This is a genomic window from Devosia sp., assembly GCF_040509215.1.
GTDB lineage: Bacteria > Pseudomonadota > Alphaproteobacteria > Rhizobiales > Devosiaceae > Devosia.
The window spans coordinates 1-41,630 of record NZ_JBEVLL010000197.1 but is presented as its reverse complement, the minus strand read 5'-3'; the positions used below and the strand labels follow the sequence as shown (position 1 = coordinate 41,630).

General features: G+C 61.7%; 42 protein-coding genes. 10 read left to right on the top strand and 32 right to left on the bottom strand.

Annotated elements, in window-relative coordinates; all coding sequences use genetic code 11:
* Positions 1-137: 137 nt before the first annotated feature.
* Together ABW043_RS11060 and ABW043_RS11055 are read right to left on the bottom strand one after the other, a co-directional pair.
* A complete protein-coding gene (locus ABW043_RS11060; protein WP_353921261.1) occupies positions 138-587 on the bottom strand; it encodes a cytochrome c in 450 nt (149 codons plus the stop codon).
* A 140-nt stretch (positions 588-727) separates the two neighbouring features.
* Positions 728-1,735 (bottom strand): fumarylacetoacetate hydrolase family protein, encoded by a 1,008-nt coding sequence (locus tag ABW043_RS11055; protein WP_353921260.1) that lies wholly within the window; start codon positions 1,733-1,735, stop codon positions 728-730.
* 138 nt (positions 1,736-1,873) lie between these two features.
* Between ABW043_RS11055 and ABW043_RS11050 the strand changes: the two genes are divergently transcribed.
* The gene (locus ABW043_RS11050) at positions 1,874-3,028 is read left to right on the top strand and encodes a DUF2865 domain-containing protein (protein ID WP_353921259.1); all 1,155 of its coding nucleotides are present in this window, start codon (positions 1,874-1,876) and stop codon (positions 3,026-3,028) included.
* Here ABW043_RS11050 and gltX read toward each other — a convergent pair.
* The 3 genes from gltX to ABW043_RS11035 form a co-directional block, all read right to left on the bottom strand.
* Entirely contained in the window at positions 2,973-4,298 is a 1,326-nt protein-coding gene (gene gltX / locus ABW043_RS11045) for a glutamate--tRNA ligase (protein ID WP_353921258.1), read from the bottom strand. The two genes, ABW043_RS11050 and gltX, sit on opposite strands and share 56 nt — an antisense overlap.
* The gene (locus ABW043_RS11040) at positions 4,295-5,962 is read right to left on the bottom strand and encodes an NAD+ synthase (protein ID WP_353921257.1); all 1,668 of its coding nucleotides are present in this window, start codon (positions 5,960-5,962) and stop codon (positions 4,295-4,297) included. The genes gltX and ABW043_RS11040 overlap by 4 nt, the downstream gene beginning before the upstream one ends.
* Positions 5,963-6,068: 106 nt before the next feature.
* Complete coding sequence (locus ABW043_RS11035; protein WP_353921256.1) at positions 6,069-6,983, bottom strand: hypothetical protein; 915 nt, start codon at positions 6,981-6,983, stop codon at positions 6,069-6,071.
* A 224-nt stretch (positions 6,984-7,207) separates the two neighbouring features.
* Between ABW043_RS11035 and ABW043_RS11030 the strand changes: the two genes are divergently transcribed.
* A complete protein-coding gene (locus tag ABW043_RS11030; protein ID WP_353921255.1) occupies positions 7,208-7,633 on the top strand; it encodes a response regulator in 426 nt (141 codons plus the stop codon).
* A 9-nt stretch (positions 7,634-7,642) separates the two neighbouring features.
* On the opposite strand, the gene ABW043_RS11025 is transcribed toward ABW043_RS11030, so the two are convergent.
* The 5 genes from ABW043_RS11025 to rpiA form a co-directional block, all read right to left on the bottom strand.
* The gene (locus tag ABW043_RS11025) at positions 7,643-9,568 is read right to left on the bottom strand and encodes a sensor histidine kinase (protein WP_353921254.1); all 1,926 of its coding nucleotides are present in this window, start codon (positions 9,566-9,568) and stop codon (positions 7,643-7,645) included.
* Positions 9,569-9,681: 113 nt separating this feature from the next.
* Entirely contained in the window at positions 9,682-11,058 is a 1,377-nt protein-coding gene (locus ABW043_RS11020) for a class II 3-deoxy-7-phosphoheptulonate synthase (RefSeq protein WP_353921253.1), read from the bottom strand.
* An 81-nt stretch (positions 11,059-11,139) separates the two neighbouring features.
* Entirely contained in the window at positions 11,140-12,516 is a 1,377-nt protein-coding gene (gene gor / locus ABW043_RS11015) for a glutathione-disulfide reductase (RefSeq protein WP_353921252.1), read from the bottom strand.
* Between the two features lie 109 nt (positions 12,517-12,625).
* Positions 12,626-13,141 (bottom strand): DUF2059 domain-containing protein, encoded by a 516-nt coding sequence (locus ABW043_RS11010; RefSeq protein ID WP_353921251.1) that lies wholly within the window; start codon positions 13,139-13,141, stop codon positions 12,626-12,628.
* Positions 13,142-13,173: 32 nt separating this feature from the next.
* On the bottom strand, positions 13,174-13,872 hold the full coding sequence (gene rpiA, locus ABW043_RS11005) for a ribose-5-phosphate isomerase RpiA (protein WP_353921250.1): 699 nt from the start codon (positions 13,870-13,872) through the stop codon (positions 13,174-13,176).
* Positions 13,873-14,122: 250 nt separating this feature from the next.
* Here rpiA and ABW043_RS11000 point away from each other — a divergent pair, with 250 nt between their 5' ends.
* The 3 genes from ABW043_RS11000 to ABW043_RS10990 all read left to right on the top strand — a co-directional run bounded on the left by ABW043_RS11000 (position 14,123) and on the right by ABW043_RS10990 (position 17,222).
* Entirely contained in the window at positions 14,123-14,716 is a 594-nt protein-coding gene (locus ABW043_RS11000; RefSeq protein ID WP_449396434.1) for a L,D-transpeptidase, read from the top strand.
* A 590-nt stretch (positions 14,717-15,306) separates the two neighbouring features.
* Positions 15,307-16,323 (top strand): GTP 3',8-cyclase MoaA, encoded by a 1,017-nt coding sequence (gene moaA / locus ABW043_RS10995; RefSeq protein WP_353921249.1) that lies wholly within the window; start codon positions 15,307-15,309, stop codon positions 16,321-16,323.
* The gene (locus tag ABW043_RS10990; protein ID WP_353921248.1) at positions 16,323-17,222 is read left to right on the top strand and encodes a phosphotransferase family protein; all 900 of its coding nucleotides are present in this window, start codon (positions 16,323-16,325) and stop codon (positions 17,220-17,222) included. The genes moaA and ABW043_RS10990 overlap by 1 nt, the downstream gene beginning before the upstream one ends.
* Here ABW043_RS10990 and ABW043_RS10985 read toward each other — a convergent pair.
* Both ABW043_RS10985 and ABW043_RS10980 read right to left on the bottom strand, forming a co-directional pair.
* Positions 17,219-17,629: a VOC family protein gene (locus ABW043_RS10985; protein WP_353921247.1), complete on the bottom strand. Its 411-nt coding sequence runs from the start codon at positions 17,627-17,629 to the stop codon at positions 17,219-17,221. The two genes, ABW043_RS10990 and ABW043_RS10985, sit on opposite strands and share 4 nt — an antisense overlap.
* A gap of 4 nt (positions 17,630-17,633) precedes the next feature.
* Entirely contained in the window at positions 17,634-18,113 is a 480-nt protein-coding gene (locus ABW043_RS10980) for an Lrp/AsnC family transcriptional regulator (RefSeq protein ID WP_035086672.1), read from the bottom strand.
* A gap of 285 nt (positions 18,114-18,398) precedes the next feature.
* Here ABW043_RS10980 and ABW043_RS10975 point away from each other — a divergent pair, with 285 nt between their 5' ends.
* Both ABW043_RS10975 and ABW043_RS10970 read left to right on the top strand, forming a co-directional pair.
* Entirely contained in the window at positions 18,399-19,925 is a 1,527-nt protein-coding gene (locus ABW043_RS10975) for a sensor histidine kinase (RefSeq protein ID WP_353921246.1), read from the top strand.
* 69 nt (positions 19,926-19,994) lie between these two features.
* The gene (locus ABW043_RS10970) at positions 19,995-20,633 is read left to right on the top strand and encodes a DUF6683 family protein (RefSeq protein WP_353921245.1); all 639 of its coding nucleotides are present in this window, start codon (positions 19,995-19,997) and stop codon (positions 20,631-20,633) included.
* On the opposite strand, the gene cobT is transcribed toward ABW043_RS10970, so the two are convergent.
* A complete protein-coding gene (cobT, locus tag ABW043_RS10965; protein ID WP_353921244.1) occupies positions 20,614-21,636 on the bottom strand; it encodes a nicotinate-nucleotide--dimethylbenzimidazole phosphoribosyltransferase in 1,023 nt (340 codons plus the stop codon). The two genes, ABW043_RS10970 and cobT, sit on opposite strands and share 20 nt — an antisense overlap.
* A 184-nt stretch (positions 21,637-21,820) precedes the next feature.
* On the opposite strand from cobT, the gene ABW043_RS10960 reads away from it, so the two are divergent.
* From ABW043_RS10960 to ABW043_RS10950, 3 genes are all read left to right on the top strand, one after another.
* Positions 21,821-22,507 carry a retropepsin-like aspartic protease family protein gene (locus tag ABW043_RS10960; RefSeq protein WP_353921243.1) on the top strand — a complete coding sequence of 229 codons (687 nt, stop codon included), beginning with the start codon at positions 21,821-21,823 and terminating at the stop codon, positions 22,505-22,507.
* Between the two features lie 81 nt (positions 22,508-22,588).
* Positions 22,589-22,870, top strand: a complete 282-nt coding sequence (locus tag ABW043_RS10955; protein ID WP_353921242.1) for a type II toxin-antitoxin system RelE/ParE family toxin — start codon at positions 22,589-22,591, stop codon at positions 22,868-22,870.
* A gap of 30 nt (positions 22,871-22,900) precedes the next feature.
* Complete coding sequence (locus ABW043_RS10950) at positions 22,901-23,197, top strand: HigA family addiction module antitoxin (protein WP_353921241.1); 297 nt, start codon at positions 22,901-22,903, stop codon at positions 23,195-23,197.
* A gap of 3 nt (positions 23,198-23,200) precedes the next feature.
* On the opposite strand, the gene dusA is transcribed toward ABW043_RS10950, so the two are convergent.
* The 19 genes from dusA to ABW043_RS10855 form a co-directional block, all read right to left on the bottom strand.
* Entirely contained in the window at positions 23,201-24,235 is a 1,035-nt protein-coding gene (gene dusA / locus ABW043_RS10945; protein ID WP_353921240.1) for a tRNA dihydrouridine(20/20a) synthase DusA, read from the bottom strand.
* 230 nt (positions 24,236-24,465) lie between these two features.
* On the bottom strand, positions 24,466-24,858 hold the full coding sequence (locus ABW043_RS10940; protein WP_353921239.1) for a flagellar biosynthesis repressor FlbT: 393 nt from the start codon (positions 24,856-24,858) through the stop codon (positions 24,466-24,468).
* 5 nt (positions 24,859-24,863) lie between these two features.
* Complete coding sequence (locus ABW043_RS10935) at positions 24,864-25,775, bottom strand: flagellin (protein WP_353921238.1); 912 nt, start codon at positions 25,773-25,775, stop codon at positions 24,864-24,866.
* Between the two features lie 11 nt (positions 25,776-25,786).
* A complete protein-coding gene (flgK, locus tag ABW043_RS10930) occupies positions 25,787-27,508 on the bottom strand; it encodes a flagellar hook-associated protein FlgK (protein WP_353921237.1) in 1,722 nt (573 codons plus the stop codon).
* A gap of 14 nt (positions 27,509-27,522) precedes the next feature.
* On the bottom strand, positions 27,523-27,957 hold the full coding sequence (locus ABW043_RS10925) for a flagellar protein FlgN (protein WP_353921236.1): 435 nt from the start codon (positions 27,955-27,957) through the stop codon (positions 27,523-27,525).
* Positions 27,954-28,187 carry a hypothetical protein gene (locus ABW043_RS10920; RefSeq protein WP_353921235.1) on the bottom strand — a complete coding sequence of 78 codons (234 nt, stop codon included), beginning with the start codon at positions 28,185-28,187 and terminating at the stop codon, positions 27,954-27,956. Before ABW043_RS10920 ends, ABW043_RS10925 begins: the two co-directional genes overlap by 4 nt.
* 29 nt (positions 28,188-28,216) lie before the next feature.
* Positions 28,217-29,482: a flagellar hook protein FlgE gene (gene flgE, locus ABW043_RS10915; RefSeq protein ID WP_353921234.1), complete on the bottom strand. Its 1,266-nt coding sequence runs from the start codon at positions 29,480-29,482 to the stop codon at positions 28,217-28,219.
* 11 nt (positions 29,483-29,493) lie between these two features.
* Positions 29,494-29,766, bottom strand: a complete 273-nt coding sequence (locus ABW043_RS10910) for a flagellar hook capping FlgD N-terminal domain-containing protein (protein WP_353921233.1) — start codon at positions 29,764-29,766, stop codon at positions 29,494-29,496.
* Positions 29,767-29,959: 193 nt separating this feature from the next.
* Entirely contained in the window at positions 29,960-30,439 is a 480-nt protein-coding gene (locus tag ABW043_RS10905) for a periplasmic heavy metal sensor (RefSeq protein ID WP_353921232.1), read from the bottom strand.
* Positions 30,440-30,466: 27 nt separating this feature from the next.
* Positions 30,467-30,913 (bottom strand): hypothetical protein, encoded by a 447-nt coding sequence (locus ABW043_RS10900; protein WP_353921231.1) that lies wholly within the window; start codon positions 30,911-30,913, stop codon positions 30,467-30,469.
* A 42-nt stretch (positions 30,914-30,955) separates the two neighbouring features.
* Positions 30,956-31,342, bottom strand: coding sequence for a flagellar export chaperone FliS (locus ABW043_RS10895; RefSeq protein WP_353921230.1), 387 nt, complete (start codon positions 31,340-31,342; stop codon positions 30,956-30,958).
* Positions 31,339-33,042, bottom strand: a complete 1,704-nt coding sequence (gene fliD / locus ABW043_RS10890) for a flagellar filament capping protein FliD (protein ID WP_353921263.1) — start codon at positions 33,040-33,042, stop codon at positions 31,339-31,341. Before fliD ends, ABW043_RS10895 begins: the two co-directional genes overlap by 4 nt.
* Positions 33,043-33,125: 83 nt before the next feature.
* Entirely contained in the window at positions 33,126-34,319 is a 1,194-nt protein-coding gene (locus ABW043_RS10885; RefSeq protein ID WP_353921229.1) for a flagellin N-terminal helical domain-containing protein, read from the bottom strand.
* Positions 34,320-34,454: 135 nt separating this feature from the next.
* On the bottom strand, positions 34,455-35,132 hold the full coding sequence (locus ABW043_RS10880; RefSeq protein WP_502908640.1) for an RNA polymerase sigma factor: 678 nt from the start codon (positions 35,130-35,132) through the stop codon (positions 34,455-34,457).
* 442 nt (positions 35,133-35,574) lie between these two features.
* Positions 35,575-37,170: an ABC transporter substrate-binding protein gene (locus ABW043_RS10875; protein ID WP_353921228.1), complete on the bottom strand. Its 1,596-nt coding sequence runs from the start codon at positions 37,168-37,170 to the stop codon at positions 35,575-35,577.
* Positions 37,171-37,200: 30 nt separating this feature from the next.
* On the bottom strand, positions 37,201-38,235 hold the full coding sequence (locus tag ABW043_RS10870) for an amidohydrolase family protein (protein ID WP_353921227.1): 1,035 nt from the start codon (positions 38,233-38,235) through the stop codon (positions 37,201-37,203).
* A gap of 117 nt (positions 38,236-38,352) precedes the next feature.
* A complete protein-coding gene (locus ABW043_RS10865) occupies positions 38,353-39,543 on the bottom strand; it encodes an MFS transporter (RefSeq protein ID WP_353921226.1) in 1,191 nt (396 codons plus the stop codon).
* Between the two features lie 72 nt (positions 39,544-39,615).
* Positions 39,616-40,509: an ABC transporter permease gene (locus ABW043_RS10860; protein WP_353921225.1), complete on the bottom strand. Its 894-nt coding sequence runs from the start codon at positions 40,507-40,509 to the stop codon at positions 39,616-39,618.
* A gap of 12 nt (positions 40,510-40,521) precedes the next feature.
* Positions 40,522-41,484 carry an ABC transporter permease gene (locus ABW043_RS10855; RefSeq protein ID WP_353921224.1) on the bottom strand — a complete coding sequence of 321 codons (963 nt, stop codon included), beginning with the start codon at positions 41,482-41,484 and terminating at the stop codon, positions 40,522-40,524.
* Between the last annotated feature and the right edge of the window lie 146 nt (positions 41,485-41,630).

Below are 41,630 nucleotides of genomic sequence, written 5' to 3'. Positions count from 1 at the left end.
AAGGTCGCCCATTTCGCTTTGGAGGCGAATATCATCCAGGGAAGGATGATCTGGCTAACCACCACTCGACCATAGATCGTGTGAGGTAATTTGCTAAAATCGCTCCACCGGAGCGATTTTGCCCTGCGGGCCGCGGATCAGCTCCGGAACTGCTGATGGCACTGGCCGCAGGTGCCGCCGAGGGCCTGAATGGCAGCGGCATAGGCGGCAGCATCGCCCGCTTCGGCAGCGGCAATACCGCTTTCGGCGGCAGCGACACCAGCGTCGGCAATGGCGGTAAAGGCGTCAAAATTTTCCCAGATGGCGGGGAGGGCTTCGGACTCGCCCACGATCGAGCCTTCGGGGAAGAGGGCCGGGATATGGCTATAGTTGTCGCGCAGCTTGGTCATGGCAGCGACGGCTTCGGCGCCGGTCAGATTGCCGGCACTGCGCAGGATGCCGCCATCCTCCTTCATGAGGTTTTGACGCAGGGCCACGGCCTCTTCAGGCGTCGCGGGCGGGGTAAAAGCGTCTTGCGCCAGGGCCGCGACAGTGCCGAAAGCGAGGAGACCTGCGACGGCAAGCACGGGAAACTTTGGAAAAATCATAAACTGCACCCTCAACATGCGGTTGTAACCGAACGCTCCAAGCGTCGGGGACGGCTGCCGGTCTCCTCCCCCGGCAAAGCGACAGTGCCACGCGGCGGTGACACCCCCAACGTCAACACAGGAATGTTACCGGTGGAGAATCAGGTGGTGAGCGCCACCACCGTCTGGTCGATATCGCCGAAAACCGAGCGGTTGCCGGTGCCGATGGCGGCGATGCGGACGCGGTCGCCGGGCTTGAGGAAGGGCGTGCGGGCGCGGCCGAACTTGGCCTTTTCGGCGGTGCGCGCCTCGGCAATACAGCCAAAGCCGATGCCGTCTTCCTTGATGGGCAGGGTCGCATCGTGATGATTGGCGATGGTGCCCGAGCCGATGATGGTGCCGGCGCCAAGCTGGCGGGTGCGAGCGGCCTCGACGATGAGATCGACGAGATCGAAGTGCACATCAACGCCGGCATTTGGCTGGCCATAGAGGGTGCCATTGACCTCGACGCGGACAGGCAGGTGCAGGCGATTGTCGCGCCAGCGGTCGCCGAGCGTGTCGGGGGTGACGACGACGGGGGCAAAACTGGTGGACGGCTTTGAGTGGAAAAAGCCAAAGCCGTTCTGCAGGTCGTCGGCAACGAGGCGGCGGAGCGAGACGTCGTTGCAGATGGTGATGAGGCGAATGGCCGAGGCGGCCTGTTCGCGGCTGGGGCGCATCGGCACGGCGCCGATGATGACGGCGACTTCGACCTCGAAATCGAGGGCAAGATCATCCTCGGGGATGACGATGGGATCGGAGGCGCCGGAGAGCGAATCGGAGCCGCCCTGATAGAGCAGCGGACGGACCGATTGCAGTTCTTCGTCCTTGCTGCCTTTGAGGGAGCGGACGCGTTCGAGGTGGCCCATATAGCCGGCGCCATCAATCCACTGGAAAGCGCGGGGAAGCGGGGCGAGGACGGCGGAGGGCTCGAAAGTCTGGCCTGATATTTCGCCCTTGTCGAGCTGGGTGGAAAGGGCCGAAAGCGCGGGAGACAGGCGCTCCCAATCGTCCAGCGCGGCCTGAAGGCTCGGGGCTATGCGACCGGCGGAGACGCAACGCGAAAGATCGTGGGAGACGACAACCAGTTGCCCGTCGGGGCGGTTCGCGCGGAGGGTGGCGAGTTTCATGGACGGGCGATCTCTCTTTTGTGTTGCTTAGTGGCGATATCGTCGGCGTTTCAGATTGCTATAGTGTTGCCATTGTCGCCAGCGATGTCTTAAGGCGACATGCGGCCGCCCCTTATGGCCGACGAACAGGACCCATTCGTGACCTTATCTGCTTCCGGTTTTCGCGCGTCGATTTTGCTGCTTCTGGCGGCACTGATTTTTTCGCTCGATGTGCAGACCGTCTATGCCCAATCGACCCAGTGCATGCAGCTCGACAATGCCTTGCGCCAGTTCGACCGTAATGGCGATTTCCGGCAGATGCAGAACAATTCGGGCGCGGCGCGGCAGTTGCAGCGCGACGTGCAGTCAGCGGAAAGCCAGTATATTCGCGAGGGCTGCAATGACGCGGCTCGGGCCGGACAGCAATTGACGCGGCAGTGCCAGCAGATCGCGCGGGCGGTGCTGAGCCTGCGCGACGAGTTTTCCAAGGTTTCGCAATCTGTGGATACGGCCAATGCCGTGGCGCAACAGCGCGAAGCCATTTTGCAGGAAATGGCCCGCTTTGGTTGCAATGCCGGCTCGTCGGCTACGTTCAACCAGGAACGCCAGTCGATTTTCGACCGCGTCTTCGGCCAGACGTCGGAGGGCGATTTCACCAATGGCGATTTCGTCGATGGCGGCGACTATTGGGGCTATCAGGGCTATGCAACGGTGCGCACGGTCTGCGTGCGCCTGTCGGACGGCTACTTCTGGCCGATCAGCTACTCGACGCTGCACGAATATATCGGCAATGACTTGCAGCAGTGTCAGGCCATGTGTCCCAACACGCAGGTCGACCTCTACTACTATGACAATCCCGGCCAGGAGCCGGAGCAGATGCAGAACGTCTATGGCGCGCCCTATACGGCGCTGCCGACGGCCTTTGCCTATCGCAACCAGTTCGACAAGAACGCAACCTGCAAGGTCGCGCCGCAAAACGATGGCACTGTGAGCCTGACGGCATCAGGTGGAGGCGATGCTCGGGCGATGATCGATATTGCGGGCCTGTCGTTCCCCCTGCCCTTGCGCGATCCGCGCGGCGTGGTGCCGGTGACGCCGGTTCAGGCGCCGGTCGAGGCTGTGGCAGCGGTTGCCATGATCGATGTGCCCCTGCCCCGCCCGCGTCCGGCGGGTCCTGGAGAAGTCGCTGTCCGCCCCAGTGCCAGCCAGACGCCGGCAGAGGCGGACCTGCGGATCGTTCACTTCGGGGACAAGACCGTCAGGGTAGTCGGTCCAGACACGCCTTACGCCCAAGCAGGACAAGCAGGGACTTAAGCTCCGGGCCATCGTGGCGGCCCGTCAGGGCCATGCGCAGTGGCAGGAACAGGGCCTTGCCCTTGCGGCCGGTGGCGCCCTTGAGGGCGTTGGTCCAGGTCGACCAGGTCGTTTCGTCCCAGGGTTCGGGCGGCAGCATGGCTTTGGCGAGACCGAGGAATTCGCGATCTTCGTCGGCAACGACCGGCTCGATGGGGCCGGTGAGAAGCTTTGACCACTCGGCGATGTCGGGGAAACGCACGAGGTTTTCACGCAGCAGGAGCCAAATGGCTTCGCCTTCGAGACCCATGGAGGAGAGGCGCGGCAGCGCTTCTTCGTAGGGCATGGTGTGGAGGAGGCGCGCATTGAGGCTGTCGAGTTCGGCGGGATCGAAGCGGGCGGCGCCGTGCGAAATCATCGACAGTTCGAGCTTTTCGGCGATGGCATCGAGGTTTTCGTACGGCTCAATGGGAAGGCTGGTGCCGGTGAGGGTTGCCATGATGGCGACGGCGAGCGGCTCGTAGCCTTCGGCGCGGAAATCGGAAATCGACTGGGAGCCGAGGCGCTTGGAGAAGCCCTGCCCCGCTGCGTCGGTCAGGAGATTGTGGTGGGCGAAGGTCGGGACCGTGCCACCGAGGGCCTCAATGATCTCGATCTGCGTGCCGGTATTGGAGACGTGGTCTTCGCCGCGAATGACATGGGTGATGCCGAGGTCGATGTCATCGACGACCGAGGGCAGCGTATAGAGATAGGAGCCGTCGGCGCGGATAAGGACGGGGTCGGACATGGAGGCGGTGTTGACCGTCTGCTGGCCCTTGATGAGGTCCTGAAACTGCACCGGCCGGCCATCGAGCTTGAAGCGCCAATGGGGTTTGCGGCCCTCGGCTTCGTATTTGGCCTTGTCTTCTTCGGTAAGGTTCAGGGCGGCGCGATCGTAGATTGGCGGCTTGCCGAGGAGGCGGGCGCGAGCGCGCTTGCGGTCGAGTTCGTCTTCGGTTTCGTAAGCGGGGTAGAGGCGGCCAGAGGCGATGAGGGCGTCGCGGGCCTTGTCATAAAGCGCGGTGCGTTCGGACTGGCGGACGAGAAGATCCGGCGTGACGCCGAGCCAAGCCAGATCGACTTCGATGCCGTCGGCGTATTCGCGGGTGGAACGGGCGAGATCGGTGTCGTCCATGCGCAGGACATAGCGGCCGCCGGTGCGGCGGGCGAAGAACCAGTTGAGCAGTGCCGGGCGGGCATTGCCGAGATGGATGCGACCCGTGGGAGACGGGGCCCAGCGAACGACGGTCATCCGACGGTTACGTCCTTATAGCCATTGGTGATGGGGTATTTTCGGCCGAGGCCAAAGGCGCGCGGGGTCAGCTTTGGACCCGGCGCGGACTGGCGGCGCTTGTATTCGGCAATATTGATGAGGCGCTCGATGCGCTTGACGAGGGCGGGATCGTGACCACGGGCGACGACTTCGCCGAGGCTCATCTCGTCTTCGACGATGGAGCGCAGGATATCGTCCAGCACCGGATAGGGCGGGAGGCTGTCCTGATCGGTCTGGTTGGGGCGCAGTTCGGCAGAGGGAGCCTTGTCGATGATCGACTGGGGGATGACCTCGCCCTTGGGGCCGAGGCTGTCGCCGGGCATGTGCTTGTTGCGCCAATCGGCCAGCGCATAGACTTCCATCTTGAACATGTCTTTGAGCGGATTGTAGCCGCCGTTCATGTCGCCATAGATGGTGGCGTAGCCGACGCCCATTTCGGACTTGTTGCCGGTGGTGAGGAGCATGGAGCCGAGCTTGTTGGAGACGGCCATGAGGACGACGCCGCGCATGCGCGACTGGATGTTTTCTTCGGCGAGATCGGCGGGGCGATTGTCGAAGATGGGTGCCAGCTCGACGAGGGCATCATCGACGGGATTGCCGATAGAGACGATGTCGTAGCGCACGCCGAGGCGCTCCGCGCAATCCTTGGCGTCCTTGAGGCTTTCGTCTGACGTGTAGCGATAGGGCAGCATGATGCAGTGGACTTTTTCGGGTCCGAAGGCATCGACGGCCATGGCGGCGACGACGGCGCTATCGATGCCACCCGACAGGCCGAGCACGACGTGGCTAAAGCCGTTCTTGAAGACATAATCGCGCAGACCAAGGACGGCGGCGCGCCAAGGGGCTTCTTCGACCGAGGTCAGCTCTTCGATGCGGCCATTGTCCGACGTCCAGGTGTCGCCGTCGCGGCGCCAGTCAGAGATCAGGAAATCGGTTTCGAAGGACTTGCCCTGCAGGACCAGTTTGTCGCCGGGGGCGATGGCGAAGGAGGCGCCGTCGAAGACCAGTTCGTCCTGGCCGCCGACCTGATTGAGATAGATGAGCGGGACGTCGTGCTCGACGGCGTGCTTGCGCACCAGTTCCTTGCGGATGTGCTGCTTATTGGTCCAATAGGGCGAACCATTGGGGCAGAGCAGGATTTCGGCGCCTTCGCGCATGAGGTGTTCGCAGACCCAGGGGTGCCAGATGTCTTCGCAGATCGGGATACCGACCGAAACGCCCTTGATGGTCACCGGGAGGGGCAGCGGGCCGGCGGCGAAGTAGCGCTTTTCGTAGAAGACGTCGTCATTGGGCAGCTCGCGCTTGAAGCGCAGGGCGAAGATATGGCCCTTTTCGGCGACGAGGACCGAATTGTGGAGACCGGTCTGGTCCTTCCAGATGGTGGGGAGGACGAGGACCACGTCGGTGCCGGCGGTTTCGGCAGCCAGCGTCTGGGCGGCGGCCATGGCGTCGGACACGAACTGGGGTTTGAAGAGCAGGTCATCCGGGAAATAGCCGGTCAGGAACAACTCGGAAAACATCAGGATGTCGGCCTTGGCGGCGACCGCATCGGCAAGGGCCTTCTTGGCCAGAGCCAGATTGCCGAGAAGGTCGCCAACCTTGGGATTGAGCTGGGCAAGCGCAATTCTGAGCTGGTCGGTCACGGAAGCTGCCTAATCGAAATTGACGGACCGCCCGGCCCGCGGCCGAACGCGGGCAAGACTTAGCCTCTGGACCGGGGGAGAGCAAGCGCCAGCGAGGCGCCCTGCCCTAGAAGCGACCGGTGACTTCGAGGAGACCGCCGTAACGCAGCAGGGAGAAAGCGTTGAGCGGGGTGTCGGAGTAGAGGTAGCTGTTCGGGGTCGCAGCATTCCACTGCTTTTCGCGGGCGCTGGCGGGGCCCGTGAGATACCAGGCACGGCCGCCCACGCGGATGGTCAGGTTTTCGGTCGGATGGAAGCCGACCATGACCTGGCCGGAGGCGCCGTACATTGCCCCCGTCGTCTCGGTGCTGCGACGATTGACGGTGACGCCCTGCACCACCGTATTGGCGAACGGTATTTCTGCCGTAGCGCCGGAGGTGAAGGCATAGGGAATGGCGACGGCTTCGGCTTCGATATCGGCAAAATCGCCGAGATTGGCGCGGCCGGTGAGGCCGAGGCGGAGCATGTGCACGTTCAAGCCATTGATGTGCTGCACGTCGAGACGGTTACGATCCGGGGAATCGAGCAGGTATTGGTAGCCGACAAGGCCACCGACCTTGACGTTTTCGTTGCCGAAAGGCGTGTAACCGAAATCGCCGCCGGCATAGCCGATGTGACCACCACTGAAGCTGGACGGAGCGAAGGTGCCCGCGGTGTGTTCGCCGCTGACAAGAGCGGCGTAACCGGCCTGTGCCTTGACGAAGGACGAGGTGAAATCGTCATCGACGCGTAGATGGATTTCCGGGATGTGGCTGTAATCGGTGGTGTTGTAGGTGTTGCCGCCGATCTCGGAAGACTGCTGGCCGATGGCGTACCAGTAGCGCAGGCCGGCTTCGAAGCGCAGGGGGTTTTCTTCGCTTTGCTGCCATTGATCGGGATAGGAGGGGCGCAGACCGGGAAACGCGCCGTAGTCTGCCGCAAGCACTTGCTGGGTCGCGGCGCTCGAGAGAAGCACAAGGGCGCTCAAGGCAAACTGCTTCATCACACACTCCCAATCGGCTTTACCGCTCAACATCATGGAATGTTTGTGAATGATTAGGGTTAATGTTCCACTAAGTTACCTATTGGTGCGATTGGTGCTTTTGGTAACTTCCTTGGCGGAAAATGTCTGGGTGCAAACCTCCATTGTCCGGTTCGCATGCAACCGAGGCGGCAAGTCGGGAGTTGGTCGGTTCGAATGAAGTTTTATCAGAAGCCAGTTTTGTGATGTCGTGCCGTATTCTTATCGTTGAAGACGAAATTTTCGTCGCTTCCGAAATCGAACAGATTGTAGCCGAGATGGGCCACGATCCAGTCGGCATTGCCGCCGACAAGAAGAGTGCCCTGCGTTTTGCCGGTGAAGCCGAAGTGGCCCTGGTTGACCTCAACCTGCGTGATGGTCCCACCGGCATCGAAATCGGCAAGATCCTGGCGCAGACCCATGGCGCCAGCGTCATTTTCATTACCGCCAATCCCGCCCAGCTTGGCACCGGTGTGCCCGGCACTATCGGCGTTGTTTCAAAGCCCGTGGCGGAGCGCGACCTGCGTGACGTTGTCGACTATGCCGTGGCACGCCGTGCGGCCGCGGAAGCCAATCCTCCGCGCCGTCTCAAGCTTTTCGACTGGTCCGACGACAGTCCGATCGCGACCTGAGCGCCTGCTTCAAGCGTCTTCAGTCCTTTCGGTCGGACGCAGGCGGCTCGACCGCGTGAGCGCCGCGAGCGGCAGGGATAGTTCCACCCGCAGGCCGTCCTTCTCCCAAAAGCGCTCGATCTCTCCACGCAATTGACCACTCACGGACAGCTCTATGAGCTTGGAGCCAAAGCCGGATAGCCGGCTGGGTTCGATAACCTCTGGGCCACCGTGTTCTTTCCAGGTCAGGTGAAACTGCTCGTTCTCGGAGCGGCCGGAGAGGCTCGTCCACCCCTCGGGCCGGCTGAGGGCGCCGTATTTGGCGGCATTGGTCGCCAGTTCGTGGAAGAGCAGCGCGAGCGGGGTCGCTGCCGCATCGTCGATGATCGTATCCTCGCCCGAATAGCGAACCCGGTTTTCGCCGTTTTCGCCTTCATAGGGGCGCATCAAGCGCGTGACGAGGGCGGACAAAGTCCCCTGCCCTGCCTGGCTGGTGGACAAGTAGTTCTGCGGCCGGACGAAGTCATGCGCTTCGCCAAGCGCGAAAATGCGCTGCCGCAACTGTTCGGCGAACGGCTTCACCTCTGGCTGGCCACGAGCCGAGAGCGAGACGATGCCGGTGAGGACGGCGAAGATATTCTTGATGCGATGGCTCAGCTCCTGCGCCACCAGTTCGCGCTCCTCGGCGGCGAGGCGCGAGTCGTGGATATCGGTGCAAGTACCGATCCAGCGCAGGATGTGGCCGGAAGCATCGCGGATGGGCAGAGCGCGCCCAAGGGTCCAGCGGTATTCGCCGCTATGGTGACGCAGGCGATATTCGATCTGATAGGGCTCACCGGTTTCGAGCGAGTGACGCCAGAGCGCCCAGGCGCGCTCCTGATCGTCCGGGTGGAACATGCCGTTCCAGCTTTCGCCATCGGTCGAGCCCGCGGGCACGCCGGTAAACTCGTACCAGCGCGCATTGTAGTAATCGTGGAAGCCGTCGGGCCGCGTCGCCCAGACCATTTGCGGCATGGTGTCGGCAAGGGTGCGGAATTCAAGTTCGCTCTTGGCCAGGGCTTCGCCGGCGCGGCGCTGATCGGTGATGTCGATGGCAACGCCCGGGAAGCGGTAGACCTTGCCGGTGGCATCCATGCGCGGGCGGCCCGAAACCATGAGCCAGCGGCGAACGCCGTCCTCGCCGACAACACGATATTCGCTCCGGAACTCGCTGCCATCGGCGATAGCCTGCTGCAATTCCGCGCTGACGCGCGGCAGGTCTTCATGCTCGATGGCGAGGAGATATTGCTCGAGCGGCGCGCCGAGCCCGGCGATCTGGGAATCGATGTTGTAGAGACGGGCAAACTGGTCGTCGGCGGTGACGATGTTGTTGATGACGTCCCAGTCCCAGGTACCGACAAGGGCGGAGCTCGAAAGGGCCAGGGTCAGACGCTCTTCGCTTCGGGCCAGCGCGCTTTCCGTCAAGATCCGGTCGGTGGTTTCGTGGACGATGCAGAGCGCGCCCATGGAGAGGCCATCGTCGCCCATGATGGGGCTGTAGTGGAGATCCATCCAGCCCGATTCGAGTTGGCCGTGACGATTGAGCACCAGCTCCTGATCGCGCAGCAGCCAGGATTCCCCGTTGAGGCCGCGCTCGATGTTGAGGCTGTTGAACTCGGCAATCTCGGGCCAGGCTTCCTCAGCCGGCATGCCGAAAATCGCAGGATGCCGCTGGCCGGCAAAGCGGGCGTAGGCGTCGTTGTAGATGAGGATGCCTTCCTCGCGCACCATCATGACCATGGGCGTCGAGGCCACCATGACCAGACGCACGGCGCCTTTCAGGCTGTCCGGCCAGTCAGGGATGGGGCCCAGCGGGTTCTGGGTCCAATCATAATCGTTGAGCAACTTGACTGTCGGGTCTCGTTCAAGCTCCGCTCGAGTTTCGGGCGCGGCGTTGGGAAACAGAGATCTCGGCATTGACTACTCACCTTGGCGACGCACCATCCTGTGCCCGGATGCGGGCAAAGAAAAGGCCGCGCAGCCCATTATGAACGCGCGGCCTCTATTTGGGTTCAACCTTGGGGCGAAGACTATTCGCCTGCAGCGCGGCGCTGCACCGGCGGCTTCTGGGAATGAACTTCTTCGGCAACGAGGAAGGCCAGTTCCAGCGCCTGGCTGGCATTGAGGCGGGGATCGCAATAGGTGTTGTAGCGATCGGCGAGCGTCGTTTCGGTGACCGCAGACAGACCACCGACGCATTCGGTGACGTCGTCGCCGGTCATCTCGATATGGACGCCGCCGGCATAGGTGCCCATTTCGCGGTGCACGTCGAAGAAGTTGCGCACTTCGGTGAGAACGCGGTCGAAGGGACGGGTCTTGTAGCCCGTCGACGCCTTGATGGTGTTGCCATGCATCGGATCGCAGCACCAGACGACAGTGCGGCCGGCCTTCTGGACGGTCTCGATGAGGCGCGGCAGGTGCTCATGCACCTTCTCGGCGCCGAAGCGCGAGATCAGGGTGATGCGGCCGGCTTCGTCGGTCGGGTTGAGCCGGTCGAGGAGGCGCAGCAGATCGTCGTTAGCCAGGCTCGGGCCGCACTTGATGCCGATCGGGTTGTGGATGCCGGCAAAGTACTCGACGTGGGCGGAATCGGGCTGGCGCGTGCGGTCGCCGATCCAGAGCATGTGGCCGGAGGTCGCGTAGAAATTGTTGGTGATGGAGTCGCGACGGGTCAGGGCTTCTTCGTAACCGAGAAGCAAGGCTTCGTGGCTGGTGTAGAAACTGGTCTGCTTCAGGGCCGGGGTATTTTCCGGATTAAGGCCGAGCGCGCCCATGAAGGTGATGGCGTCATCGATCTTCTTGGCGACTTCCTCGAAGCGGACGTTCCAGTTGGACCCCTTCATGAAGCCCATGGTCCATTCGTGGATGCGCGTCAGTTCGGCATAGCCGCCCATGGAGAAGGCGCGCAGCAGGTTGAGCGTCGCGGCCGACTGGCGATAGGCCTGCAGCATGCGATCGGGATCGGGCACGCGGGCGGTTTCGTTGAACTCGATGGCATTGATGATGTCGCCGCGATAGCTCGGCAGCTCGACGCCGTCGATGATCTCGGTATCGGCCGAGCGCGGCTTGGCGAACTGACCGGCGACGCGGCCGACCTTGACGACGGGCTTGGAAGCGCCGTGGGTCAGGACAACAGCCATCTGCAGGAAGACGCGGAAGAAGTCGCGGATGTGATCCGCGCCATGCTCGGCAAAGCTTTCGGCGCAATCGCCGCCCTGGAGGAGGAAGGCCTCGCCACGGGCAACGGCGGCGAGGCGAGCCTTGAGTTCGCGCGCTTCGCCGGCAAAGACCAGAGGCGGAAACGTCGAGAGCTGGCGTTCGGCCTCGGCGAGAGCTGCCGGATCGGGATAGGCAGGAACCTGCTTGATCGGCTTTTCGCGCCAGCTATTGGGGGTCCACGTGGTCATGGTCATCTCGCTCACCCGGGGGCATCTTTGGGTGCGGGCGGTCTACCAAGCCACGCGGGCCCTGCCAAGGCCTAAGCAGGGCTAAGACGTCTTCTTGCCGTCGCGATAAGTGTAGCTGGGGGCCTTGAAGGTCACGAGTTCCTCGGCGGCCGAGGGGTGGAGCGCGATGGTGCGGTCGAAATCGGCCTTGGTGGCGCCCATGCCGACGGCGATGCCGACGAGCTGGATCATCTCGGCGGCGCTGGGGCCCAAGATGTGGACGCCGAGGACCTTGCCTTCGTCCTTCTCGGTGATGAGTTTGAGGACCATGCGATCGGTGCGGGTCGAGAGCGTGTTCTGCATTGGACGGAAGCGGGCGACGTAGACGTCGATATCGCCATGGGTGGCTGCTTCTTCTTCGTTTAGGCCAACTACGCCGATTTCAGGCTCGCTGAACACGGCTGTCGGGATGATCGAGTGGTCCACCGCTTGCGGCTTGTTGTTGTAGACCGTCTCGGCAAAGTACCAGCCTTCGCGGATGGCAACTGGAGTGAGCTGGGCGCGACCAGTGACGTCGCCCACGGCGTAGACCGAGGGAGCAGAGCTTTGCGAATAGGCGTCGACGGCGATGCTGCCATCGTCGTTGAGCTTTACATCGGCGGTTTCGAGACCGAGGCCCCTGGTATTGGCGCGGCGGCCGGTGGCGAACATCACGGCGTCATAAGGAGCGGTAACGCCATCGCTGAAGGTAGCGTGGACGGCGTCGCCCATCTTGGCGAGCGAAGACACGGTGGTCTGGTAGATCAGCCTGATGCCGCGGGTGGTCAGGCCCGCTTCGAGGCCAATGCGCATATCTTCGTCAAAGCCGCGGAGGACGCGCTCGCCGCGATAGATCAGGGTCGTATCGACACCGAGACCGGCAAAGATGGTGGCGAACTCGACCGCGATATAGCCGCCGCCCTCGATCAGGATGGTCTTGGGCAAGGTCGGCAGATCAAAGGCCTCGTTGGAGGTGATGCCGAATTCGGCGCCGGGAATATCGGGAATGTTGGGGTGAGCGCCGGTGGCGATCAGCAGGCGCTCGGCCGTCAGTTCGCGATCCGAACCCAAGAGCTTGATGCTGTGGGGGCCGGTGACGACGGCGCGTTCCCGAATGATCTCGACGCCAGGCTTTTCGAGATTGGCGATATAGGCCAGCTCAAGCCGGGTGATTTCCTTTTCCTTGGCGGCGACCAGCGTCGGCCAATCGAAACTGGCATCGACCTGCCAGCCAAAGCTGGGAGCCAAGTCGAACTGGTCGGCAAAGCGCGAGGCATAGACGTAGAGCTTTTTGGGCACGCAGCCGCGGATGACGCAGGTGCCGCCGACGCGGAACTCCTCGATGATGGCCACCTTGGCGCCATAGGTCGCCGACATGCGCGCGGCGCGCACGCCACCCGAACCGGCACCGATCACCAGGAGATCGTAGTCGTAAGCCATGGGAGTCCCCAGTTCATTCATCGTCATTTGACGATATATCTAGTCGTCTATCGTGCACAAAAAAAGACCCCGCACGATGGCGGGGTCAATAGCTGTCAGAACCTGAAGATCAGATCTGCACGTTCTGGGCGCGCAGCTCGGCGCGAACCTTGGCGAAGAACTCGCGCTGCAGGTTATTGGTGAAGACCTGCATGACGCGCTGGAGATCGGTGTTGATCTCGGCATTGGCCTGGGCAAGCTTCTGGCCGGTGGGGGATTCATAGAAGGTCACGATGGTCTGCAGCTCTTCCATGGTGAAGCGCAGAGCATAGACGCGGGCAAACTGGTCGAGAAGCTCGCCCTTGCGACCGCGATATTCCTCGATGACCTTGGTGATCGCAGCGTTGGTTTGCTCGATGATTTCAGGATTCTGGGTGACGATCTGCTGCATCGTCTGCACGCCGGTTTCGACGATCGTTACTTCATAGATCGCGCTGCGGTCGGTCAGGTCGACATATTTGCGCGCCAGCGCCAACTGCTCGGGCGCCACTTCCTGTGCAAAGGCCGGGGCTGCGAGGCCAATCATGCTGGCAGTCACCACGGCCGCGAAGATCGCCTTGGCGCCGCGCATAAAATCCCTGTTCATCCGGTTCCCCATCTGTCTGTTGCGGGCTGACGTCATTTGCCCTTGAGAAGTGTTTTTACGCCATCGGGCGCTGCCACATAAGCCTTGCTGCACATATTGAGAAACAGTCCGTGCTGGACCACTCCCGGAATGTCGAGCAGATCTCTTGAAAGCGCTTCTGGCTGCGAAATGCGGCCAAAAAAAGCATCGAGGATGAGGTGTCCGCCATCGGTGACGAAGACTTCACCCTTGTCTTCACCGCGCAACTTCAAGCCGCCCTCGGCGCCATGCGCCTTGATGACGGCATCGACGGAATAGCGCGTGGCGCCGAGGCCGAAGCGGTTGACCTCAATGGGCAGAGGAAAGCGCCCGAGCGTTTCGACGACCTTGGTGCTATCGGCAATGACGATCATCGTGTCGGAGGCCGCCGCGACGATCTTCTCGCGCAGCAAGGCCCCGCCCCCGCCCTTGATCAGGTTGAGATTGGCATCCAGCTCGTCGGCCCCGTCGACCGTAAGGTCAAGGCGGCCAAGACGATCGAGGTCTGACAGCGGAATGCCGAGGCTTTCAGCCTGGCGGGCGGTGACTTCGGAAGTCGGCACGCAGATGACGTCGAGACCCTGAGCAACTTTGCTCCCCAAGAGTTCGACAAAGTGACGCGCGGTCGAGCCGGTACCCAGCCCCAGACGCATGCCTGGGCGAACATCTTCGATGGCTCTTGCTGCTGCTTCGCGCTTGAGATCTTCAGACATGGGCACCTCACAACTGTTCAAGCGTGATGCAGGCTCAGCGACCATGCTGTCAAGCCTCGGAAATCGGGCTGTTCACGCATTGGTGAATGGCGACTGTAGCGGCTTCGCAACACAATAAGGCAAGGGTGCCATGGATGTGGCGAAAAGGTGACTATTAACCCTTCTCGACTAAATTGCGGAAATGTAAATAGCGGCATTACTTGCGGTGACCGAATCATTGAGCCGCATTCATTCAGAGGCCTGGAAGAGCATGAAGTTTATGAAAGCGGCTATGGCCGTGGTGCTGTCGATCCTGTTGGCGGTAGGCATGGCCGTGCCAAGCCAGGCCGCACGCGTCTACAATCCCGATACCAATACCTGGGAAGAACCTTCCGTAGTGGCTACGCGTAGCCGCGGCGGCAGCCCGGTCAAGAAGCAGATCGTCGACTACGACACCAACTATGCGGTTGGCACGATCGTGGTCGAAACCGGCGAGCGTCGTCTCTATCTGGTGCTCGAAGATGGCAAGGCCCTGCGCTACGGCATCGGCGTCGGTCGCGACGGTTTCACCTGGTCCGGTACCCACCGCATCACCCGCAAGGCCGAGTGGCCCGGCTGGACCCCTCCCCCGCAGATGCGCAAGCGCGTTCCCGACCTGCCGGCGTTCATGCCCGGCGGCCCGGATAATCCGCTCGGCGCCCGCGCGCTCTATATCGGCTCGACGCTCTACCGCGTGCACGGCACCTCGGAACCCTGGTCCATCGGCCAGGCCGTCTCCTCGGGCTGCATCCGTCTGACCAATGACGACGTGACCGATCTTTACGAGCGCGTGAAGGTTGGCGCCCGGATCGTCGTCAATCACTGAGATTGTCTAGGTATCGAATTTGAAAGAGGTCGCTTCGGCGGCCTCTTTTGTGTTTTAGGGTGCGTCGTAGTAGCCCAACATGGGCACTATCGACAAAGGCCTCTTGTTGCAGAGATCATAACGGATAATGAGCGGACGCAACGAAGAAAAAACGGTCAACGTGCTGATGCACACATGGTCCTTCAAGTCCAACTGATAGACTGACACCTTCCCGTCTTGCTCCACAAGTTTTGCGGATCCGTTTTGGACGAGTATCTTTTTGATCGGTGAAGGAAACTCCAGAGGCAACAGATACGTCTCCGCGGCCGCCGGTTGAATCGCGACGAGTAGGACGGCAATTCCGAGTGCCGTGGTAGCTTTCATCATCTTGTTCAAGTCCCCCAAAGACACTGCAATCTACGGAGATGGCTACTAAACGTCTAGCGCTCCTCCTTTTTCTTGTAGAATTTGCAGCACTTACGCGGCTTGAAGTACGATCGGCGTTCCCTGCTCCTAGCCGATAGCGGGGAAGGCTGATCGGCAACGCGCACCGCCACAATTGTCCGAGATGACAATTCCAATCGCAGGCTGAAACGCCTACAATCCCAACCATGAACGCGCCTTTCCTTCCGTCCCGACCGCTGATCGACCGCTATGGCCGGACGATAAGCTATCTGCGCATTTCGGTGACGGACCGCTGCGATTTTCGCTGCGTCTATTGCATGGCGGAAGACATGGTCTTCCTGCCAAAGAAGGACGTGCTGAGTTTTGAGGAAGTCGAGACGATTGCCTCGACTTTCGTGGCGCGGGGGACCACCAAGATCCGGCTGACCGGCGGCGAGCCACTGGTACGGCGCGACATCATGGATCTGATGCGGAGCCTCGGGGCCAAGATCGGCTCGGGGCTCGAAGAGCTGACCATAACCACCAATGGCAGCCAACTAGCAAAGCACGCCGAGGGCCTGTTCGCGGCTGGCGTACGCCGGATCAATGTTTCGCTCGATACGCTCGATGCGGATCGGTTTGCCGCGATTACCCGTCGCGGTCGCCTGCCCGATGTGATGTCCGGAATCGAGGCGGGACTCGCTGCGGGCCTCGCCATCAAGATCAATATGGTGGCGATGCGAGGCGTCAATGACGACGAAATCGAGCCGATGATGGCTTGGGCCCACGGCAAGGGCATGGGGCTGACACTGATTGAAGGCATGCCGCTGGGTGAAGTCGGCATTGATCGCGTCGACAGCTATCTGCCATTGCGCGAACTCCATGAGCGCCTCTCGCGGCGCTATACGCTGACACGGCTCGACAAGCGTACGGGCGGCCCGGCGCGCTATGTGCATGTTGCCGAAACCGGCGGCGTGCTGGGCTTCATCACGCCGATGAGCCACAACTTCTGCGAAAGCTGCAATCGCGTGCGGCTGACAGCGACCGGGCAGCTTTTCCTGTGCCTTGGCCAAGAAGACCAAGTGAACCTGCGCGATGCGCTGCGCGACGGGGGGCCGGAGGCGCTGGATGCGGCACTCGATCAGGCCATGCTGATCAAGCCCAAGGGCCATGATTTCGTACTGGATCGCGGCAGCACCGGCGCGCCGGCCGTGGCGCGGCATATGAGCGTTACCGGGGGCTGATGGCCGGAAACAAGCCGCCGATTGCGGCAGAGGATGCGGTTGCGTTCTTGCGCAGCACCGTTGGCGAAATTGAGCATCTTCATTACCTGAGCGAAGGCGAGGAGTCGCGGGCCTTTGGATTTCGCTCGAACGGAGACGATCTCGTTCTGCGCATCAATGCCTCGCGTCTTGGTTTCGACATGGACCGGATGGCCGGGCAACGCTTTGGCGCGGCGGACCTGCCCATCCCCGCAATCAGACTGATTGTCCCCATGGGCCAGTATTACGCCTGCATCTCGGATCGCGCGCTCGGGACAACCTTGCAAGATCTGGCAGTGGGCGGCGCCTATGACTATGGCCGTGCCGTATGCAGTCTGCTGGACCGGCTAGAGCGGTGCGACATTGGCTGGAGCCAAGGCTATGGGCCAATTTCACCGGACGGGCAGGGTCGTCACAGAAGCTGGTCTGATTTTCTCCTGTCGATGACCACGCGGGATTGGACATTCCTTTCCCCTGCATGCGCTGCGCGCCTGCCTCAATTGTTGGGGCGGATCGAGGACGGGGCGAAGTACGCTAGCGAAGTCCGGCGGCTCATCCATGGGGATTTCGGATCGAACAATGTGCTGGTGGCTGATGGCCGAGTGACCGGTCTGATCGACTGGTCCGAGGCAATGGTGGGTGACTCGCTCTATGATCTCGCCAACATCTTCTTCTGGCGGCCCTGGCTCGATTGCATGGAACAGCAGTGCCGCTATGTCATCGAAAACGAGCCGCACAGGCTCGACCAGCGGGACCGGCTCGTGACCTACGCCATCCATATCGGCCTTGGTGCCGCACATGACGCAGCGAAGGCAGGCGACGAGACACCGACCGAATGGGCGTTGGACCGGTGCCATGCCCTGCTTGAGGACGGACTTTAGCTCGTCCGTCCTGGGGCTCGTTCTATGAGCTCGACAAGGATGCCGTCATGGTCCCTTACGAAGGCGACGCGCTGGATCATTTCCTTGTGGAAGGCGTCGCGCGGCCGTTCCACCACCTCGATACCTGCGACCTCCAGCTGGGCGAATTTTTCGTCGACACTGGAAAAGGCGAAGGTGATGTGGCGCAGGCCCGCTTCGTGATTGGGCACGTCGCGGAACCGGTCAACAGTGCTGGTGGTGGGAGAAAAGACCTCGAGCATGCCGGTGCCGGTATCAAAGAAGCCCATTTCGCCGCGATCGACCGGCTTGCGGAGGGCCAGCTTGAGGCCCAGCAGATCGCAATAGAAGGCGACCGCCCGGTCCATGTCCGAGACGGTCATGCCAACATGTTCGAATCCAAGCAGCATGGTTTTACTTGTCGTCGTCGACAACGATGGCGAAGTCGAGCGGCAAGGCGGTCGTGTATTTGATCTGGCCCATGGCAAAGGCGGAGCTGACGTCCGTCAGGTTGATCTTGCTGATCAGCCGCTTGTAGAAGGCGTCATAGGCCTGGATATCGGGCACGACGACGCGCATCAGATAATCCACATCGCCGCTCATGCGGTAAAATTCCACGACTTCGGGGAATTCGTCGATGACGCCGGAGAATTTGCGCATCCAGGCTTCGTTGTGCTCGTTGGTCTTGACCGAGACGAAAACAGTGACGCCGACATTGACCTTGTTGGGGTCGAGCACGGCCACGCGCCGCTGGATAACACCGTCTTCTTCCATCTTCTGGATACGGCGCCAGCATGGGGTTGTGGAGAGGCCAACCTTGCGGCCGATCTCCGCAACCGGCATGGTCGCGTCTTTTTGCAGGAGCGTGAGTATCTTGCGGTCGATCTTATCCAGTGCCATCAGGCCCTCTCTATGAAATCAGTTTTTTCTTATTGACGATTTTTGGGGCACGTACGCAGCGGAAACTGCCATATTGACTTGGTGGGCGCAATAAAATTGCGTCACGTACTCGTATTATGACCAGTAAGAGAGGATTAACCAGGCACTAGCGCGTTTCGCATCATGTCGGTCGCGATCGCTGCCCGAGTTTCACCGGGTGTTAACCACGCCTCGCCTAACTTCGGCACCGAGCGTTGCGATGGCCGTTGCCATTGCGTGAGTTAGTAATGAGTACCGTTCATGCCGTCTCAGCCGGCCAATAACGCGGACGTCCGCGCCCTCATGGGCCATGACGGCAAGCGCGCAGCCCAAAAGACCGTGCTGGAAGCACGCCAGAAGCTGACATCCAGCTCCGGCACGCGTGCCGAATTCGACTTCGAACTCATGCATGACTATGCCGAGTCCCGGCGCAGTGCGGCCCTGCCCATGGCGGCAATCGTCGTCATTCTGGCGATCGTTTCCAGCTTCTGGGTGCCGGTGATCTTCTCGGCTTTCTGGGCCGGCCTCGTTATTGCGAGCCTGCTTGTCGTGGTGCTGGTGGCGAGCCGTTTCATCGCACAGGACCCGTCCAAGTTTAATGCCTCGCGCTGGACCACGAGTTTTGTGGCCGCCGAGACGCTCTATGGTCTGACCCTATCCCTGCTGGCTCTCTGCACCATCGTCGCCAATCCGCATGACGTGGCGCCGGTGATGTTTGCCATGGTGCTCGTCAGCATCGCGGCCAATGCTATCGCCACCCACACCCTGCCCCAGGCGACACTGATGAGCACGCTGCCGGTGACCCTCACCGTTGCGGTGAGTCTCCTGGCGCTGGGTGGTACGCTCAACTATACGCTGGCGGCCGTTGTGATTTGCGGCGAGATTTTCTTCGTTTTCCTCGCCCGGCAGTTCTACGCGACTGACCTCGAAACGCTCTCACACCAGTCGGAAAAAGATTCGCTCATCGCCGAGCTGGAAGAAGCGCGGCACATGTCGGACGAAGCTCGTCGCCATGCCGAGCAGGCGAACATCGCCAAGAGCCAGTTTCTGGCCACGATGAGCCACGAGCTGCGCACGCCGCTCAACGCCATTATCGGCTTTTCCGAAGTGCTGAAGTCGGAATTGCTCGGCACCCATAATGTGCCGCAATACAAGGAATACGCGGGCGACATTCATTCCAGCGGTCAGCATCTTCTCAACCTGATCAATGAATTGCTCGACCTCAGCCGTATCGAGGCTGGCAAGTACGAACTGCACGAAGAAGCAGTTTCGATCATCGACATTGCCGAGGATTGCCAGCGCATGATGCAGTTGCGCGCAAAGTCCAAGGGTATCGAGCTGCAGTTCAGCTATGGCGACAACCTGCCGAAAATCTGGGGCGATGAACGCGCCATCCGCCAGGTCGTGCTCAATCTTCTGAGCAATGCCATCAAGTTCACGCCCCAGCAGGGCAAGGTGTCGCTGGTGGTGACGCGCAGCGCCGATGGCGGGCAGTTGATCTCCGTCAAGGACAATGGTCCCGGCATTCCGGAAAACGAAATCGAGACCGTGCTGTCGTCTTTCGGTCAGGGCTCGCTGGCGCACAAGACGGCAGAACAGGGAGCTGGGCTGGGCCTGCCTATCGTGCAGCGGATCATGGACCTGCATCAGGGCCGGTTCGATCTGTTCTCAAAACTGCGTTTCGGTACCGAAGTGATTGCCACTTTCCCGCGCGCCCGCGTGATGGATGCGCTGGCGCCGGTGACCGAGCGCCGCAACAAGCTCGAAATCTATTCGCAGGCCGGTTGATCGGGCGGCGATCACGTCCCAAATAAGCCGAGATCGCCAGTTTATGTGCGGCGACCGGGGGTTGTGCTCGTGAATCGACTGTTTGGCCTGTTCGCCGCCCTTCTGTTGCTGCCCGGGCTGACCCTGGCGCAAGAAAATGCCGCAACCTCCGCGCCGTTCGACACGAGCTATCCGGCGTCCACAGTGATTTCGGCGCGTATTCAGCGCCAGTTTCTCGACAATATCCGCTGGACCGTCAGCGCCGAAGCACGAAATGGGCTCGCGGCCGCCTTTGCCGAGCGCCCGGCGCTGGAGATCTGGCAGGGGCTGGTTGCTGCCGATGGCCTGAAGACGGGCAATGTGGCCGATGCCATCACCGCCTATTGGGTGCTCAACTGGGTGACGGCCAATGCACGATACACTTACAAGGTCGACAATGGCCCGGTGCGGGCACAGTTGCAGGCGTCCATGGCGGCTGATGCCAGTTTTCGCTCGCTGAACAACCTGCAGAAGCAGGAAATGGCCGAGGGCTATATCCTGCGCTTTCTCGTCGAGCACGCCGCACTCAACGACGCGGTGGCGCGCAAGGATGTGACGGCACTCGGCCGGCTGGCGCTGGCTTCTGTGACACGCTTCCGCCAGGAAATGGGCGTCGACCTGCTGACGCTCGAGCCGGGCCCCGAGGGTTTTGCGGTGAGGGCGCGACCGGCTAGTCCAGCCGGCGACTGACCGAGGCGCTGTCGAAGGTCGCCATATTGGTGTGAAGGTGCAGTGCGGTCTTGGCCAGCACGACGCCAAGTGCGGCGCCGGTGCCCTCGCCGAGACGCATGCCGAGATCGAGCAGCGGCGCCTTGCCCATGTGCTCGAGGACGCGGGCATGGGCGCCTTCAGCAGTGACATGGGCGAAGAGGCAGTGGTCGATGGCCTCGGGATTGACCGCGTGGGCGATGGCAGCGGCGGCGGTCGCCACGTAGCCGTCGATGATCACGGGCACCTTCTGGTGGCGCGCGGCAATCAACGCGCCAAGCATGGCGGCGACTTCGCGGCCGCCGAGACGGGCGAGGATGGCGAGGGGATGGTCGAGAGCGTCCTGGTGCAGCGCCAGCGCGAGATCGATGGCATCGATCTTGCGGGCGTAACCGGCATCATCGACACCGGTGCCGCGACCGGCCCAATCGGCGCCGGTGCCACCGTAGAGCGCGGCGAAGATGGCGGCGGCGATGGTGGTGTTGCCGATGCCCATTTCGCCGAGGCCGATGATATCGGGCTTACCGGCCACCGCTTCCATGCCATAGGCGATGGTGGCGGCGCACATCTGGTCGTCGAGCGCGGCTTCCTGGGTGATGTCGCCGGTGGGCAATTCGAGGGCGAGTTCGAAGACGCGCAGGTTGATTTCATGGAGGCCGCAGATCTGCGAAATGGCAGCGCCGCCATTGGTGAAATTGGCGACCATCTGGGCTGTCACATCCTGCGGAAAGGCGGAAACGCCCTGATCGGCAACGCCGTGATTGCCGGCGAAGATCGTGACCATGGGATTTTCGAGGCGCGGCGTCTGGCGATGCTGCCAACGGGCGAGAAATTCCACCAGTTCTTCGAGGCGCCCAAGCGAGCCTGCCGGCTTGGTCAATTCGGCATCGCGGCGACGCACGGCAGCGACGGCGGCCTCATCGCCATCGGGCACGGCGGTCAGCAGTTCCACGATGTCGGAAAAGGCGGGATTGAGCGCAGGCATGGGGCGAGTCCGGGATAGCCAAGAGGTGCGGACTTGTTGCTCAGAATGGCCCCAATTGCAATTGAGGCGCGGCCCGGCGAAGCTGCGGCACTGTGTCAGCGCCATATGGCCGGCGCAAAGTCTTGAAATCGTGACGTTCCGTCCCTTAATCGAAGGGGATTAGAGGTTGAGGAAAAGCAGAGACATGATCTTCATCGGCATTGCCCTGCTTGTTGCGGCCGGAATCGTCCTGATGATCTCGGCCGATGCCGGCAGCCTGATCGGTCTCACCCAGACGCAGACAGCGCAATTGGTGCCGCTCGTCATCATCCTCATCGTTTTTGCCGGCGGCGCTTTTGCGCGACGTCGGCAGGCGGCCGAATTGGTTGGTGCGCTGGTGCTCTGGGTCGGCATCTTTGCGGTGATCGGGGTTGGCTATGCCTATCGCGATGAACTGATGGGCGTGGTTGGCCGGGTGACCGGCGAATTGCGGCCCGGCGTTGCCGTCGTCGATGGCGAGCGCGGTACGGCCGTGTTCCGGCGCGGCTTTGGCGGGCACTTCGAGATCGCCGCCACGATCAACGGCCATACGACGCCGATGATCTTTGATACCGGCGCCAGCGCCGTGGTGCTGACGAGGGCCGATGCCGAGGCAGCGGGCGTCGATCTGTCGGAACTACGCTATGCGATCCCAGTTTCAACGGCCAATGGCACCGGCATGGCTGCGCGCACGCGGCTCAAGACCATTGAGGTCGGGGGCATTTCACGCCGCAACATCCCTGCCTTTGTGGCCGAAGACGGGGCACTCGAAACGAGCCTGCTGGGCATGACGTTTCTCGAAACACTGGGGCGCTACAGCGTGACGCAAAATTCGCTGGAGCTGCAGGACTGATCGGCCCGATGTATCATTTAGTGATACATGCCCTTGTCATATGTATCACTAAATGATACATATGACGCTTGAGGTTGGTGAGTGATTGTATCTGTCAAAGGCAGGTTTGCGGAGGACGTAGCAAAGGGAAAGGCCCCGCGTGGCTTTCCGGCTGACGTTCTGCGTTCGGCCCAGCGCAAATTGCTCATGATCGACAGCGCGCTCGAATTGCGAGACTTGCTCTCTCCACCCGGCAACCGGCTGGAACAGCTCAGGGGCAATCGAAAAGGGCAGCATTCGATCCGGATCAACGATCAGTGGCGGGTATGCTTCATCTGGAAAAGCGACGGCGCCCACGACGTTGAGATCACCGATTATCACTAGGCCGAGTTCGGCCGGAACGGAGTTCGTCAAATGCTAATTCAGATCGTGCCAGCGATCCATCCGGGCGAAATCCTGCGCGAGGAATATCTTGTCCCGCTCAACATGTCCGCGGGCGCTCTTGCGAAAAAGCTACGGGTTCCGCGCACGCGTATCGAACGGCTGGTCAAGGAAAGCCATCCGATCACCTCGGACACGGCCCTACGCCTTGCCAAATTCTTTGACACGACGCCGCAATATTGGCTGCAGATGCAGATGGCCTATGACCTGGCACAGGACGGCCCGGCGCTGGCGAGCGAAATCGAGCAAATCGAGGTGCTCGCCGCCTAGGCGTCAGCTGGCGACGGCTTCGGTGCGCTCTTCGACGACGGAGAGGGCGTGGAGGAGGACTTCCGGGCCGGCCTTGGGCTTGCAGGCATCGACGCTCAGGATCTGGCGGAACTGGCGGGCGCCGGGGCGGCCGTTGGCGAGGCCCAGCATGTGGCGGGCGATGTTGTTGAGCCGCGTGCCATCGCGCAATTGCGTTTCGGCATATTCGGCCATGGTCTGCATCACGTCGGGCAGGGTCAGTGTGGAAGGCTCTTCGCCAAAGAGGCGGTGATCGACTTCGGCCAGCATCATTGGATTGTGATAGGCGGCGCGGCCGACCATGACGCCATCCATGTGCTGGAGATGCTTGTCGATCTGCTCGAAAGTCTCGATGCCCCCATTGATCATCATCGGCAAAGGGGCGAGCCGCTGGCGCAGGCGATAGACGCGCGGGTAGTTGAGCGGCGGAATGGTGCGGTTTTCCTTGGGGCTCAGGCCCTGGAGCCAGGCTTTACGGGCGTGCACATAGAGCGCGGCGACGCCGGCTTCGGCCATCTTGTCGGCAAAGCGATCAAGGCTTTCCTCGATGTCCTGCTCGTCGATGCCGATGCGGCACTTTACCGTCACCGGCTTGTCGGTGGCCGAGCGCATGACGCGGACGCAGTCGGCGACGAGATCGGGCTCGGCCATGAGGCAGGCGCCGAACTTGCCAGATTGTACGCGGTCGGAGGGACAGCCGACGTTGAGATTGATCTCATCGTAGCCGTAGAGGTCGCCCTGGCGCGTCGCGGCGGCGAGATCGGCGGGATCGGAGCCGCCCAATTGCAGGGCGACGGGTTGTTCCGTTGGGTCGAAGCGCAGGTGACGGTCCACGTCGCCGTGGATGATGGCGCCGGTAGTAATCATTTCGGTGAACAGCAGGCCACGCTTGGTCAGCAGGCGATGCAGGTATCTGCAGTGCCTGTCGGTCCAATCGATCATCGGGGCAACGGAGAATTTTCTCGAGACCGCGAGTTTTTCTGCGTTTTCAGCCGAGTTTCGATTTTCCGCTTGTGTCATGTCGTGTCAGCAAATTTCCCGCTATTACAGCGATTTTCCCTGGTTGGCACGGCCCTGTCGTGCCCGTCGGCCGTCCTTCGGCACGAGGGGGTATAGCGCTCAAATCCTCAGGAAGAAAGGCGGGCAAATCGTCTGGTGTTGGACGCAAAGCTTTGGTCGACAGCGCGACGCGAAGCGATGCCGCGCCTCGGGTGTTGGCTTTCGCTGTGTAAAAGCCGAGCCCTTGCTGACTAGGATGCCTTGGCGATCACTTGCGAACCAGGGGGCCAGCGCTGCTCCTTGGCGAGCTTTATGGCCTTGTAGACATCCCCGACGACGAGGCACTTGTTGATCCCGGTGATCCAGTCGAGTGCGGTTGGAGAATCCATGAGAAGGCGTCTCGCGAGATCGAAATACTCGTCGTGATGGGCCGCCATGTCGCCGCCAAGATACATCTTCTGCAGCACCTGACGCAGGCGCGTGGGCGTATCGACGACGTCGCCGGGATCGATGGCAAACTCGGCGCGGAGGACCGGAGCGTCGCCGCTGATCAGCAGGGTGGACATGCCGCGCGCCAGTACTTCGATGCGCGAATTGCCGATGAGCACGCCTTCGCCCGGCTTCAGCGTCAGTTTGAGAGTCATCGGTTCTACCTAACGTAGTCGAGAAGGTTGATGCCCTGAATTTTCGCCAGGGTGGCGTATGCGGCCTGCAATTGGACTTCATAGGCCGTGAGCTTGACGGCTATCTCGGTGACATCGGCGTCGCGCACTTCCGACAGGCTGGTGCTGAGATGGGCCTGATACTCTTCCTCGCGCACCTGCGCTCGTTCGAGCGTTGCGGCATTGACCGAGAGCGTTCCCTGCACGCCCGCCGCGCCATCGATCGCCTCGACGATCAGGTCGAGCGCGGCATTGACGGTGTCGTCGGAGAGCACACCATTGGCGCCAGCAATGATCGAGAAGGCGCGAAACGCCTTTTCGAAGGCACTGTCGGAGGCAGCGACGCCATAGCTGACCGACTGCTCGGAGGAGACCTGAACCGCCGCGAGCGTGCTGTTGCCCTGATAGTAGGCGATGTTTGCCGCATCGGGGTCCGTCATCGAATAGGCGGCGAGGTCAACCGGAGCTGTGGTCGTGGCGCTGCCGCCGAAGAGGTACCGACCCTCATATTGGGTATTGAGCAGGGTCGCGAGTTCTTCGAGGTTGAGCCTCGCCGTGGTTGACAGCCCGGCCTTGGTTTCCGCGCTGGCATCGGTGCTTTTGATGGCGACGAGGGCCGAGCGAAAGCTGCTTAGAACGTCGTTGATCGTATCCATGGTGGAGTACATCACCTCGACGCGGCTGGTCGCTTCTTTCGCGGACGCAGAATAGGACTGCGAACGCGACAGCGACACTTCGAGGCTGATCAGGCTTCGGCTATCGGCGCCGTAGCCGCCAAGCGAAGTGGACACCTGACCAGTCGCCTGCTGCATCTGCATTTCGGCCATGCGGGCCTGCGTCTTCAGCGATGCGGCGAGCATCCGATCATTCATGGCGAAGGTTGCAACGCGCATGCTCATTGTCGGCCTCCCTATTTCACTGCGCTCAAGAGGGCATCGAACATATCGTTCAGCGCCTGCAGCAATTGCGCCGCGGTCGAATATTGCTGCGTCAGTTCGGTCACAAGGGCGGTCTCTTCGTCGACATTGACGCCGGTCTGCGAGGCAAAGGCACTGGCGAGGGTGTCGTAAGTATTCTGCTTGCTAGTCAGTGTCGTAGCGGCAGAATCTGCCCGGAGCGCCGCCCCCGAGGCGATGAGACCGGCATAGTCCACAAAGCTGGTCGCTTTGGCGCTGAGCGTTCCGGCCGCCGAAAAGGTCGTCTCGCCCAGCATTGCCGACTGCAGGTTGGACGCGATTGCGCTCGACACACTCACCGCCTTGGCGCCGATGGTTGGGCTATCATCGGTGCTGAGCACCGCCATGGACAGGGTGTCCGATTTTGCCTTGATATCGGAGCGGACGGCGATGTTGAGGGCACTCGTGCCGGTCATCAGGTCGTTGAAGCCGAAGTAGTCCGATACCCCCTGCCCGCTCACGCTGCTATCGATGTCGGCCAGCGCAATGCCATCGCCCGAGGTCGAAGCGATCGTCAGCTTGCCGCCGGCGTCGATGCCAGCGCTCATGCTGCCTGTGGCGTTGATCGCGGCAACGAAGTCGCTGACGGTCGCAAAGGTGGAGAGGTCGAAATCGCCGTAGGAAACGAGTGCGCCTTGATCGTCCACCGTGGCAATTCGCAGCGTGCCGGTGCCGGCGAAGGTATCGGTTGCGGCGACAGTGGTGGTGCTCGTCAGGGTGCCGGGCGCCGGTAGCATCGTGCCCTGGTTGTAGATGGCGTTGAGCCTGCCCATCAAGGCTGTCGCCAGTTCGTCGAGTTCGTCCTGCGCCAGCGGCAGGATTTCGTCGCGCTGGTCGATGAGGGCGCCCATGGTGCCCGAGGTCACGGTGCCGGTGATGTCCTGACCCTCGACGGTTATCGGGGAGAACACCGTACCGGTCGTGACAAAGCTGGATGCCTCATAGCTGAGCTTATGCACGGCACTATCGAGCAGCGCGACGCCGGAGCCCGTGTAGATTTTCATCTGACTGTCTGATGTCACATAGGACGAGACATTCATTTCCGACGCGATGGCCTGGAGAGCCGTATTACGTTGATCTTCGAGATCGACGGTCGACTCCCCACGCGCCTGGGCCATCCCGATCAGCATATTGAGCGCGTCGATGGTTTCAAGCTGCTGGTTGACCAGATTGACGCTGTCTTCGATGCCGCTATCGGCATTGGCCCGCAATTCCTGGATGCCCGACGAGGCGCTGCGCAGATCGCTGGCAAGGCTATCGAGCGCATCGACCACCAGCGCCCGCAGGGTCGTGCTCTCGGGCGTGCCGGCAAGTTGCGCCAGCGCAGTTTCGAGCGCGGTGACGCTATTGGCCAAAGTCGTGCTGGAATCGTCGCCGTCTACCGCGCCGAAAAGCGCCTGCAGCCGGTCGGCAAATGTGTCGTTGACCGTGGCGGCGCCCAGCGCGGTGAGCGCTGTTGCCATATCCTTGAGGAGATACTTGTCCACCGCGCTCGTGATCGCCGACACGGTGACACCAGCGCCGAGCCCACCCATTGATGTCATGGTCTGCACGCCCGTCTTCTGCGTGTAGCCAGCGGTGTCGGCATTGGCGATGTTGGCTGCGGCGATCGACAGTCTCACCTGGGTCGTGGTGAGTGCGCTGCTGGCTGTATTGCGAATGGCGGCGAAGGACATGCTGGTGTTCCTCTCTAGGCCAGAAGGCTTGATGGCATAGGGGCTGTGCGCGCCCGGCGGCCACTGGCGTCGTAGCTGCCTTCGCGAACAGTTTGCTCGCGAATGGCCCGCATGATCGCATCGACCCGCGAGCGGGTGGCGTCGATCCCCGAGCGCAGCCGAACCATGTTTTCCTTGATCACCTCGTCGAGCACTTCTGCTCGGGCCGTCAGTTGTTGGCGCAGGGCCGGCGTTGCCACGGCCAGATTGAATTGCCCCAGGCGCACCTGCCGCACCCAGCTGTCAAGCTCGGCGCCAAGCCGCGCTTTTTGTGCGGTCGAGCGCGACAGAGCGGAAGGCACGCCGGTTTCGAGCTCGCGATTTTCTGCGCCGATCAGCTCGATAAGCTCATCGACAAGATCGATCAGGGACCGCAGGCGCTCGTCGAATTCGGCGCGTTGAACACTCATTGTGGTTTCCTTCCAAGTCCGGCAGACGCCCGATAGGCCGCCTGCGCGCGACTGCCTTCCATCGACCCACGCAATTGACCGCCGATATCGTCCCGGACAGCGCGCAGGTCGGTCATGAGGTTTTCGAAATCGTCGATCAGGGTCAGGAGCCGTTCCGAAGCCTCCTGACCCGCATCGCCACTGCCGAATTCGCGTTCGGCAGTGGCCTTGAGCTGCGCGAGCCGGGTCATCAGCGACCTGTCCCGCTTTTCCGTCTCACTCATCGAACCGCGGAGATCAGCGTCTCGAACATGGAATTGGCCGCCGACATCACTTGCGCTGCGCCCGAATAGGCCTGCTGGGCCGCCATCATGCGCGAAAACTCGGTATTGGTGTCGGTGGTCGAAACTTCGAGCCGGCTGCCGAAGATCGTGCCTGCCCCGCCCTCACCCGCCGTGCGCAGCGTCGCCGTGCCGGAGGTTGAAGTCGAATAGTAGATCCCACCGTCGCTGGCCTGCAGGCCATTGGCATTGGTGAAGGTCGCCAGCGGTATCTTGTAGATCGCCCGGCTCATGCCGTTGTCGTAGACCGCATTGACCGTACCATCGTCGGTGATCTCGATGGCGCTCAGCGAGCCGAAGCCCACCCCGTTCTGCGCGCTCTGCAACTCGACCGCGGGGGTCGAGGCGCCGCTCGCATATTGGCTGAGGCCGGTCGACGTACCGGCCGTCCCCATGTTGAGCGAGATCGACGAGTCGGCGGCGCCGGTCGTCCAGCTTCCGACCGTCAGAACCGGCGGGTTCGGATTGGTACTGGCGAGGGTACCATCGGAATTGAAGGTGATGTCGATGGGTGCGCTGGTGACCGTACCGATGGTCGTCGCCGAATTGGACGCCAGAGTCGGATCTTCGAACGTCGCCGACCAGGTATTTTCGGCCGTCTTGGTCCAGGTCACCTTCATCGTCCCGGCCGTGCCGAGGCTGTCATAGACTTCCATGGAAGAGGAGAACGTCGCGCCCACTTCTGCTTCTGCCGGCAGATTGGCGATCATTGACATGGTCGATGTGGCCGAGGCGATCGTGGCGATCGCATCGGTGTCGATCGGCTTGAGCGTGCTGGTGCTGGCCGAACCCGTCACATTGCCGTCGGCATCGGTCGGCCACCCCATGAGGTAGTAGCCATTGTTGGTCAGATAGCCTTCGTCATCGACGCCGAACTCGCCATTGCGGGTATAGGCGATTTCCTTGGAGTCCGTGCCGGGGCTGACAACGAAAAATCCGCTGCCGCTGATGGCCATATTGGTCGAGGTCGTCGAGGTCGTCAGCAGGCCCTGCGCACCGACATTCTGCTTGGTCGCGACGGAAACGCCGCCCGTTGCGCTGCTCGCCGCCGAGGTGCCGCCGGAAAGTAGGCTCGAAAAGCTGGCGTCGATGGATTTGTAGCCGGTGGTAGAACTGTTCGCCAGATTGGTGGCGATCATGGAGAGCGCGGCGCTCTGCGAATTGAGGGCGGAAACCGCTGCGCCCAAGGCTGCCGAGAGGCTCATGAATCAGGCCCTCAGACGGTGATGTTGAGGGCAGAGGCGACGGACTGCAGCGTCGTGGCGATCTCGGTGAGTGTCGAAGAGGTAGAGGACTGCGCCTGATAGCTCGCATAGGAGACCATCTGGTTCAGCATCTGGTTGGAATCGGCGGGATCGAGCGGGTTCTGGTTCTGCAACTGCTCGACCAGGAGCTTCAGGAAATCATCGCTGTCCAGCGCCGAGGAAGACGAGGACACGGTCGAGGTCGTGGCGGTGCTCGACGCGGAAGAAATGGATGAAACGCTCATGGCGGACCCCAGGTGCGGCCGGCCACCTGCATTGCAGGCAGGGCCGACGCCGGATTTCAACAACAACGCCGCGGTGGCGTTATTATTGAAACGGACGGGGTTCCGGTTTCAGGCGGAGAATTTTGTCGAATAATTTACCATAACATCCTGTTAAACCTCGCTTAACGCAAGTTAACAAGATGTTACGAAATCACTATTGAGGCTGGCCCGGCGGAGGCGGCATATTGCCCCCCGGTCCACCGCCACCGCCCGGCGGCGGTCCCGGCGGCAGGAAGAAAACTTCCGCCAGGGCCTGTCGGTTTTCGGCAGAGAGCGCGATAATTGAATCGCGGATGATCGCCCATTGCTGCTCTTCGCTTGCGATGCGCTGCTGCGGTAGCTCAGCAATCAGGCGATTGAACTCCACCTCGTCGAAGGGATCATGGGTGACCACGTCGCGCAGCCTGGCAAAGGTGGCAGCGCGCCGTTCGAAGCCCCCCTTGATCACGACATCCACCTTGTCGAAGATTTCGCGGATGGCCTCGCGCTCTTCCGGGCTCGCCCGATCCGCATAGCGCATCATTTGCGGCATCGGCATGCCTGGCGGCTGGCGGAAGCTATTGCCCACCCACCAGCCAGCGAAGAACAGGTTGACCGCCAGCGAGACGATCAGGAGCGCGCGAAGTTTAGACATGCAGGAAAATCCAGGGGGAACGGCGCGTTAGTAGGCGAGGTCAGCGTAGATGCCGCTGACATAGAGCGAAGACCCATAATCCTCGCTCTGGCCCAGAAGCTGGCTGCCCGCAAGACCAATGGCGAAACAGGCGGTCAAGGCAAAGGCATAGCGGAAACGCGGTTGCGGGAAGAGGTCGGCCAATATAGCCCATAGCGAAGGGCGGGGTCGGACTGCCCTCGCCGGCTCCGGCATGGGCACCGGCGCTTCCGCCGCCATGGCGCGAAGCACGATACGGTCGGCAAGACCCGCCGGGGCTTTGGGCGTTGTCCTCATGGCGAAGGCCGCGGCGAGGCGCAGCTCGTCGTCGAGCAGTTGTCGTGCCTCGGCAGAATGGTCGAGCAGAAGACGTGCGGCACCGCGAAGATCGGCAGGCCAATCCTCGACATCTGGACCATGCTCGTCCAACGCCGCTTCGAATTCCTCGAGGTCCACTCTCGCTCCCGCTGTACGTTCCCACCGAGAGCCTTGCCATCATCAGACGTCCGGCATTCCGGCTACGTCTGCCCAGGCATTGCGCAGGCTTGTCAGCCCCTCGAGGATTTTGTCGTAGCGCTCGACGGCATCTGTTTTTCCAAATGCCGTATGCAGCGCAATCATATTGGTAATGTAGGTCTGCTTCAACGTGCTTGCGATATCAGCACCGTGTTCGGCGCGCAAATTACTTGAAAGCCCGCGCAGAATAAGAGAGGCGCGCGAAATATTGATGTAGGCGTCCTCCATGCGCCGGCTCACCGTATCAACCTGCGCCCGGCGGATGCGCCGCAGAACTTCATCGAACAATTTGACCACCGCCACCAGTGGATGGACCTGCGTGGCGCCCACGCGATAGGCGGCGATAGCGTTGCTGTGCGTCTGCGTCATGAAGAAGCGTTCCAGGTATCGAGAAGTGAAGCGAGATAGTCCTGCATGGCCTCCGCCGTGGCGATGGCTGCCTGATACTGGGCGTAGCGGGCCGTCAGATTGGTCCGATAGGTCTCGGCGCGATCCCGTATGGTGTCGCTGCGCGAGGTGAGGCTGTCGTTATAGTCTTCGAGGTCGCCGGTGAGGCTCGTCAGCGTGCCGCTCGAGCTGTTGGTCGCGCCATTGGCGATATTGTAGAGCTGCTCGGCAATGCCGGTGCTGAACGAGACATTGACCGATGCGCTGTTGCTCGAGGAATAGACGAAGGTGAAGCCTTCATAGGGCGAGCCGGTTGCCCCGATGATGCGCGTGCCCGAGATCGTGAACAGCCCGGATTGCCCGCCCACCGAAACGTCGGAAATACCGCCTGCGGCATCGACCGTAATATCGAGGGTGAAATCGGGCGGCACGCTGGAGCCACGAGCGAGCAGCTGGAGGTTTTTGTTGGACGCCGTCATCTGGAAGGCCAAGAGGCTCTTCACCGCCTCAAGGTCGGTCAGCAGCAGATTGTCGAGCACGTCTTCGTCGAGTTCGAGATAGTTATTTTCGTCAAACGTCACACCCAAAAGGGCAAGCGACTGGCTGTCGATCACCGAGGTCAGCGCCGTACCCACGGCAAGGTTGATGCTGCGCAGTGTCCCATCGCCAAAGAGCACAGATTCCGACGAACTGCTCGGCAGCGTCTGCTGGCTGACGGCGAATTCACGATAGGCGTTGTAGGCATCGAGCAACGCCACAATGCCGGATTTGACCGAGCTGACATCGGCGCCGACTTCGAGCGTGATGGACGTGTCCGTTGGCGTCGTCTGGTAGAGATAGAGCGTCGTCCCATCCAGCACGTCATCGATCTGGTTGCTCGAGCGGGTGATCTGGATGTCGTCGATCTCGATGATCGCCTGCTTGGCTTCCTGTAGCTCGTTGGCGAAAGCGCCGTCAGCGCCAAGGACGCCGAGTTCGCCAAAAACATCGTCGCCGGACACAACGGATGCCGCAATGGTCGTGCCGGTATCGACCCCGGAAAGCACCAGGCGGTAGTCGTTCGCAGTCACCTTGACGACGCTGGCCTGCACGCCGCTCGTGCCCTTGGCGAGGTTGATGGCCTCGGCGATTTCGATCAGCGACATGTTTTCGTCGACCTCGATCTCGACGGCGGTGCCGCCCTCGATGCCGAGAGAGATCACGCCGGAATATCCGAGGTCGGTGGTGTTCGAGCTGGTGGTGGCGCTCGCCACCTTATGGGACTGGGCCAATTGCAGGATTTCGAGCTTGTAGCTGCCCGTGTCGGCGCCGGCATCGACCGTGGCCGAGAGCGAGGAAGACGCATCGACGCTTCCATTGGCCGTGAGATAGGCCGAGCGGGCCAGGAAGGCGTCGACGGAGCCATAGGTGGAGCCCGAAGGCGAGCGCAGGGCCTGCGCTGCGGTCTGCATTGTCGAGAGCAGACTGCTCGCTGACTGGTAGGCCGCGATCTTGAGCTCGTTGTTGCTCACCTTCACGTCGATGGAATCGGCCTTGGCGAGCTTGGCGTTGACCGCCTCTTCGATCAGCCCGCTCCAGTCGATATCGGAGCCCGACGATGTGCTCGAAGTCGAGGATGTGCCGCTGCTGGTTGTCGCGGTTGATGTCGTCGACGCAGTCAGAAGCGACGTCGTGCTGCTCACGGTGCTCAATGGCTTGGCTCCCAGGCGCAAACAAAATCCGGGCGGGCCGTAAAGCCGGGCCGCCCGCGGCTGCGCGGGGGGAACTACTGCAGCAGCTTGAGCAGATCCTGCGGCATCTGGCTGGCCTGGGCCGCGGCGGCAACGGCCGCCTGGGTCTTCACCTTGGCCGAAGCGAGCTTGGCTGATTCAGAAGCAACGTCGGTATCGGTGATGGCCGAATTTGCGGCCTGCAGGTTTTCGATGCTGGTCGAGATGGAGTCCGAGCGGAAGCTGAAGCGCGATTCCAGTGCGCCGATGCTGGCGCGGGCCTTCGAGACGGTATCGATCGCGGCGTCGATGGCCGTCAGGGCCTCGTTGGCGCCGGTCTGCGAGCTGACCGAAAGGGTCGTGCCGGCTGTGGCGTCGGCGCCGTAGGTCGCAGTGGTGGTCAGGCCGAGATCGGCAGCGGTTGCGCCGGTGAAATTGTTGATCTCGATGAACGAGGTCGAACCGGTCGTTGTATTGGTGAAGTTCAGCTTGCCGTCGACCGCAGTGACCGCGACATCGGTGTTGCTGTCTGCCGCAAGCGCCTGGGTGATGGCGCCGGCAATGGCGTCCGCACTCCACTTGCCGTCGGCCGCAGCGCCGCCGTCATCGGCGAGCGTAACGGTCGTGCCGTTGACGTCGAAGGTGATGTCGCCGCCGCTGGCGTCGATGGTGGTGATGGCTGCGCCAACGATGTCTTCAGCCGAGGTCGCATTGGTGCCGCTGACGAGGCCGAGTGCCGTCGAGCTCAGGCTCTCGATCTTGAGGACAATGGTATCGCTCGCGCTCGAACCCACCATGACCGAGACGCCGGTCGCGTTGTACTGCGAGGATGTGCCGTCCAGAAGGCTTTCGCCATTGTAGCGGGTGCCGGTCGAGATGCCGTCGACTTCGTCGATGAGCTGCGAGAATTCAGCGTCGATATAGGCGCGTTCCGTGTCGGTCACGGTGCCCGAGGCGGACTGGGAGGCCAGTGCCTTCATGCGCTGCAGGATGTCGGAAATATTGGACGCGCCGCCATCGGCAGTCTGCAGCACAGAAATACCATGCGAGGCATTGGTGGCGGCCTGGCTCAGGGCGGTCACGTCGGAAGAGATGCGCGTGGAGATGGCGAGGCCTGCTGCGTCATCCGATGCCTGCGAGATGCGCGAACCGCTGGCGAGCTTGGAGAGCGACGAGGTTTGGTCCGCCGAATTGATGTTGAGGTAACGGACGGCCGAATTGGCAGCGATATTGGTCGAGATAACAGGCATCAGCCTAACTCCTGGCGTTGACTAGTTCAGCCCTTGATCCTGGGACTGGCAACACGGCAGTGCCGCGTCTGATGGTTCAACGGTGGGAGCGAACAAACTCTGGCGCACAAAAGGAGAAGAACCGGAGGTTTATGGTTAATCCTTGGTAAATGACTCCAGAATATCGAGCTCGGCGTTCCGTAAATACTTCCTTAACTGCTGACGACCGCGCTTGAGGAGGGATTCGACTGCAGAAACGGTTGTCTCCATCACTTCGGCAATCTCGGGGTTCGAGAGATTGTCGTGGTAGGAGAGGATGAGCGCGATCCGCTGGTGATCCGGCAGGCGCCCCATGGCGCGGTCGAGCAGGTCGCTGACCTCGCCGCGATGGATGGTTGTCACGGCATCTGGCCGCCCATCGGCGAGGTCCGGGGCGGCATCCATATCTTCGGTACGCGGGCGACGGCGCAGGTCGAGGCAACGATTGGTGACGACGCGATAGAGCCAGGTCGAAAACCGCGCCTTGCCCTCCTGCCAAGAGCCGCGGGTCGTCCAGACTTTCAAGAGCACGTCCTGCACGACGTCGTCGGCATCGGCCTGGTTGTTGAGGATGCGGAGCGCCAGTGCGAAGGCCCGGTCGACATGCCGCTCGACCAGCCGACGAAACGCAGACTCGTCGTGGCGCGCGATCAGCCGCAGGAGATGGTCATCTTCGTCCAAGGGGCGCTCGTAGGCTGAAGGGCGAGTTGCAGACGTGTCGTCGAAGCCGCGCGGCTTCGTCTTGGTCGGCGCTTGCGCTTCACTCCGTCCATCAACAGCCAGTAAAATCGTCATGTCCGCTTCCTGCGCTCCCCAAACCGGGTGTTAACGATGAAACGGACCAGGCCGCGAATTCAGGCGCAGAAAATTTCAGGAAGGTTATATTTTTCAATAGCTTGGGAGGAATTTCTTGCCATCGATCTAGGCAATTTTTGCCGCCTTCCGCGCTAAACCCTTTTGCCAAACCGCGTTTCTCCATCGAATCGCCCGGCAAAATTTGCCTGCTTATCTTTTTAAGCAGGAGAGCCAGGCAATCGAGTTACAAACGGTTCATGTTGGAACGAGCATGCGTTCTGGCCGGGGCCGGCACTGTGCATCGGCGCTGGGCGTTGTTTCGGCGCACGCGAAAGGGGCCGGAGGCCGCAAAGGCGACAGCTTGATATTATTTCTGCGCGTATCCCGAAGCCTCTAGGGCCCCGGGATAAGTTGATGAGCAACTAGCGCGGTACGGCTGAGATCAGCCGATCCAGACGTTGGTCATGCGGCGATTGTTGTTGGTCTGCGAATGCAGCAGGTAGTCGTGCACATCGTTCCGCGTGCCGAGGAAGCGGAAGGAATAGGCCACCGGATAGACCAGATACTGGCTGAGGATCATTTCTTCGAGCTCGTTGGCCATAGCTTTGCGCTTGGCCGGATCGAGTTCCTGACTCTGGGCGAGGAACAGCGCGTCAATTGCCGGGTCGGAAATCTGCGAGTAATTGCCACCCGCGCCCGAAACCACCTGATTGCCAAAGATGGCATCGGGGTCGTCGACGGCGATGCTGAGATTGCCGCCGTGGAGATCATAGGCCTTGGCCTTCTGGGTCTCGGAGTAGGTTGCGGCCTCCTGCGGGTCGAGATTGACCTTGATGCCGACCTTGGCAAGCTGGTCCTGCAGGAAAACCCCCCAGGGGCCGAAGCGATCGTCGCGACGCACCACAAGCCGCGTTTCGAACCCGTCTGGAAAGCCGGCTTCGGCGAGTAGCGCCTTGGCCTCGTCGATGGCGCCTGCCGCCTGTTCCGGGGCAAAGCCGGGGACGGCGTGCAGCGTTTCATCGGGAAGCGCCCAGGTGCCGCTTGGGGGCGACATGCCGCCAAGGACCGCATCGCCCTTGAACAGCACGGCAACCGCTGCAGTGCGGTCGATGGCGAGCGCGGCCGCCTTGCGCACTCGGACGTCGTCCCAGGGCTTTACGGCGAGATTGAAGTGGAGAGCGATAGCATTGAGGCTCGGGGCACTCTGCACCCTGGCTTCGGTGGCAAGATCGCGCTCGGCTTCATGGGCCAACGTTGCTTCCATGCCTTCAAAGACATTGAGCTGCCCGCTGCGGAAATAGGCCATGACGCTGGCCTGGTCGGGAATGATGTAGATGTTGATGGCATCGGCATAGGGGCGTTCGGCGTCGAAATAGTCGGGGTTGCGCACCAGTTCGATGCTGTTGCCACGGCTATAGTTCTGTAGCTTGAACGGGCCGGTGCCCACGACGACGTCCTTCATCTGGCCCTGTTCGAGCACGTGCTTGGGCAGCACCGAGAACCAGTTGGGGCAGAGGCTGGCAATGAGGCCGGGCGACGGACGGCTGAGCGTGAAGACCACGGTGTGGTCATCCGGGGCGTCGATGGCGGACACGGCTGACAGCGCCGATTTGCGGACGCTCACCAGGCCCTCCGGCGGATCGCGGGTGACATCGAAGGTATATTTGACGTCGGCCGAGGTCATCGGCGCGCCATCGTGGAATTTTACGCCCTGGCGCAGGTGGAACGTGATGGTCAGGCCGTCTTCACTGACTTCCCAGCTTTCGGCGAGATCGCCGATGATCGCATTGGGATCGAGCGGATCGTATTGCACGAGGCCATTGTAGCAGCCGCCGATCGAATCCAGCACGCGTGAGGTGGTGTTGGAGAGAAGATCGAAATTGGGCGGATCGCTCTCGATATTGTAGCTCAGTATGCCGCCCTTGCCCGGCGCGGGGGACTGCGCCCAGGCGGGCATGAGGCCGAGGCCCAGTGTGGCGGCGCTGGCGCCGAGGAACAGGCGACGGGTCAGTCTTGGCGACTTGGATTGGTCGGTCATCGAGGTCTCCTCCCAGGAGCAGTTTTATTGTTATGCAGCGTCGAGCAAGCCGACGGCGGTCAGGCGCGCATCGAGGCGGCTGTAGACGCGTCTGGCATTGCCTTCGAAGATCTTGTGCTTGTCGGCAGCGGAAAGGGGCAGAGCGTCTACATAGCGCTTGGTATCGTCGTAGTTGTGGCCGGTTTCCGGATCGATCCCCTTGACCGCACCGATCATCTCGGAGGCGAAGAGGATGTTGTCGACGGGGATGACACGGGCGAGCAGATCGACGCCCGGCTGGTGATAGACGCAGGTATCGAAATAGATGTTCTTGAGCAGGTGCTCGGTGAGGAGCGGCTTTTTCATGTTCTGCGCAAGTCCACGATAACGGCCCCAGTGGTAGGGCACGGCGCCGCCGCCATGGGGCAGGATCAGCTTCAGCGTCGGGAAATCCTTGAAGAGGTCGCCTTCGAGCAGTTGCATGAAGGCTGTGGTATCGCCGTTGAGGTAGTGCGCGCCGACGGCATGGAAATTCTCGTTGCAGGAGCGCGAGACGTGGACCATGGCGGGCACGTCGAGTTCGACGAGCTTTTCATAGAGCGGGTACCAACTGCGATCGGTCAGCGGCTTGCCGTGCCAATGGCCCCCCGAGGGATCGGGATTGAGATTGCAGCCGACAAAACCCAGCTCAGTGACGCAGCGCTCGAGTTCGCGGGCGGCAAAGACCGGTTCGACGCCTTCGAGTTGCGGGAGCTGGCAGACGCCGACGAAATTGTGCGGGAACATCTCGGCGACCCGATGGATCAGGTCGTTGCAGACTTGGGCCCAGCGCTCGTTCAATGCGGCGGTGCCGGCGTGATGGGCCATGCCGCCGCCGCGCGGGGAAAACAAGGCGAGGTCAATGCCAACCGCGCGCTGCTGGCGGAGCTGCCCATTTTCAATGGCATCGCGCAATTGATCGTCGGAGACTTCGAGGTGTTTCGGCGCCTTGCGCAGCGGATCGGCAAGGCTCGCCATCTGGCGGTCCCGAAACAGTTCGATGGATGCCGGCCCGGTAGTGAAATGGCCGTGACAGTCGATGATCATCCGCAGGTCCTCCAGCATATGGCGTGTGACACGCTCTTGAGCTGTTGCCATCTTTAGGACGACGACCTATCGATTCAAGCGAGATTATTTCGCTCCAAACGATCGCTAAAATGCATATTAGGCGCGGAGCGAACGCATCGATGGCGAGCGAGCGAAAACGAGCGCGGCGGCAAGTACCATGATGGCGCCAGAGATGGCCAGCGACCATTGCGGGCCGATGACGGCCGAAAGAGTTGCGACAAAGGCGGTGCCAAAAGACACCAGCGAGCGATTGAGAAACAGGACGCTGAGCACCCTGCCCCGGACGTGATCGGGCACGACGAGCTGCAATATGGTGTTGTTGCAGGCGCCATAGGCGATCTGCATGGCGCCGACGCCGAGAAGGATGAACGGGGCCAAAGGCGCGACCGGGTTGAGCGAAAAACAGATCAACAGCGTTCCATAGCCGGCCAGCAAAGCGAGCATGGTGAGGCCACGTCGGGCCATATCGGCGAAGGTTGAAACCATCAGGGCGCCGAGCATGGAGCCCGTGGCCGCCGAGGCGATCAGGAGCCCAAGACCATCGGGGCCGATCTTGAACACATCAATGGCAAAGACCGCGAGCATGGTGATGTAGGGCTGGCCGAAGAACATCGGGATCAGGGCCACCAGCACGAGGATGCGGATGGTGGTGTGGTCGCGAATGAAGGCAAAGCCGTCGACGATATTGCGGCCAAGGCTGCCCGAGCGCTCGCGCACCTGCGGCGGAATATGCATGGCTGCAAGGCAGGCGAGGACGCCGACAAAACTCAGCGCGTTGATGAAAAAGCACGCGGCCAGGCCGACACTGGCAATGAGGAGCCCGGCAATCAGCGGACCCAAGACTTTGGTCAGGTTGATCGTCATGGAATTGAGCGCGATGGCCCGCGCTAGGTCGTCGCGCGGCACGATCTCGGAGATCAGCGAATGCCGGGCCGGCAGGTTGAAGGCGACGATGGTGCCGCGCGCCGTCGCCACCGCGGCTATGGCCCAGAGCGACGCGGTGCCGCTATAGACCATGGCGGCGAGGATTAGTGCCACGATCATGGCCGCGGTTTGGGTACCGAGCATCAGCCGGCGCCGTTCGAACCGATCGGCAGCGGCGCCACCGATCAGCGTGAACACCAGGATCGGCAGGCCACGACAGAGATTGACGAGGCCCAAGGCGGCTGGCGAGCCGGTGGTTTCGAGCACCAGCCAGTTCAGCGCCAGTTGATCGATCCAATCTCCGGTGTTGGAGATCAGCGACCCGGTCCAGAGCAGCCGGAAATTGCGGTGCCGCAGGACCAAGCAGGGCTTTAGGAGACGACTTCCTGGAAACGAGGGTTGGTCCAAGATCTGCTTTCCGGGAAGTTGTCGCGCTCAGCCTTCGCGCTGGTGGGGATCCAAGAGGTCTCGCAGGGCATCGCCCAGGAAGTTGAAGCCGAAGACCACGAGGGTGATGGCGAGACCCGGCGCAATGGCGAGCCAGGGCGCTTCCATCATGTAACGCTGCGTCTTGCCGCTCGGCATGGCACCCCAAGAGGGTTCGGGCGGCGGGGTGCCGAGGCCGAGAAAGCTCAGCGACGCTTCGGACAGAATTGCAGCGCCGAGGCCGGCCGTTGCGAGGATGATGAACGGGGCAAGGCAATTGGGCAGGATGTGGAACAAGACGATGCGCACGTCGCCAAGGCCCATATTGCGCGCGGCGAGGATATAGGGACGTTCGCGCACTGAGAGCGTGGTCGAGCGAACGACGCGGCAGGCGCTGGGCAGCTTTACGACCGCCAAGGCGATGATGACGTTCTGGATGCTGGGCCCAAGCGCCGCAACCATGGCAAGCGCCAGGATGAGCGTCGGGAAAGCCATCAGCGTGTCCATGACGCGCTGGATGACATAGTCGACCGTGCCGCCGAAATAGCCGCTGACAAGACCGAGAAGCGCGCCCGAACTGCTGCCGATGCCGACAGCCATGAGACCCACGAAGATGGAAACACGCGAGCCCCAGATGATGCGGCTCATGATATCGCGGCCGAATTCGTCTGTGCCCATCCAGTTGCGCCAGCTTGGCGCCGCAAGGAGATTGTTGGAGTCGATCAGGAACGGGTCATAGGGCGCCAGCCACGGCGCAAACAGCGCGACGACGACGAAGACCAGGATGATGAGCGCGCCGATGGCGCCCAGAGGCTTGCGACGAGCGGCGTGACGCAGCTTGGTCCAGATCGAGCGCTGCGCATTCTGTTTGGCGGCAGGCAGGTCATTGACGGAAATTGCCATGGTACGAGCCTCCTACTCGTAGCGGATGCGCGGGTCGAACACGCCATAGAGGATGTCGACGATGAGATTGAGCACCACGTAGAGCACGCCCATCAGCAGGATGATGGTCTGCACGACCGGGTAGTCGCGATGGTAGATGGCATCGACGAGATAGCGGCCGATACCGGGCAGAGTGAAGATCGTTTCCATGACGACAGTGCCGCCAAGGAGGCCGCCCAGTTCGATGGCGCCGAGCGTCAGGACCGGAAGCACCGCATTGCGCAGGGCATGGGCACCGAGCACAGCGCGCGGCTTCAGGCCCTTGGCGCGGGCGGTGCGGACATAGTCCTCGCGCAGCACTTCGAGCATGGTGGACCGCGTCATGCGGGAGATGAGCGCCGCATTGCCGAAGCCAAGCACCAGAGCCGGCCAGATCAACTGCTGGAGATTGATCCATGGATTGCGGGTGAATGGCATGTAGCCGAGCGGCGGGGTCCAATGGAACCACAGGGTCAGGAACAGGATGACCATGGTGCCGAGCCAGAAGCTAGGAACGGCCAGGCCTGCAATGGAGATGGAGCGGAACAGATAGTCGATCCAGCTATCCTGGCGCACGGCGGAATAGACGCCGATGGGTATGGCGATGAGCATGGATATGGCGAGGGCCAGAAAGGCCAGTTCCATGGTGAGGGGAACGCGTTCGCCGATTTCAACGAAGACCGGTCGACCGCTCCAGAGCGAATTGCCGGCATCGAGCCGCACAAGTCCCCAGATCCAGTCGAAATATTGAATCCAGAGGGGCTTATTGAGCCCGAGCTGCATGCGCAGAGCCTCGACTGCCTCGGCGCTGACGCCACTGCCGCCTTCTTCGTCGCCGCCAAGGATCATTGCCGCGACGTCACCCGGCAGGAGCCGCATGATGAGAAAAACGACGATCGAGATGCCGAACAGTATCGGGATCAACCCGATAAGCCGTCGTCCGATATATCCGAGCATCTAAATCTCCTCCTTACCCCCAGCACTTCGGCGCTGGTGGTCCTACGGCCGTTGTTCAGCCAGATGAGCCAAGCCTCCCAGGCGGCACATTCCCTCCAGAATGTACCGTGGAGCTCAGGCTTTCGACAGCCTTGCGGCCTTGTGAC

What these genes read in the sequence shown, in the direction of transcription:
- gor (WP_353921252.1), bottom strand. Translation starts at nt 12,516, where the DNA reads ATGGCTTACGACTACGATCTCCTGGTGATCGGTGCCGGTTCGGGTGGC.
- ABW043_RS11060 (WP_353921261.1), bottom strand. Translation starts at nt 587, where the DNA reads ATGATTTTTCCAAAGTTTCCCGTGCTTGCCGTCGCAGGTCTCCTCGCT.
- ABW043_RS11030 (WP_353921255.1), top strand. Translation starts at nt 7,208, where the DNA reads ATGTCGTGCCGTATTCTTATCGTTGAAGACGAAATTTTCGTCGCTTCC.
- ABW043_RS11035 (WP_353921256.1), bottom strand. Translation starts at nt 6,983, where the DNA reads ATGAAGCAGTTTGCCTTGAGCGCCCTTGTGCTTCTCTCGAGCGCCGCG.
- flgK (WP_353921237.1), bottom strand. Translation starts at nt 27,508, where the DNA reads ATGTCCTTCGCCGCCATTCGCAATACAGCCAGCAGCGCACTCACCACG.
- ABW043_RS10895 (WP_353921230.1), bottom strand. Translation starts at nt 31,342, where the DNA reads ATGACGCAGACGCACAGCAACGCTATCGCCGCCTATCGCGTGGGCGCC.
- ABW043_RS10855 (WP_353921224.1), bottom strand. Translation starts at nt 41,484, where the DNA reads ATGCTCGGATATATCGGACGACGGCTTATCGGGTTGATCCCGATACTG.
- gltX (WP_353921258.1), bottom strand. Translation starts at nt 4,298, where the DNA reads ATGACCGTCGTTCGCTGGGCCCCGTCTCCCACGGGTCGCATCCATCTC.
- ABW043_RS10920 (WP_353921235.1), bottom strand. Translation starts at nt 28,187, where the DNA reads ATGACCCGGCTCGCGCAGCTCAAGGCCACTGCCGAACGCGAATTCGGC.
- flgE (WP_353921234.1), bottom strand. Translation starts at nt 29,482, where the DNA reads ATGAGCCTCTCGGCAGCCTTGGGCGCAGCGGTTTCCGCCCTCAATTCG.
- ABW043_RS10985 (WP_353921247.1), bottom strand. Translation starts at nt 17,629, where the DNA reads ATGCTGCTTGGATTCGAACATGTTGGCATGACCGTCTCGGACATGGAC.
- cobT (WP_353921244.1), bottom strand. Translation starts at nt 21,636, where the DNA reads ATGCCTGCGCTCAATCCCGCCTTTTCCGACATCGTGGAACTGCTGACC.
- ABW043_RS10875 (WP_353921228.1), bottom strand. Translation starts at nt 37,170, where the DNA reads ATGACCGACCAATCCAAGTCGCCAAGACTGACCCGTCGCCTGTTCCTC.
- dusA (WP_353921240.1), bottom strand. Translation starts at nt 24,235, where the DNA reads ATGACACAAGCGGAAAATCGAAACTCGGCTGAAAACGCAGAAAAACTC.
- ABW043_RS10950 (WP_353921241.1), top strand. Translation starts at nt 22,901, where the DNA reads ATGCTAATTCAGATCGTGCCAGCGATCCATCCGGGCGAAATCCTGCGC.
- ABW043_RS11055 (WP_353921260.1), bottom strand. Translation starts at nt 1,735, where the DNA reads ATGAAACTCGCCACCCTCCGCGCGAACCGCCCCGACGGGCAACTGGTT.
- ABW043_RS10940 (WP_353921239.1), bottom strand. Translation starts at nt 24,858, where the DNA reads ATGACTCTCAAACTGACGCTGAAGCCGGGCGAAGGCGTGCTCATCGGC.
- ABW043_RS11010 (WP_353921251.1), bottom strand. Translation starts at nt 13,141, where the DNA reads ATGAACAGGGATTTTATGCGCGGCGCCAAGGCGATCTTCGCGGCCGTG.
- ABW043_RS10975 (WP_353921246.1), top strand. Translation starts at nt 18,399, where the DNA reads ATGCCGTCTCAGCCGGCCAATAACGCGGACGTCCGCGCCCTCATGGGC.
- ABW043_RS11020 (WP_353921253.1), bottom strand. Translation starts at nt 11,058, where the DNA reads ATGACCACGTGGACCCCCAATAGCTGGCGCGAAAAGCCGATCAAGCAG.
- ABW043_RS10870 (WP_353921227.1), bottom strand. Translation starts at nt 38,235, where the DNA reads ATGATCATCGACTGTCACGGCCATTTCACTACCGGGCCGGCATCCATC.
- ABW043_RS10990 (WP_353921248.1), top strand. Translation starts at nt 16,323, where the DNA reads ATGGCCGGAAACAAGCCGCCGATTGCGGCAGAGGATGCGGTTGCGTTC.
- ABW043_RS11025 (WP_353921254.1), bottom strand. Translation starts at nt 9,568, where the DNA reads ATGCCGAGATCTCTGTTTCCCAACGCCGCGCCCGAAACTCGAGCGGAG.
- ABW043_RS10910 (WP_353921233.1), bottom strand. Translation starts at nt 29,766, where the DNA reads ATGAGCGTTTCATCCATTTCTTCCGCGTCGAGCACCGCCACGACCTCG.
- moaA (WP_353921249.1), top strand. Translation starts at nt 15,307, where the DNA reads ATGAACGCGCCTTTCCTTCCGTCCCGACCGCTGATCGACCGCTATGGC.
- ABW043_RS10960 (WP_353921243.1), top strand. Translation starts at nt 21,821, where the DNA reads ATGATCTTCATCGGCATTGCCCTGCTTGTTGCGGCCGGAATCGTCCTG.
- ABW043_RS10905 (WP_353921232.1), bottom strand. Translation starts at nt 30,439, where the DNA reads ATGTCTAAACTTCGCGCGCTCCTGATCGTCTCGCTGGCGGTCAACCTG.
- ABW043_RS10880 (WP_502908640.1), bottom strand. Translation starts at nt 35,132, where the DNA reads ATGACGATTTTACTGGCTGTTGATGGACGGAGTGAAGCGCAAGCGCCG.
- ABW043_RS11000 (WP_449396434.1), top strand. Translation starts at nt 14,123, where the DNA reads ATGAAGTTTATGAAAGCGGCTATGGCCGTGGTGCTGTCGATCCTGTTG.
- ABW043_RS10935 (WP_353921238.1), bottom strand. Translation starts at nt 25,775, where the DNA reads ATGAGCATGCGCGTTGCAACCTTCGCCATGAATGATCGGATGCTCGCC.
- ABW043_RS10860 (WP_353921225.1), bottom strand. Translation starts at nt 40,509, where the DNA reads ATGGCAATTTCCGTCAATGACCTGCCTGCCGCCAAACAGAATGCGCAG.
- ABW043_RS10925 (WP_353921236.1), bottom strand. Translation starts at nt 27,957, where the DNA reads ATGAGTGTTCAACGCGCCGAATTCGACGAGCGCCTGCGGTCCCTGATC.
- rpiA (WP_353921250.1), bottom strand. Translation starts at nt 13,872, where the DNA reads ATGTCTGAAGATCTCAAGCGCGAAGCAGCAGCAAGAGCCATCGAAGAT.
- ABW043_RS10885 (WP_353921229.1), bottom strand. Translation starts at nt 34,319, where the DNA reads ATGCCTGTTATCTCGACCAATATCGCTGCCAATTCGGCCGTCCGTTAC.